The organism is Candidatus Aramenus sp. CH1, assembly GCA_022678445.1.
GTDB lineage: Archaea > Thermoproteota > Thermoprotei_A > Sulfolobales > Sulfolobaceae > Aramenus.
In genome coordinates this window covers 56,490-103,350 of sequence record JALBWU010000008.1, presented here as the reverse complement: position 1 = coordinate 103,350, position 46,861 = coordinate 56,490, and the positions used below count along the sequence as shown (strand labels likewise).

General features: G+C 51.5%; 56 protein-coding genes (1 of these 56 running past the window's edge). 29 read left to right on the top strand and 27 right to left on the bottom strand.

Annotated elements, in window-relative coordinates:
- The coding region (locus tag MPF33_08395) for a cbb3-type cytochrome c oxidase subunit I (protein MCI2415240.1) at positions 1 to 910 on the bottom strand (910 nt) is incomplete at its 3' end.
- Between the two features lie 119 nt (positions 911 to 1,029).
- The gene (locus MPF33_08390; GenBank protein ID MCI2415239.1) at positions 1,030 to 2,964 is read right to left on the bottom strand and encodes a 4Fe-4S binding protein; all 1,935 of its coding nucleotides are present in this window, start codon (positions 2,962 to 2,964) and stop codon (positions 1,030 to 1,032) included.
- A gap of 149 nt (positions 2,965 to 3,113) precedes the next feature.
- On the opposite strand from MPF33_08390, the gene MPF33_08385 reads away from it, so the two are divergent.
- The gene (locus MPF33_08385) at positions 3,114 to 3,875 is read left to right on the top strand and encodes an enoyl-CoA hydratase/isomerase family protein (protein ID MCI2415238.1); all 762 of its coding nucleotides are present in this window, start codon (positions 3,114 to 3,116) and stop codon (positions 3,873 to 3,875) included.
- Here the strand turns inward: MPF33_08385 and MPF33_08380 are convergent.
- Positions 3,872 to 4,864 (bottom strand): ABC transporter permease, encoded by a 993-nt coding sequence (locus MPF33_08380; protein MCI2415237.1) that lies wholly within the window; start codon positions 4,862 to 4,864, stop codon positions 3,872 to 3,874. The genes MPF33_08385 and MPF33_08380 overlap by 4 nt on opposite strands.
- Positions 4,864 to 5,586 (bottom strand): ABC transporter ATP-binding protein, encoded by a 723-nt coding sequence (locus MPF33_08375; protein MCI2415236.1) that lies wholly within the window; start codon positions 5,584 to 5,586, stop codon positions 4,864 to 4,866. The genes MPF33_08380 and MPF33_08375 overlap by 1 nt, the downstream gene beginning before the upstream one ends.
- A gap of 32 nt (positions 5,587 to 5,618) precedes the next feature.
- On the opposite strand from MPF33_08375, the gene MPF33_08370 reads away from it, so the two are divergent.
- The 3 genes from MPF33_08370 to MPF33_08360 are packed head-to-tail and all read left to right on the top strand — an operon-like array spanning position 5,619 to position 7,752.
- Positions 5,619 to 6,569: an AIR synthase-related protein gene (locus MPF33_08370; protein MCI2415235.1), complete on the top strand. Its 951-nt coding sequence runs from the start codon at positions 5,619 to 5,621 to the stop codon at positions 6,567 to 6,569.
- Complete coding sequence (locus MPF33_08365) at positions 6,532 to 7,026, top strand: NTP transferase domain-containing protein (protein ID MCI2415234.1); 495 nt, start codon at positions 6,532 to 6,534, stop codon at positions 7,024 to 7,026. Before MPF33_08370 ends, MPF33_08365 begins: the two co-directional genes overlap by 38 nt.
- The gene (locus tag MPF33_08360; GenBank protein ID MCI2415233.1) at positions 7,027 to 7,752 is read left to right on the top strand and encodes a DUF1614 domain-containing protein; all 726 of its coding nucleotides are present in this window, start codon (positions 7,027 to 7,029) and stop codon (positions 7,750 to 7,752) included. It begins immediately after the preceding gene.
- A gap of 369 nt (positions 7,753 to 8,121) precedes the next feature.
- Here MPF33_08360 and MPF33_08355 read toward each other — a convergent pair whose 3' ends face one another.
- Positions 8,122 to 8,379: a hypothetical protein gene (locus tag MPF33_08355; protein ID MCI2415232.1), complete on the bottom strand. Its 258-nt coding sequence runs from the start codon at positions 8,377 to 8,379 to the stop codon at positions 8,122 to 8,124.
- A gap of 53 nt (positions 8,380 to 8,432) precedes the next feature.
- On the opposite strand from MPF33_08355, the gene MPF33_08350 reads away from it, so the two are divergent.
- The gene (locus tag MPF33_08350; GenBank protein MCI2415231.1) at positions 8,433 to 8,984 is read left to right on the top strand and encodes a phosphomethylpyrimidine kinase; all 552 of its coding nucleotides are present in this window, start codon (positions 8,433 to 8,435) and stop codon (positions 8,982 to 8,984) included.
- Positions 8,985 to 8,996: 12 nt separating this feature from the next.
- Here the strand turns inward: MPF33_08350 and MPF33_08345 are convergent, their stop codons facing one another.
- Positions 8,997 to 9,446, bottom strand: coding sequence for a PadR family transcriptional regulator (locus tag MPF33_08345; GenBank protein ID MCI2415230.1), 450 nt, complete (start codon positions 9,444 to 9,446; stop codon positions 8,997 to 8,999).
- A 186-nt stretch (positions 9,447 to 9,632) separates the two neighbouring features.
- Between MPF33_08345 and MPF33_08340 the strand changes: the two genes are divergently transcribed.
- The gene (locus MPF33_08340; GenBank protein ID MCI2415229.1) at positions 9,633 to 10,706 is read left to right on the top strand and encodes an FAD-dependent oxidoreductase; all 1,074 of its coding nucleotides are present in this window, start codon (positions 9,633 to 9,635) and stop codon (positions 10,704 to 10,706) included.
- Positions 10,707 to 10,793: 87 nt separating this feature from the next.
- Here the strand turns inward: MPF33_08340 and MPF33_08335 are convergent, their stop codons facing one another.
- Both MPF33_08335 and MPF33_08330 read right to left on the bottom strand, forming a co-directional pair.
- Positions 10,794 to 11,279: a hypothetical protein gene (locus tag MPF33_08335; GenBank protein ID MCI2415228.1), complete on the bottom strand. Its 486-nt coding sequence runs from the start codon at positions 11,277 to 11,279 to the stop codon at positions 10,794 to 10,796.
- Positions 11,276 to 11,935 (bottom strand): ParA family protein, encoded by a 660-nt coding sequence (locus MPF33_08330; protein ID MCI2415227.1) that lies wholly within the window; start codon positions 11,933 to 11,935, stop codon positions 11,276 to 11,278. Before MPF33_08330 ends, MPF33_08335 begins: the two co-directional genes overlap by 4 nt.
- Before the next feature lie 208 nt (positions 11,936 to 12,143).
- Here MPF33_08330 and MPF33_08325 point away from each other — a divergent pair, with 208 nt between their 5' ends.
- The 3 genes from MPF33_08325 to MPF33_08315 are packed head-to-tail and all read left to right on the top strand — an operon-like array spanning position 12,144 to position 14,076.
- On the top strand, positions 12,144 to 12,617 hold the full coding sequence (locus tag MPF33_08325) for a hypothetical protein (GenBank protein ID MCI2415226.1): 474 nt from the start codon (positions 12,144 to 12,146) through the stop codon (positions 12,615 to 12,617).
- 30 nt (positions 12,618 to 12,647) lie between these two features.
- Positions 12,648 to 13,574 carry a VIT1/CCC1 transporter family protein gene (locus MPF33_08320; GenBank protein ID MCI2415225.1) on the top strand — a complete coding sequence of 309 codons (927 nt, stop codon included), beginning with the start codon at positions 12,648 to 12,650 and terminating at the stop codon, positions 13,572 to 13,574.
- Positions 13,575 to 13,605: 31 nt separating this feature from the next.
- Complete coding sequence (locus MPF33_08315) at positions 13,606 to 14,076, top strand: PaREP1 family protein (GenBank protein ID MCI2415224.1); 471 nt, start codon at positions 13,606 to 13,608, stop codon at positions 14,074 to 14,076.
- Here MPF33_08315 and MPF33_08310 read toward each other — a convergent pair.
- The 3 genes from MPF33_08310 to MPF33_08300 are packed head-to-tail and all read right to left on the bottom strand — an operon-like array spanning position 14,059 to position 16,748.
- Positions 14,059 to 14,859, bottom strand: a complete 801-nt coding sequence (locus tag MPF33_08310; protein MCI2415223.1) for a hypothetical protein — start codon at positions 14,857 to 14,859, stop codon at positions 14,059 to 14,061. The two genes, MPF33_08315 and MPF33_08310, sit on opposite strands and share 18 nt — an antisense overlap.
- Positions 14,860 to 14,907: 48 nt before the next feature.
- Positions 14,908 to 15,627: a carbon-nitrogen hydrolase family protein gene (locus MPF33_08305; GenBank protein MCI2415222.1), complete on the bottom strand. Its 720-nt coding sequence runs from the start codon at positions 15,625 to 15,627 to the stop codon at positions 14,908 to 14,910.
- Positions 15,624 to 16,748 carry a CBS domain-containing protein gene (locus MPF33_08300; GenBank protein MCI2415221.1) on the bottom strand — a complete coding sequence of 375 codons (1,125 nt, stop codon included), beginning with the start codon at positions 16,746 to 16,748 and terminating at the stop codon, positions 15,624 to 15,626. Before MPF33_08300 ends, MPF33_08305 begins: the two co-directional genes overlap by 4 nt.
- A 62-nt stretch (positions 16,749 to 16,810) precedes the next feature.
- On the opposite strand from MPF33_08300, the gene MPF33_08295 reads away from it, so the two are divergent.
- Entirely contained in the window at positions 16,811 to 17,863 is a 1,053-nt protein-coding gene (locus MPF33_08295) for an acetoin utilization protein AcuC (protein ID MCI2415220.1), read from the top strand.
- Here MPF33_08295 and purT read toward each other — a convergent pair.
- Both purT and MPF33_08285 read right to left on the bottom strand, forming a co-directional pair.
- Positions 17,852 to 19,039 carry a formate-dependent phosphoribosylglycinamide formyltransferase gene (gene purT / locus MPF33_08290; GenBank protein MCI2415219.1) on the bottom strand — a complete coding sequence of 396 codons (1,188 nt, stop codon included), beginning with the start codon at positions 19,037 to 19,039 and terminating at the stop codon, positions 17,852 to 17,854. The genes MPF33_08295 and purT overlap by 12 nt on opposite strands.
- Before the next feature lie 54 nt (positions 19,040 to 19,093).
- Positions 19,094 to 19,687: a hypothetical protein gene (locus MPF33_08285; GenBank protein ID MCI2415218.1), complete on the bottom strand. Its 594-nt coding sequence runs from the start codon at positions 19,685 to 19,687 to the stop codon at positions 19,094 to 19,096.
- Positions 19,688 to 19,721: 34 nt separating this feature from the next.
- On the opposite strand from MPF33_08285, the gene MPF33_08280 reads away from it, so the two are divergent.
- Entirely contained in the window at positions 19,722 to 20,372 is a 651-nt protein-coding gene (locus tag MPF33_08280; GenBank protein MCI2415217.1) for a phosphatidate cytidylyltransferase, read from the top strand.
- Here the strand turns inward: MPF33_08280 and MPF33_08275 are convergent.
- Positions 20,352 to 20,978, bottom strand: a complete 627-nt coding sequence (locus MPF33_08275; protein MCI2415216.1) for a hypothetical protein — start codon at positions 20,976 to 20,978, stop codon at positions 20,352 to 20,354. The genes MPF33_08280 and MPF33_08275 overlap by 21 nt on opposite strands.
- A gap of 103 nt (positions 20,979 to 21,081) precedes the next feature.
- Between MPF33_08275 and MPF33_08270 the strand changes: the two genes are divergently transcribed.
- A complete protein-coding gene (locus MPF33_08270) occupies positions 21,082 to 21,519 on the top strand; it encodes a hypothetical protein (protein ID MCI2415215.1) in 438 nt (145 codons plus the stop codon).
- Between the two features lie 2 nt (positions 21,520 to 21,521).
- On the opposite strand, the gene MPF33_08265 is transcribed toward MPF33_08270, so the two are convergent.
- Entirely contained in the window at positions 21,522 to 22,508 is a 987-nt protein-coding gene (locus MPF33_08265) for an FAD-binding oxidoreductase (protein MCI2415214.1), read from the bottom strand.
- A 33-nt stretch (positions 22,509 to 22,541) separates the two neighbouring features.
- On the opposite strand from MPF33_08265, the gene MPF33_08260 reads away from it, so the two are divergent.
- Together MPF33_08260 and MPF33_08255 are read left to right on the top strand one after the other, a co-directional pair.
- Positions 22,542 to 23,342 carry a hypothetical protein gene (locus tag MPF33_08260; GenBank protein ID MCI2415213.1) on the top strand — a complete coding sequence of 267 codons (801 nt, stop codon included), beginning with the start codon at positions 22,542 to 22,544 and terminating at the stop codon, positions 23,340 to 23,342.
- 30 nt (positions 23,343 to 23,372) lie between these two features.
- Positions 23,373 to 23,909, top strand: a complete 537-nt coding sequence (locus MPF33_08255) for a molybdenum cofactor biosynthesis protein MoaB (GenBank protein ID MCI2415212.1) — start codon at positions 23,373 to 23,375, stop codon at positions 23,907 to 23,909.
- Here MPF33_08255 and MPF33_08250 read toward each other — a convergent pair.
- Entirely contained in the window at positions 23,902 to 25,767 is a 1,866-nt protein-coding gene (locus tag MPF33_08250) for a 4Fe-4S dicluster domain-containing protein (protein ID MCI2415211.1), read from the bottom strand. The two genes, MPF33_08255 and MPF33_08250, sit on opposite strands and share 8 nt — an antisense overlap.
- Before the next feature lie 34 nt (positions 25,768 to 25,801).
- The gene (locus MPF33_08245) at positions 25,802 to 28,024 is read right to left on the bottom strand and encodes a DEAD/DEAH box helicase (protein MCI2415210.1); all 2,223 of its coding nucleotides are present in this window, start codon (positions 28,022 to 28,024) and stop codon (positions 25,802 to 25,804) included.
- 32 nt (positions 28,025 to 28,056) lie between these two features.
- On the opposite strand from MPF33_08245, the gene MPF33_08240 reads away from it, so the two are divergent.
- Together MPF33_08240 and queC are read left to right on the top strand one after the other, a co-directional pair.
- Positions 28,057 to 28,269 (top strand): hypothetical protein, encoded by a 213-nt coding sequence (locus MPF33_08240; GenBank protein ID MCI2415209.1) that lies wholly within the window; start codon positions 28,057 to 28,059, stop codon positions 28,267 to 28,269.
- Positions 28,270 to 28,310: 41 nt separating this feature from the next.
- Positions 28,311 to 29,699 (top strand): 7-cyano-7-deazaguanine synthase QueC, encoded by a 1,389-nt coding sequence (queC, locus tag MPF33_08235; protein MCI2415208.1) that lies wholly within the window; start codon positions 28,311 to 28,313, stop codon positions 29,697 to 29,699.
- Here queC and MPF33_08230 read toward each other — a convergent pair.
- Positions 29,696 to 30,292: a 2-keto-4-pentenoate hydratase gene (locus MPF33_08230; GenBank protein MCI2415207.1), complete on the bottom strand. Its 597-nt coding sequence runs from the start codon at positions 30,290 to 30,292 to the stop codon at positions 29,696 to 29,698. The genes queC and MPF33_08230 overlap by 4 nt on opposite strands.
- Before the next feature lie 48 nt (positions 30,293 to 30,340).
- On the opposite strand from MPF33_08230, the gene MPF33_08225 reads away from it, so the two are divergent.
- Together MPF33_08225 and MPF33_08220 are read left to right on the top strand one after the other, a co-directional pair.
- Positions 30,341 to 32,053: a molybdopterin-dependent oxidoreductase gene (locus MPF33_08225; protein MCI2415206.1), complete on the top strand. Its 1,713-nt coding sequence runs from the start codon at positions 30,341 to 30,343 to the stop codon at positions 32,051 to 32,053.
- Between the two features lie 53 nt (positions 32,054 to 32,106).
- Complete coding sequence (locus MPF33_08220; GenBank protein MCI2415205.1) at positions 32,107 to 33,351, top strand: MFS transporter; 1,245 nt, start codon at positions 32,107 to 32,109, stop codon at positions 33,349 to 33,351.
- A gap of 32 nt (positions 33,352 to 33,383) precedes the next feature.
- Here MPF33_08220 and MPF33_08215 read toward each other — a convergent pair whose 3' ends face one another.
- A complete protein-coding gene (locus tag MPF33_08215; GenBank protein ID MCI2415204.1) occupies positions 33,384 to 33,887 on the bottom strand; it encodes a hypothetical protein in 504 nt (167 codons plus the stop codon).
- Positions 33,888 to 34,089: 202 nt separating this feature from the next.
- Here MPF33_08215 and MPF33_08210 point away from each other — a divergent pair, with 202 nt between their 5' ends.
- Both MPF33_08210 and MPF33_08205 read left to right on the top strand, forming a co-directional pair.
- On the top strand, positions 34,090 to 34,659 hold the full coding sequence (locus MPF33_08210) for a hypothetical protein (protein ID MCI2415203.1): 570 nt from the start codon (positions 34,090 to 34,092) through the stop codon (positions 34,657 to 34,659).
- Positions 34,660 to 34,673: 14 nt separating this feature from the next.
- Positions 34,674 to 35,006: a hypothetical protein gene (locus tag MPF33_08205; GenBank protein ID MCI2415202.1), complete on the top strand. Its 333-nt coding sequence runs from the start codon at positions 34,674 to 34,676 to the stop codon at positions 35,004 to 35,006.
- Here the strand turns inward: MPF33_08205 and MPF33_08200 are convergent.
- On the bottom strand, positions 34,995 to 35,510 hold the full coding sequence (locus tag MPF33_08200) for a TRASH domain-containing protein (protein MCI2415201.1): 516 nt from the start codon (positions 35,508 to 35,510) through the stop codon (positions 34,995 to 34,997). The two genes, MPF33_08205 and MPF33_08200, sit on opposite strands and share 12 nt — an antisense overlap.
- Positions 35,511 to 35,604: 94 nt before the next feature.
- Here MPF33_08200 and MPF33_08195 point away from each other — a divergent pair, with 94 nt between their 5' ends.
- Positions 35,605 to 35,769, top strand: coding sequence for a YHS domain-containing protein (locus MPF33_08195; GenBank protein MCI2415200.1), 165 nt, complete (start codon positions 35,605 to 35,607; stop codon positions 35,767 to 35,769).
- A gap of 1 nt (position 35,770) precedes the next feature.
- Here MPF33_08195 and MPF33_08190 read toward each other — a convergent pair whose 3' ends face one another.
- Genes MPF33_08190 through MPF33_08180 form a run of 3 tightly spaced genes read right to left on the bottom strand, consistent with a single transcriptional unit; the run spans position 35,771 to position 37,107 of the window.
- Positions 35,771 to 36,025 (bottom strand): hypothetical protein, encoded by a 255-nt coding sequence (locus tag MPF33_08190; protein MCI2415199.1) that lies wholly within the window; start codon positions 36,023 to 36,025, stop codon positions 35,771 to 35,773.
- A gap of 31 nt (positions 36,026 to 36,056) precedes the next feature.
- Positions 36,057 to 36,548, bottom strand: coding sequence for a DUF2299 family protein (locus MPF33_08185; protein MCI2415198.1), 492 nt, complete (start codon positions 36,546 to 36,548; stop codon positions 36,057 to 36,059).
- A gap of 28 nt (positions 36,549 to 36,576) precedes the next feature.
- Positions 36,577 to 37,107 (bottom strand): class I SAM-dependent methyltransferase, encoded by a 531-nt coding sequence (locus MPF33_08180; protein MCI2415197.1) that lies wholly within the window; start codon positions 37,105 to 37,107, stop codon positions 36,577 to 36,579.
- 77 nt (positions 37,108 to 37,184) lie between these two features.
- Here MPF33_08180 and MPF33_08175 point away from each other — a divergent pair, with 77 nt between their 5' ends.
- Genes MPF33_08175 through MPF33_08160 form a run of 4 tightly spaced genes read left to right on the top strand, consistent with a single transcriptional unit; the run spans position 37,185 to position 40,935 of the window.
- Positions 37,185 to 37,760, top strand: a complete 576-nt coding sequence (locus MPF33_08175; GenBank protein ID MCI2415196.1) for a prolyl oligopeptidase family serine peptidase — start codon at positions 37,185 to 37,187, stop codon at positions 37,758 to 37,760.
- Positions 37,761 to 37,781: 21 nt separating this feature from the next.
- Positions 37,782 to 39,125, top strand: a complete 1,344-nt coding sequence (locus MPF33_08170; GenBank protein MCI2415195.1) for an MFS transporter — start codon at positions 37,782 to 37,784, stop codon at positions 39,123 to 39,125.
- Positions 39,126 to 39,159: 34 nt separating this feature from the next.
- Entirely contained in the window at positions 39,160 to 39,471 is a 312-nt protein-coding gene (locus MPF33_08165; GenBank protein MCI2415194.1) for a hypothetical protein, read from the top strand.
- 57 nt (positions 39,472 to 39,528) lie between these two features.
- Positions 39,529 to 40,935, top strand: coding sequence for a tRNA uridine(34) 5-carboxymethylaminomethyl modification radical SAM/GNAT enzyme Elp3 (locus MPF33_08160; GenBank protein MCI2415193.1), 1,407 nt, complete (start codon positions 39,529 to 39,531; stop codon positions 40,933 to 40,935).
- Here MPF33_08160 and thiI read toward each other — a convergent pair.
- A complete protein-coding gene (gene thiI / locus MPF33_08155; GenBank protein MCI2415192.1) occupies positions 40,928 to 42,304 on the bottom strand; it encodes a tRNA 4-thiouridine(8) synthase ThiI in 1,377 nt (458 codons plus the stop codon). The two genes, MPF33_08160 and thiI, sit on opposite strands and share 8 nt — an antisense overlap.
- A 688-nt stretch (positions 42,305 to 42,992) precedes the next feature.
- Between thiI and MPF33_08150 the strand changes: the two genes are divergently transcribed.
- Positions 42,993 to 43,877, top strand: a complete 885-nt coding sequence (locus MPF33_08150) for a dihydrodipicolinate synthase family protein (GenBank protein MCI2415191.1) — start codon at positions 42,993 to 42,995, stop codon at positions 43,875 to 43,877.
- On the opposite strand, the gene MPF33_08145 is transcribed toward MPF33_08150, so the two are convergent.
- Positions 43,867 to 44,238: a dehydrogenase gene (locus MPF33_08145; GenBank protein MCI2415190.1), complete on the bottom strand. Its 372-nt coding sequence runs from the start codon at positions 44,236 to 44,238 to the stop codon at positions 43,867 to 43,869. The two genes, MPF33_08150 and MPF33_08145, sit on opposite strands and share 11 nt — an antisense overlap.
- A 216-nt stretch (positions 44,239 to 44,454) precedes the next feature.
- On the opposite strand from MPF33_08145, the gene MPF33_08140 reads away from it, so the two are divergent.
- Positions 44,455 to 44,745: a hypothetical protein gene (locus tag MPF33_08140; GenBank protein MCI2415189.1), complete on the top strand. Its 291-nt coding sequence runs from the start codon at positions 44,455 to 44,457 to the stop codon at positions 44,743 to 44,745.
- Between the two features lie 15 nt (positions 44,746 to 44,760).
- On the top strand, positions 44,761 to 44,970 hold the full coding sequence (locus MPF33_08135; protein MCI2415188.1) for a hypothetical protein: 210 nt from the start codon (positions 44,761 to 44,763) through the stop codon (positions 44,968 to 44,970).
- On the opposite strand, the gene MPF33_08130 is transcribed toward MPF33_08135, so the two are convergent.
- Positions 44,967 to 45,371 carry a hypothetical protein gene (locus MPF33_08130; protein MCI2415187.1) on the bottom strand — a complete coding sequence of 135 codons (405 nt, stop codon included), beginning with the start codon at positions 45,369 to 45,371 and terminating at the stop codon, positions 44,967 to 44,969. The two genes, MPF33_08135 and MPF33_08130, sit on opposite strands and share 4 nt — an antisense overlap.
- Before the next feature lie 336 nt (positions 45,372 to 45,707).
- Positions 45,708 to 46,175: a zinc ribbon domain-containing protein gene (locus tag MPF33_08125; GenBank protein MCI2415186.1), complete on the bottom strand. Its 468-nt coding sequence runs from the start codon at positions 46,173 to 46,175 to the stop codon at positions 45,708 to 45,710.
- Positions 46,176 to 46,347: 172 nt separating this feature from the next.
- Between MPF33_08125 and MPF33_08120 the strand changes: the two genes are divergently transcribed.
- Positions 46,348 to 46,861: the start of a thermopsin gene (locus MPF33_08120; protein ID MCI2415185.1), read on the top strand. Its footprint extends 2,684 nt past the window's final position; only the first 514 of its 3,198 coding nucleotides appear in the window; its start codon is at positions 46,348 to 46,350; its stop codon lies off the right edge, out of view.

The following is a 46,861-nucleotide window of genomic DNA, read 5'->3' as shown; positions in this document are numbered from 1 at the left end:
AGTGGTGGATTGGTACGTTGTTGGAGAAAATCAAGTAGAGGAGCGCGGCTATCCTAGCCATTCTGTCGCTGTATAGGGGCTTGTTCGCCAGCAGGGGTATTAAGTAATACATAGAGGCTACTGCTGGCATCCATACAATGTAAACTATGGAGTGTCCAAGTATCCAGAACGCAATCTGGTTCGCTATCGCGTTCACTCCGGTTATCCCGAAGTAGGCCAGTATGTCCCAAGTGTTAGCTGCAGTTTCACCGCTCCACCCGATGGCGATCATGAGGGCGGTCATTAACGCGAAAACTGCGAATATGGGCAACTTCTCCTTCCTTGTCTTGGTGGCCAAGTAGTAGTGGTAAATTAACCAGATGACGAAGATGTAGGTGCCTATGTCCATTAGTTCGTACCCTATGTACCACAGGGGACTGAGGACGTACTGCGAGTAGTTAGGTAGACCTATTGGGCTTAAGTAATACCAACCGCTTGCACCAAAGTAGTTGTCGTTAAACACTGGGTAGGCCACTATTGGGCCCTCGATTAGCATGAAGGAGATGTTGAAAAGTATGAACCCTATGTTGAGCAACCACTTTGCCCTGGGCTGGAAGTTGAGGAGTTTGTAGGACAGGAATATGAACACCGCTATTTCCAGCTGTACTGCGAAACCGAATAGGTCCCTTACGCCGTGGAGTGTAATTCCGCCGTAGTACTCCTGTGACGTGAGGATAAGCGATTGGGAAGTGGCCCACGTGGCCTCCTGTATCCTCGCCATTAGGGCGTCTATTATGCCCAATATGCCCCATACGAGGCTCAGCACGATCATGCCCATCGTTATTCTGGATATCCAGTCCTTGTCTAACTGGAATACGGCGTTCAATAATGTTAGAATTGGGTTAGTCCTAGGTACACTATACTTGGACATAGGCGGTTTTTCTTCTTTATCCCATTTATACGTTTCTTTTATAAGAGTTATAAAAGTTAGAAAAACTATTAGTTATTTATATCTATTTTATTAAACTGTATTTTAAAAAACTTTCCCAGTTATCCCCTTTTATGGAAAATATCCCTTAGCTTGTGCCTCACGTCGTAGAAGAACACGTTGTCGTGGGGACAAGCCTCAACGCAGTCTCCAACGCCCAAGCACCTCATGGACTTGAACTCCCCCTTCCTTATGAAGCTCCCTGCCATGTCGGTGAGCCCGACAGGACAAGCGTTTGCGCAATCCTTTGTCTCGCACTTCAAACAAACGCCTGGGTCCCTTACCTTGAGCTTAAAGAAACCTATGCTTCCAAAGAACTGGTTAAAGGTTCCCCAAGAGCACCACCCCTGAGTTGCGCAAGCGTAGGTGCCCATGAATGGTATGGATATGAATACCACGTACCATATCACGTTAAAGAAGAAGGAGTAGAGGAACACAGTGGCGTCTACTCCAAATATCGTCACGTTAATAACCCCCACTTGGCTTAGGTACGAGAGAACAGCCGAGGTCAGCAGGACAGTCCACACTCCGACCACAATTGCCTTATACCATGGCCTAAGCCTGCTCGTTAGAGTCTTTCTCCCTAACCCAGACTTCCTGTTATAGGTCTTCAGAGAGTCGTAGAACGTGCCCTGATACATCAGGGGCGCGGTACACGTCACTGAACATATTTGTCTGCTCCCAAAGAGGAAGGAGAGCACAGCTGTTACCACGTACGTACCTATTATCCCCGTGAGAAGATATGAGGGCGATACTGGCCCCATTGTGCCCAAGCCCATGGACCACATGTAGGGTATGTAGGGTAACTTAGAGGCCCAAGGAGAGAACGACGGGAGGTAAATTGTGTAAATGGCGTAAGCGGAGATCATCAATGCGAACCTAACCTTGTTCTCCTTGTTCTTAAGCTGAAGTAGTCTCATTAAAGCCAAAGCGCCCATTTCCGTTCCCATCATCACGAGGAACCACAGCGATGCAGTTACCGTTGAAAATGCGGACACGAAGTCGAATAGTGCCCCAAGCCCAAAGTATGCTGAAGGGCTGACGAAGCCCAAGCTCAAGGAGGAAAGGAAGCCGGAGATCCCAGGCTGAATTACCCCTGTCACGAAGTCTAGTACCCCTCCCATAAACCACTCCATGACGAACGTGAGGCTTATGAAGGCGAAAGTCCACCACGTGTCCCTCAAGTAGTTTCCCCTTATTTTGCTTGGCCCCTCTATCGCCCTGTAGATAGCCCACGTCATCCCCAAGATTGAGGCCAAGTCAAACAAGTACCAGCTGTCAACAAGGAAATAGAGGAACTCCCCTCCCATCATGAGGGTGAAGATCACCATTAGCTCCAATGAGGTCATAGTGTCCTGCGTAGCCTTGAGCCTGTCCCTGTAAAGCGTCTCGTAGATCAGTATGGTAGCTACGATCATTAGGCTTGTAGAGGCCCAAGTTACATCGTAAATAAAGGGAGTGTTATCTGGGAAGGTCACTGGGGACAGCCCCATTATCGGCAGGAGGACTAGGAGGTAGTACCTCAGTGGCGTCGTCATGTTCCTGAAACTGAGGAGCACTGCGAAGCCCATTTCTATGAGCATTGTCAACAAGTAGTATAAGTTTTCCACCCCCAGCAGGGGGTTCCCTAAGGTCTTCGTGTCTATAGCGTAAAACGTTTCTCCCATTAGTGCCTCAGAGACCGCCATCATGGACGTGAAGAGGGCAACTGTGTAACTGTTCCTCACCTCTACCTTCCTCTGGGCGAGGGTAAGGATTACAAACAATCCGAGTATCATGTAAAGAGAATTGGCCAAGAAGGCGACTGCCTCTATCACTTTGCTTTGAGTAGAAAAGAAGAAGGCAAGGGTAAAGAACATTATTACCATGCTCCCAGACAAGTAGAGCACAAGCAGGAACCCAACTCCCCTAGTTCTCCTCTTCACTGCGTAGATGAGGTAAGTTGAGAACAACGCCATTAGCAACGCCACTGCAAGGAAAACGGCGTTCATTTCCACTTCGTTCCCCTCTAGGACTTTAATTCTCGTGTTGGATAAAAACTTTGTTTCACTTTAATTCTCGTGTTGGATAAAAACTTTGTTTCTATCAGATTACACGTCCTTTAGATAAGGAAAGTAAAATAAGCCACCTCTTGCCATAGACAATTATGTACGTTAATTTAGAGGATAGGGGGAAATATGCAATAATACGGTTTAATACTCAAACTAGATATAATTTGGTAAATGAGAAATTCATGTTAGAAATGATAGAAGTCCTGGAGAAGGTAAGCAAGGAGAGGCAATTAAGGTTCGTAATATTCAAGGGGGAGAACGGCAACTTCGGAGCAGGTGCAGACATTAGGGAACTGATGAAGGTCTCTGGGGACCTCTCCTCTGCGAAAAGCTTCTTCGGGACCATGAAGGCTATGTACGAGAGTATAATGAAGCTAGAGAAGGTCACAATAGCTCAAGTTGAGGGCATAGCGTACGGCGCCTCGCTGGAAATGCTCCTAGTCATGGACTTCGCTGTAGCAGACGAGAAGGCTAGGTTCGCTGCCCCCGGCGGTAAGATAGGGGTGTTCCCTCCAGTACTGATAGGCCTAGGCCCCCGCATCATAGGCTACGAAAACGTGAGGAGGCTCGCAATGTTAGGGGAGGAAATAGGGGCGGAGGAGGCCAAGAGGATTGGACTCATTCACTCGTACGGAAACGTAGAGGAGGAGACCAAGAAAGTGGTAGCGTCGCTCTCAGGCTTTGCCCCAACGTCGTTGGCGGTCATGAGGAGGAACCTCTTCTCCGACTCCCTAGAATTCCTGGACAGGGTGTTTGAGGACTTGATATCTCAAGTCATCTCCGATGACGCAAGGACAGGGATAAACGCCTTCTTGGCTAAGCTTAAACCTAGCTGGGACAACCTAACCTTCCCCTAGTCCGTTTCCCTTAGCCTCATTAGTTTACTTCCCACCGCTATGAACGCCAAGGTAAGCAACACGATGTAGAACATGTCGAAGAGGCTCGGAGCTCGGCCGTACACCATCACGTCCCTTATCACCGCGTCAATCACGGATACCGGCTGGTACTCAACCAAGGGCCTCAAGATGGAGGGAAACGCGTCGATCGTGAAGAAGGCCGTGCTCAGGAACATCAGAGGTATAGTTATGACGTTCGCTGCTACGTTGGCCACGAAGAGCTTGTCTTTGGGCGTCAAACCAAATATTATTGCGCCCAGTCCAGAGAACATCAAAGTTGATATCACTAAGAAGCCCAAGAATGCAACGCCCACAATGGGTATTACCCCAAAGGCTATCGAAAGCAACAGTATGGGAACCGTGGATATCAGCGTGATCACTATCTCGTAGATCACCAAGGACACTACCCACTCGTAACTCCTCAGCGGAGAGGCGGCTAGCCTATCTATTAGCTTGTCCCTGTAATACCCTGAGGCTACCCCCGTGACGCCGAACACGCCGTTGGAGAGGGCTATTATCCCTATCATCCCCGACACTACGTAGACGTAGTAGGCGTTTGCTGAGCTCTGGTGAGCGTTGAAGTTTACGGGAGAGCTCTTGTCGTAGTACCCAGTTATGATCGCCTCTAGGGAGGGCACTAAGTACTTGTCGTTTTGCGGGTAGTAGATGTTCACCGTCTCGTTTGTGGCGTTGACGAAGATGTAACCCCTCAGCAGGGCCTCCCTCTCGTTTATGCCGTAGAGGGCGGTGAAGAGCTCACTCTGGTTTATGTACTTCCCCAGCTGTTGGTCGTTCACTACCACGTACTGGTGCACTTGAGTCCCAGCCCCAAAACCTAGGGCGAATATTAAGGTAAGGAACAGGGGAAAGAAGATAATGAAGAACCATGTAGCCTTGCTGCTTAAGTTGTCCTTTATCACGGCCTTAATAGTGAGGAGGATTCTCTTCATCATACCTCGCCTAAGCTTTCCATTAAAGCCAGGTAAGCCTCCTCTAGACTCTCCTTTTTGAACTCTCTCATTATGTCCTCCGGGGTACCAGTTTTGACTATCTTCCCGTCGAATATTATCGCTACCCTGTCAGACAGCATTTGGGCTTCGTCCAAGTAGTGGGTGGTGAGGAGGACGGTCGTACCGCTTTCTCTGAGTCCCTTTACAATCTCCCAGATGGACCTCCTGGACCTGGGGTCAAGCCCTACCGTGGGCTCGTCAAGGGAGACGATTTTTGAGTCCCCAGCCAAGGCGCAAGCTATGGCAACCCTCCTCTTGTAGCCCCCAGATAGCTCCTTGAACTTCTTGTTCTTGTACTTGATCAAGTCGAGCCTCTCCAACACGTCTTCTACGTCGACCCTCCTATTGTACAAGCTAGCGAAGTAGCTGACGTTGTCCTCCACCGTGAGGTCAGAGAACCCCTGGAACTCCTGGGGCATTATCCCTATTAAGCCCCTCACAGTATTGCACTCCCCAGGGACGTCGTGGCCAAGAACATTGACAGTCCCCTTAGTCGGCTTTAGTACGCATGAGATCACCTTAATGGTAGTGCTCTTACCAGCCCCGTTTGGGCCCAGTAGCGAGAACACCTCGCCTTGGTTGACCGAGAAGGTAACGCCCTTGAGGGCCTCCACCTTGTTCTTATATACCTTCCACAAGTCCCTGACTTCGACGCTTAGCATGGTTTATTTTATTTTTGTGCAGAGTATATAATGTGTCTTTTGGTAAGCTACCTTTACCTAGCTTTATAAACAACGTAAAGACTGGCAACTGCGTAGTGTGCCCAGCGGTTGGAGAAGACGACGCTGTGATAGAGGTGAAAGGAAAATACGTAGTGGTACACTCTGACCCTATAACAGAGTCAGGGAAGGACGCGGGCTACCTCTCAGTTGTAGTAGCTTGCAACGATGTAAACATGAAGGGGGTCGAGTGTAAGTGGGTATTGACCACGATACTGCTCTCCGACAAGGCCCACTTGAACGGCGTACTGAGAGGGATAAACGAGGCGTGTAACAAGATAGGCTGTAGTGTTGTGGGAGGACACACGGAGGTGATAGAGTCAAAACGCGACATAGTGGTTACAACTGCACTGGGGGAGACGGACGTGTTAATGGACGGGAGGTCTGTAAAGGAGGGGGACTATGTCCTCTTGGTAGGGGACCTGGGACTTGAGGGCTCGTGGATACTCGCAACACAGTTCGCTTCCCTGCTCAAGGCAAAGGGGATCAGGGATGAGACTCTCAAGAGGACCAGGGAGTTCAGGGAGGAACTAAGCGTCCAAGAAAAAGCACTAAAGGTATCTAGGTTCGTCAAGTTCATGCACGACGTCACAGATGGAGGTCTCCTTCAATGCTCACTGGAGTTGGCCAGGAGGTTTAACTCCACCATCAAGATAGATGAGAAGGCAATAGGGCTCAGGAAGGAAGTGAAGGAGATCGTGGACGCGCTCTCCATAGACCCCCTGAGGTTCATCTCCTCGGGGGCGTTTCTAGTTATAACTGAAGACCCCAACGCAGTTAAGAGCAAAGTGAGAGCACAAATCATAGGTAGGGTCGAGAGGGGAGACCCTGTAGTTGTCACTGAAAGGAGGGTGATAAGTGACGACGTGGAGGAGGAACTTGCGAGGGTTGAAAGCGATTATAATGGCTGGTGGGAAAGGGACTAGACTAAGCCCTGAGAAGCCCCTCCTAGAGGTATGCGGTACTCCCATGATCCTCAGGGTTTACAGCTTCGCTAGGTCGTTGACTGACGAGGTGTACGTGGCAACTATAAGGGGGCACATAGTCGACGAGAAGCTGGGACGTCTGCTCAAGATAGTGTACACCGACGGCAGAGGTTACGAGGAGGACGTAGTCCAGGCTGTGAGGACTGTTGGATTTCCCACGCTAGTGCTCCCCTCAGATACCCCCTTCTTGAGCTGGGACGACGTCAAGCCCTTGTTCGAGTGTAAGTCTTCCGTCTGCACTCTACTGTCTAGGGGGAGATTCGTTGGGGTGAGCCTCTGGAGATCTGACAACTTGAAGGACTACTCCTCCGTGGAGGTGGAAAAGGAGGTAATTAATGTGAACACTCCAGACGACTTGACAAAAGCAAATATATTGTGCAAGGAAAGGATATTGTAGATGAAGAGGATAGTAATATTCTCCCCATACCGTGGTATACTAATGCCCTTATATTTCCTTTTAGGGCTTCTGTTGATGGTAATAGCTATAGGCTACTTTAAGGACTTGCTTACACTAGTTGGTGTCAACAGGCAGGTGAGCTACTTCCTCGCTTTTGAGATGTCGTTCCTCAGCCTTGCCATGAGTCCCGTAAACGTAGGAGTAAAGGAGGTAAGGAGGGAGTACTTCCAGACATACCAAGAGGTGATATACGTCTTCGGCATTCCCTTTTACGTACCTAGGCTGTCGTCGGGCTACACCGTGACGCTAATAGCAGTAAACGTAGGGGGAGCACTTATCCCCGTCCTCTTCTCCCTCACTCTGCTCTTCCTTCTAGGGTCTAGGATCTACCTAGTACTAGTTAACATAGTTGCGATAACCTTGGTCTCCAAGCACTTCTCAAAGGTGATCCCAGGGGTTGGGGTTGCAATGCACCCCCTGATAGCGCCCATATTTTCGACGCTAATAAGTTACCTCCTCCTGTTTAGGGACCCTCTACTTGTTCCAGTCTCGGCCTACGTTGGTAGCGTGTTTGGCACGCTTATAGGGGCAGACCTTTTGAACTTGAGGAAAATTATAGAGGCGAATCCGCAGATTGTGAGCATAGGTGGTGCAGGGAGCTTTGACGGCATATTCCTTTCCGGGCTCTTCAGCATAGTCCTAGCGGAATTATTGATCTCATTATGAGCGCTAAAGATGTTTATGACGCTAGATTTTCCCCACATCATGGCCCAACACATCGTGCTAATCATTTTGCTTCGCCGTGACTTCACTGTTCTCGTCGAGAGAGAAAGGCACAAACATGGTATCTAGACAGTACGTGGCCTATCGGGGAAACCCACGCAAGCAGGTAGTCCAAGAGATAAGAGTCAAGCCCTTAGCTATCTCTTCATTCGAAGTCTCTGGAGTGCCACCTACAGATCGTCAAACTCTAGAGTATGTACTCTTTGCATGTGTCGACAAGCGACAAAAAGGGTCAGCACCACCGTCCTTTTACGTTGATTTCCTCTATTCCTTCTCCACAAGAGGTTATAAGGAAAAAGACTCTCGTAATCCTTACTTAAACCTCCCTACCCTGACCTTGCTAGTCTTCAACAACGCTATTGCCTCTCCGCCTTCTACAAACTTCACCATTACCTTTCCTCTGGAGAACCTCCCCTTTAGGTAAGCTATCTCTCCTTGATAGTAAACGTCGTAGTCGAGTAGCTCCCCTAATCTAAACTTCTCCCCTATTTTCTCTAGAATCGAGATTTCGTACTCTTCCTTCCCTGCGGACCTCCTAGGGGCTTTAAACAAATAGATCTTGGTTACCATCAAGAGATAGTATTGGGAGTCAAGGCTTAAATTGTTTCCTCGGTAAAAACCTTATGGAAAGTGAAAGGGACTACGTCCTCAAGAGGCTAAAGGAGGCGGCGGACATCTTCGTCTCTGAACCTAAGGCTTACCTCCTTGTGCCCGAAATAAGGGTTAACATAGGCTACGCAGTTTCTAACGCTACTGGAGTTCAGGACGTTGCCGCCATCCCTGGGAGGATAACCACGGCTTTCAACAGGGCGTTTTACTGCATGCCCCCTGCCTTTGGGGCCTCAGACCACGTGGCAAGGGTGATATTGACGGCCATGAAGTACGACCCACAGGTTAGGAGCGCCATAGACGTTAAGTACTACAAGGAGATAGTGGAACGGCTAGACGACGTCTACGTGTTCGACAGGAGACTGGAGCCTCTAGAGTCTAGGTCAAAGGAAGGACACACCATGAACTTGATGGTGAGGCTAGCCCACGAGAAGATGGGGAGGATTCCAAAGTACATAGTGGACATGGGAGACTACGGGAAGGAGCCCACTATCTTCGTGCTTGGAAAGGATCCGGTGGAGGTAGTGAGGACATCTCTGAGCTTCGTCGACCTAATCCAAAAGTAGGCTAAAACGGACTTACGCCCCTTCCCTAAGTATGGACTCTATCTCTTCCCTGCACTTGTCGACTATCTGGGAGACCTTTTCGTATTTCTCTTCCCTCAGCTCTTCCTTATAAGAATAGAGGAGTAGGCCCACGTCCATGAGCTTGGACACAAGCTTCCTGTACTCGTTGTGCGTCGCGAAGAACGTGCTTATCTTCTCCTTCATTCTAGAGTACTCCGCTCTACCCTCTTCAGTTATGTAGTAGACCTTTTTGGAGTCCCTCTCGTCTACTCCTACTAGCTTCTGGTTTATCAAGTTCTTCAGTACCGGGTACACTGAACCGGGGCTCGGCTTGTATATTCCACCGAACTTCTTCTCGATGGTCTTTATTATCTCATATGTGTGCATTGGCTTCTCGTTGAGGCACTCTAGTATTAAGAACTTTAGCTTCCCCTTCTTTAGCCTCTCTAAGTTAATTTTCACATGATAAAAAAGGTCATTTGGCATTAAATGTTTTAGCCTCGTTGACGCTGTAGCCCCTATTTATAGGCAAAATAACTTTCCTTTATTTTTAATATTTTTTAAGAAAATAGAAATAATATGATATAATTTGTGATATAATAGAATTTAGGGATACGCTTAAATAGTATATTTCGTTAACAAATGTCGATGGCAAAGAGGGTAGTGGTAGTAGGAGGAGGAAACGCGGGTAGTATAGTTGCTAACGTGCTCAACGAGAGGGGAATTGATGTAACCGTGGTGGAGAGATCGAACGTTCACGTGTACCAGCCTGGGATAATAGATGTCGCGTTTGGGGAAGTCCCCCTGGAGAGGATAGTCAAGCCCGTAAGCGAGGTAATAAAGGCAAAAGTGGTCAAGGACAGCGTCACAAGGGTGGACGTTGAGAACCACCAGGTCGTCACGGCGAGCGGGAAGAAGATAGACTACGACTACGTAGTTATGTCTGCAGGGGTTGAGAACGCCAAGCTAGAAGGGTTCCCCGAGTGGCATTCCCTAGAGGGCGTGACAAAGCTGAGGGATATGATAAACGGCTTTTCGGGGAAGAAGATCGTGGTGGGGTATTACGGGGTCATAAAGTGCCCCGCAGCGCCCTTTGAGTTCGCCTTCTTGCTAAGGAAGAGGTTCCCCAACGCCGACATCGCACTGGTTAACCCAGTGGCAAACCCCCCAGAGATACAGAGGCCCATGGCGGAGATGCTAGGAAAGGTAAGCAAGGAGCTCAAGATCAAGGTAATTAGGGGGTTCAAGATCAAGGAAATCGACAGGAACAACCGCGTAATTTTCTCGGAGGACGGGCAGAAGCTGGAGTACGACATGGCCCTCATAGATACCCCTATAAGGGCTGGGAAGGAGTTCGACAACCTAGTGGACTCCTCAGGTTTCATACCGGTCGACAAAGAGACCTTAAGGTACAAGGATTACGACAACGTGTTCGCGGTGGGGGACATAACCAACATAATGATCCCTCCCAAAACTGGGGCATTGGCCCACTTTGAGGCGAAGCTTGTGGCCAACAACATATACGCTGACATAAACGGCTTCGGAAAGGAGAAGTTCGACGGTTCTGCCATGTGCGCGGTTTACGGCTCCGAGAACAAGGGGATGTTCATTAAGATGAATTACCAGAGGAGCTTTGCGCTGGGCCCAAGCACCGCGTTTTACCTGGCCAAGAAGGCCTTCATAGGCCTTTACTGGCTGACGTTGACTGGGAAGCTACTGTAATATCTCAAGAAAGCCTTTAGGGGCAGAGAAGAAAGCATAACCAACTAAAGTCGGGAAACCCACTCGTGGAAACTTTGAGGTAGTGTATTACTTTTCCACTTTTTCCCTGTAGACCTTCTCAGCTATCTTAAACAGCTCTGGGTAGAGCTGTCTGAGCCCCATCTCTAAGGCCTCCTTTGCGACTCTGCTCATCTTAAACCCGGGCTTTGTGTTGTAGAGGTACTGCAGGACCATGAACGCAGGGTAGCTCCACACGCCTATCTTTGGGTCCTTGTCTAAGAACGACGACATCATCTCCTCTACGCCAGGGGAAGAGCCTTTACTCTCCTCTCTTCCCTCTTCGCGAAGACTCTTCAGTTTGCCCTCTTCCGTGTTCCCAGCGCTCTCTACTTTCTTCTCTTCCCTCTGGAGGCTCTCCTCTCTTCCCTCTCCCCCCTTCTCTGCGAGCTCGTTCTGCCTACTCTCTACTCTCCTCTCCTCCTTTTCTGTCCTTCCCTCTTCCTTCTTTTCTATAGAGTCTGAACTCGGTGGAGTAGACTTCTTCCTGTTCAGTAGGAAGTCTAGTTCGCTCACTCTAGAATCACCTTTGACAACTCTTCAAAGTACTTTACTAACTTCCCCCTCTTCGCTCTTACCTCTTCGTACCTAGACGCTGGAACCCCGAGTCTAGAGGCTTCAATGAAGAGCCTAGACTGGGGTATGGCAATGTTGGTGAACTGGATGCTCTTCAGTTCTATCTCTACACTCTTCTTGGAGAAGTTTGTGTAGGCTATGGCCTTCTTCCCTAGGCTCTGGAGCCTACTGTCTAGGTTCTTCACGGCCTCCAGGGCCAAGGGCTGTGGGGTAACTGGGGACACTATCTTGTCCGCTGAGATCATCGCTGACACAGCTAGCGTCCCCAAGTTGGGCGGAGTGTCGATCATCAATACGTCGAAGTTCTTGGAGATCTCCTTTAGGGAGCCGACGATCTCGTTCACGTCCCCGTTGAGCTCTAACTTCAACAGGCCTATGTGCGCAGGGAATACCTCTACGTTGAAGATGTTCACGCTCTTCCCTCCGAGGGGTAGCTCCTTCTTCTCCCTCTTCATCCCGAAGGAGACGGTGGTGCCTCCCTCCGGGTCTAGGTCGACCAGTCCCACGTTTTTGGTCTTAGACATCACGTAGGCCAAGTTAACTGAGGTAGTAGTTTTGCCAACGCCACCCTTTTGGTTGATAACAGTTACTATCATGTCTAGAGTATTCGTACTAGATTCCGTTAAAGGGCGAGACCCCGTAATATGGCATGTCTCCCCTCTGGATTGACGTGATCTAGAGTCTAGGCTCAGCCAAAGGTTTGGACCCTGCCCCTTATAAGGTATTGCCGTGAAAATTCATCAGAGACAAGAACTTGGACTCCTAAGCTCCAAAGGTTTTATTCCCCCTCTCCTATCTTTCTTGATGTCAGTTCAAGAGTACTTCCTTAAGTACAACGGCGACAACGTGTTCGTCATATTCCTTGGAGGAAACTCAAGCAAGTCCTACTTTTACTACCCTAAGGGGGACGCCGTGTTTGTTGTAGGGGACAAGGTAGAGCTCAAAGAAATAGAGAGTATAATAGGGAACTCGATAGCTGGGATGGTTCTCTCGGAGCCAAAGGAGAGCTGGGAGAAGATAAAGAGCAGGGAAGTCAAGTGGTACATACTGGGAAAGGAGATCGTCGCGGACAACGTTTACGTGGTGCTGAAGGACAAGGACCAGTTCAGGCTACTGGAGAATGCCTCCCCAAACAGGCTGAAGTACTACGTGTTGAGGGATCAAGACCCGTGGGAGTACAAGGACTGGTGTTGTGTCTTGATAGGCTCCACTGCTGACAGGGAAGTCCCGCACACCTTCAAAAAAATTTACATAGATGAAATATGGAATAGTTCTTAAATACTAGTAAGTAGAAATTAGAGTGAGAGTATGGACATTAGAAAACTCATAAAGGAGAACTACCAAGACGAGGTGTTTGGGCACGAGCTCTACAGGAGTCTAGCCTCTAGAGAGAAGAACCAGAAGGTGAAGGAGACTCTAGAGGAGTTAGCGGAAGGTGAGGGCAGGCACTCCGAGTTCTGGAGGACCATGGCCTCAAAGTTCAACGTTGAGCTAAAGAAGATAGGGGCGTGGCTAAAGCTGAAGCTCCTCCTCTTCCTCGTCCTAAGAAGGGTGATAGGGCTTACGCTAACGCTAAAGCTCTCCGAGCTAGGGGAGATATCCGACTCCGAGAAGTACGACGCCTTGAGCAGGATGGACGTGTTCTCGGACACCGAGAAGGAGGAGATAAACAAGATTAAAATGGAGGAACTGTACCACGAGGAACTACTAGTCCAGGCGGAAGTCAACGTCGAGAAAATAAGGGACGCCATTTACGGTATGAGCGACGGGCTAATAGAGGTACTAGCGGGAGTCTCAGGTCTCTCGGGAGTGTTTGTCACCCCTCTATTGGTGGGACTAGGGGGGCTAATAATTGGGATATCCGGAACCATCTCAATGTCAATAGGGGCTTTTCTCTCCTCCAAGTCAGAGGAGGACATAAAGAAGAGTGCCGCAAGGAGGGGGCAGAGAGTGGAGGAGGAAGGGAGATCCAAGGAGAGTGTAACGACTACTGCCGTTTCCTACATCTCCGGTGCAATCATACCGGTGGCCCCCTTCCTGTTGGGCTTCGGTGGAATACTCGGCGTCTTGCTTGCCTATATCTTTACTGGGATAGCTACCTTTATTGTTGGGAGCATAATAGGTCTTTTGAGCGACGTTAGCCCGGCGAGGAAAGGGGCTCAGATGACTGGGCTTGCAATTGGCGCAGCTATAGTAACTCACTTGATAGGCCTGGCCTTTCACGGCATAAGCTAAAGTATTTAGCTTGGGAGACTAAACGTGATTGATGAAAGCGGTCAACATACCCACTGCACTGTACCAACGGCTGGAGAAGGAGCTCGAGGGTAATGGAGTGACGGTAGAGGACCTCTTGATCGACCAGCTCCTGCAGTCCTTTAACGACTACGGACTCTACTCTGAAGTGTCTAGGGAATACTTCGAGCTCGGGAGGGAGCTGGAGGCACGGGGAATGCTGGTGGAGGCAGGGGAGGCATACTGGAGGAGCTTGGCCTACTTGTTGAAGGGGATAGCGAGCAAGCTGGGCTTCAGGATCGAGAGCTACCAGGACTACTTCTCCCTCATAGAGTTCCTCTCCTACAAGCTGGGCGACGGAGAGCTGGTAGTCCACTTCGTGAACAGCGAGAGACTACACGGAGAGTTCCACCCAAGGTCCCAGAGTGGAGATGCCTTTAAGGTGAGGAAGGAACACTTGGAGAAGCTGTTGGTCAAGTTGCAAGCGCTACAGGGGAAACTTTGACACTATCCCTTGTATGATCTCCTCCTCTATTATCGCCTTTTTCTTGTAGTCGTAGTAGAGCCCCGCCTTAGTCAAGGGACTCAACGTGTGCCCCTTCAGCACTTCCTCCTGGTCAGCTTTTCCTTCAATAACTCTGTACTCTAGAATCTCTCCTCCCCTGACTATCTCTACCCTGTTTGAGAGCAACCTCACGTTCATTGCAACTATGGGGGGTATGAGGAAGGTCTCGAGCGTTGGGGTCAAGTACACCACTACCTTTTCAGCCTTCACTACCCTGTCCACGGACCTGGACTCTATGAATATGCTCCTCTTCTTCTCCATGTTGGTTATCCTCCCGTCCTTGAACTCCACTATGATATTGTCCTCAGCCTGCTTTTTAATCGCTTCGTCAATTGAGGCATAGGTAGGGTGGGGCATGAAGATGAACCGGAACGTGCCGTAGTTAACGATCGCCTTTGGTGGAACAGCGTTGTTCTCCACGAAGGTGACCTCGCTCCTTTCGCTCACGGGTATCGCGTAGTAGGGAAACTCAGTTGCCTTCAGCTCCTTACACCCTAGGATCTGGCAGGCCTTCCTCACGAACGCGGTCCTCTCGTAGTGGTACTCCTTGAAAACGCTCTTCAGCGAAGGCTCTAGAGACTTCACAAGGGAGGAAAGCAACTTCTCTTCCAAGTAAAAGGAGATCAAGGGTACGAAGCTGTTCTCTTGAGAGAACCTCTTCGCCCTCTCCACCGCAGTGTAGATGGGCCCCTTCGAGAGCTTGTCCAGCGATACTGCCTGCATTCGTAAATAGAAGAAAGGGAGAATTAATAAAATGCTCTTGGAAATGTCCTAAGACTGAATTTCATTTACTTCAACATCAACTATTTCCTTGAGCCTCGATGCCCTCAAGTAGAAGTAGGACAAGGGGTCGACGTCTACTACCATGAACCCTTCTTCTTCTCCCAGCTCTCCCACTGTCATTGTGTCTACTATGTTACCCTTTTTGTATGGCAATAGGGCAGCGCTGTGTCCAGGGTAGTTGGGCAAGTCTAGAGCGTTGGAGTTGATGACCGCTATCCTGTTCTCCAACGCTCTCACCTTGAGGTACTCTCTCCATATGGGAAGCCCCTCTTTGTCTATCTTGGAGGGGACTAGAAGTACTTCAACGCCTTTCTTGACCAGCGACCTCACGGTCTCTGGAAAGTCCACGTCGTAGCATATGGCGATCCCAAACTTAATGCCGTTGTAACTAAAAACAGTTAAACTTGTACCTGGGAAAAGCCTTTCCCTCTCCGAGCCAAAGAGGTGTACTTTTTTCGCTACTCCCCTTATCTTCCCCTTGTCGTCTATGATGGGCGATATGACGGAGACCCCGTCCTCAAAGGCTCCTGGGATAACGTAGGCAGTGTACTTTAGGGCAAGGCGTTGGAACTCGGAGAGAGGGACTTCGTCTAGAGTCTTCACCCACTTTTCGGGGAGTAGTACTAACTGGGCTCCACTAGCTAGGGCCTGTTCGGTCAGCGAGAGGGCGGAGCTGGTGCTACTAGTTTGCACTATGCCTATCCTCAAATTTCCTCTCTCTTATCCCCTTTCTTTTCCTCGATCCTCTTAAGTTTCCTTATTAGCCTTTCCTCGACCTTCTCTACAGCCTTCTTTACTGCAACTACTGGATCCCAGTCAGTCTCGTTGGCGACGAAGTTGCCTATCTTGGTGACAGCGTTGACTGTGACCTTGTATACTGTCTTGTCCTGGCTAACTGCCTCCTCCTTGAAGGACACCCTGAAGTTTATTATCTCAGTTAGCTTCTCGAGCTTGCTCAAGTACCTCTCTAGGACTCCGTCTATCTGACTTTTCATCTCCGCGTTCCTAAGCCCGGTGGTGAGCTTAGCTTGCAGAGGTAAGCTCAGCTGGTACTTTGACTCCAAGGACTTTATCACATCTATACCGCTTATGACCCCAGCGACGTAGTCCCCCTCCATCACAGGCATCCCGGAGATCTTGTTCTTCACTATCTTTTCAGCTACCTTTGTTAGTGCGTCAGTTCCGTTGACCGTTATTACCGGAGAAACCATCACGTCTTTTAAGGGCATCGCCATTATCCTTTCCTCCTCCACCAAGATTGACTCCCTCTTCCTTCCGGAAACAGAGTAGATGGCGTTGACTATGTCCCTTGTCGTCACGATGCCTTCCAGCTTCTTTTCGTTTACTACGGGGATTCTGCTCACGTTGTTCCTGACTATTTCCCACCTGGCTTTGGCCACGGAATCTGATGAGGAGAGCGTAATGGGAGGGGACGACATGTACTCCCTAGCCTTTGCGTCAGGTATCTCCCCGGACTCCAGGAGGTAGTTGAGCACGTTTTCCCTAGTTACAAGCCCCACTAGTCCCCTCGAGGAGTTGACCAAGGGGATGGCCCTAGCCTTGCTTGTGTAAAACCTAGCAACGACCTTTGCAAAGTCGTCGTCTTCGTTTAACGTGACCGTTGGGGACGTTATGCTCAAGACTCTAGTCTCTAGGCTCACCGCTCTCCTTATGAGGTCCTTGTCGGTGAGCATTGCCACTACTTTCTTTTCCTTTAGTACGGGCACTACCCACTGGTTCTCCTCCTTCATCTTGCTTAATATTTCCCCGAGTCTCGTGTTAACGTGAGCCACGACTTTTGGCTCATCCGCGAGCTCTCTGAGTTTCAAGGTCTCACGTGTAATATTTTAATGAGAGAATGTATTAAAAATATCTTAGGTACCCAAGGTTGTTGCACAAAACGGCTTTTGTATGGGATGAGAAATACCTGGACTACTCGTTTCCGGGAGACCACCCCTTTAAGTCCATAAGGGAGAGTATGGCGAAGAAGCTGATGGAAGAGAGGGGCTTCTTCCACGAGATAGACGTGGTGAGGCCAACCCCTATAAGCGAGGAGTTGCTGCTGAAGGTCCACGATAAGGAGTACGTGGATCGCGTGAAGAGGTTGAGCGAGGAAGGAAAGGGCTATCTTGACTCCGGGGACACCCCTGCCTTCAAGGGTATATTCGAGGCGTCTCTGATCAGGGTTTCTGGGACGGTAAAGGCCCTTGAGGTCTTGGACAAGTACGACCACGCAGTAAACTTGGGTGGCGGTTTCCACCACGCTGGAAGGAGTTCGGCGTCAGGCTTCTGCGTTTTTAACGACGTTGTGTTGGTGGCTAAACTCGCTGAAGGGAAGTACGGGAGGGTGACAATAATCGACCTGGACGGCCACCACGGAGACGGGACTCAAGCCCTACTTTACGACGATCCCAACGTTCTAAAGGTGTCCCTACACATGTACCACAAGGGCTTCTTTCCGGGAACTGGGAGCACTGAGGAGGTTGGGGAGGGAGAGGCCAAGGGGCTTACGTTAAACGTACCCCTCCCCCCGGGCACAGGGGACGACGCGTACTTAGAGGCGTTCAGGGAAGTAGTTGTGAAGAAGATAAGGCAGTTTAAGCCAAGGCTCTTCATCGTAGTTGAAGGGGGAGACGCCCACTTTGGTGACCCATTAGTCGAGCTAAAGCTCTCCACCAGAGGTTACTTGGAAGTAATAAAGGAGATCCATGAAATGGCCCACGAGTACGCCGATGGAAAGTTGATACTCTTAGGCGTTGGTGGGTACAACTACGACGCCACGGCGAGGATCTGGACCCTATCTGTGGCGGAAATAGCAGGAATAGAAGAAGGGGAAGTTGAGACCCTTCACGACTGTTGTTTTACCTCCAGTACCACATTCGTGAAAAACAAGGTAGAAGAAGTGATAAAGACGCTGAAAAAGATCCACGGATTAGGTGACTAGGATTACGGCAGAAGCCTCCCTTGCCTTTTGTCTAGCCTCCTCCGCCGTGTTCCCTATTGCCAACACCACGCCCATCCTTCTCTTCTCGTACGAGTAGGGTTTTCCGAACAGCCTCACTTGTACTCCTGGGATCTTCATAGCCTTGTCCACGTTAAGGTACTTGGGAGCCCACGTCTCCTTTTGAGCCAAGATAACGTGGGAGGCAGCAGGAGTCAATAGCTTTACCTCTGGAGTTGGGAGCCCTAGGGCACTCCTAATGTGCACTTGGAACTCGTTTATGTCTTGGCTCACTAAAGTCACGTGACCAGTGTCGTGTGGCCTTGGAGAGACTTCGCTGAAGAGCACCCTGTTCCCAGACACTAGGATCTCTACGCCGAATATCCCGAGTCCCCCTAGCGCGTCTACCACCCTCAACGCGTAGTCCTTCGCCCTGTCCAGCACGTCATCGCTTACATTGGCTGGTTGCCACGACTCAACGTAGTAGTAGCTAGGCCTCTGGTGCTCCACCGCGGGCATGGTGTTTGTTACTATGCCGTTGTCCCCCAAGTACCTATACGTCAAGACCGTAAGCTCCGTGTCTACCTTTACGTACTCCTCCACTATTACAGTGTTGCTCTTCCCCCTGGCGTGGGATATTGACTCCTTGAATGCATCCTCTACCTCCTCTGGCCTCCTAATGAGCACGTGACCGTGGCCGCTAGAGCTCATCTCCGGCTTGATCAAGCACGGGAAACCGATGTCCTGGCAGGCCCTCCTTACCTCCTCAGCGCTCTCGGCGAAGGCGTAGCCCGTGGTCGGGACCTTTACCTTCTCAGCCGCCAACCTCCTTAGGGCCACTCTGTTCATGCACGTCTTTACGGCGGCAGCGTTGGGGATGACCTTGTAGCCTGAGTCCTCCAGCTCCACTAGGGCGTCCGTGTTTATGGCCTCTATCTCGGCTATTATTGCGTCTGGGTTCTCCTTTTTCACTATGGACTTTACCGCGTCCTTGTTCAGCATGTCTATTACGTATTTCCTGTGGGCCACGTGCATCGCCGGAGCCATGTCGTACCTGTCCACTGCCACCACTTCTACGCCCAGCCTCTGGGCCTCTATTGCCATTTCCTTTCCAAGCTCCCCACTACCTAGGAGGAGTACCTTGTTACCTCCGTCCAATAAAGGAGTGCCTATCTGCATGGGTGAGTTAAACTTGCCTAAGTTAAAAAATCAAGATGAAGCTTGCCTATTCTATTACTTATCCAAGTAAATACGTACCTTGTCCAAGAGCCTTTTGGGGTCAAGTACCACGTTGTTCACGCATTGCCAACCCTTGGGCACGATGCAGGAATCCGAGTAAGGTAGAGCTACAACCCCAGGGTAGAACCTCGAGTACTCCTCAATTTGGGCGTAGTCTACCTTGCCCACCTTAGCCTCGACTATCACCTTGCCCTCGACCAGGAAGTCGGGGGTGTTATGTTGCCTCTTGCTAGAGAACTTGCCCAAGCTTAAGAAGAGCCTAGGGTGTACTTCAACCTTGAACTCCCTGCTCAGCTCTCCGAGGACGAACTCCTCAAAGACCTGCCCCAAGGTCTTTATTAGCCTCATTCTCCTCTCCCTCTTCTTCAGGAGAAGCGCGTCTAGCAGGTCCACCTCCTTAATCCTGTTTATCATGGAGACGAGGTCTAGGTCCTCCCTGTCCAGCTTTGGCTTCACGGATCTGGGATCAATCTCGATACCGTCCTCTGTTGTCAACTTTACAAATCCCTCGTCTATCACTCCGATTACGTTTCCATTTTCGTCGTGGATAAGTTCTCCTCCTTTTATAGAGAAACGGAGGATCTTCACCAAACTTATAAGGGGATCTAAACCTAAAAAGGTTGTGATAGTTACACTAAGCGATGCTATGTGGGGATCAGCCCTAGTGGTGTGGGTTGCCATAGTCACGCTCTACTTCTCCAAGCTCGTGGCCAAGGCAACTAACATATACGTCGCCAGGAAGGTAATACACATGCTGGGAGGGGGCGTCGTTGCAATTGTGAGCCCCTTCCTCCTCTCATCGCCCTTGATACCTATCGTCACTTCCTACGCCTTAACGGCCTTCCTCTTGGCAAGGAGAAAGTCGGGTAAGATGTTCTCCTGGTTCCAGGAGAGCCAGGACATGGGGGAGGTTCACTTCACCTTCTCCTTTGGCACAGTCCTCCTAGCCTCGTGGGTGTTACAGCCCAACTTTTGGTCGCTCGACAACAAGTTCCTCTACGTAGCCTTACTGCCCTTGCTCTACATGTCCTTTGGAGACGGCGTCACGGGCATCATAAGGAACTACGTGTACAAGAGGAGGTTTAAGGGCTTCTGGGGGTCTGTGGGGATGTTCGTGGTGTCCGCTTCCCTGGGCTACGCACTTCTCTCCATCCCTGGATTCATCTCAGGGGTACTGGCAACGTTACTTGAAAGATCCACCAAGTTGGACGACAACATAACAGTGCCCTTGGTCTCCTTCGCCTTCCTTTACTTAGCTGTAAAGTTTTTTTAGCTTCGAGAACTCCTCCTGGCCGAACACCTTTACCTTTAGGTCGCTCGTGTTGACCACTATGACCCCGTCTATCTTCGCCCCCTTAAGGGACTTGAGGTTCACGTCAAACACGTTGTGGTACTTCCTGATCAAGTTCATGGTTTCCCTGAGCTCTTCCTCCCTCCTCTCCTCCTGGCTCTCGAAGAACACGTCAGGGATAGGGGGTATGTAAAAGGAAGGTACTGCAATGAAGAACTCCCTCGCTAGGTTGCTGTACCTCGCTATCTTCAGCGAGGTCCTGCTCATCAAGAACTCCTCTTGGTTGTCTGCGAAGTTGGGTGGGACGAACCCCGTCTCCACCTCTATCCCAACGTCGGAGCCCTTTACCGCGTAAACGTCTATTACCCTCCCCCCGGTCTCATACTCCACCGACGTCCTATAGCCCTCCTTAATTAGGAAAGACGCCACGATGAGCTGGAGGATAGAGTGGGTCGAGTTTATGATCCCGAGCTTGTGGAACTCCAGAAGTTTGTTGAACACGTCATCTATGTCCAAGATCCCGTAGTGCGACATGATCTTGTTCTTTACGCCCACCAAGTCCTTTACGAAGTTCCTCGCCCTTTTCATTTCCATCCTCCTCAGTGTGGGGAATCGCTCCTCACGTATCAGAAAACCGTCACTTCATCACTCCTGGGGAAAATTTAACATCCCGCAAATATATCTGTTTTTCATGATAAGCTGGCTGATCGGCTCTAAAGCCGAGTCTTGGTATTATTTAAAGGAGCTGCTTCAGGATTACCGGAACGTGGGGGTTTACGTCAACGAAGAGGGCGAGATAGAGCTGGTGAAGGTAAGCGACCTCGACGACTTCTTTCTCCCAACAGGGGTCTTGATACACCCCAGGAACTTAAGGTACTTGAAGCCCTTCTACCTAAAGCTGGAGAAGTACGTGGCATTCCCGCTCTTTGACCTCAGGGCAATAAGGAAACTGGTTGAGAGGAAGGGGTGGAGGGCTGTGGAGTACTATTTGGGGGAGGAGTTCCAAGGGGGTTGGGTGGTCTACGACTGCGAGGGCTGTGAGGAGAAGCAGAGGCTTCACCTAGAGGTGGGGAAAGTAGGAGACCCGGTTGAGGTGCACTTACAGATATACGGAAAAGACATGAAGTAGCGTTAGAGCTCGTGCGGTTCCTTACCGAGGTCGAAGTCCTTAACCCCGTTGAACCTGTCGAGTAAGTACTCCCTTTCCGCCTTTCCCTCGAGGATCATCTCTGCAAGGAGTGACGCGACCCCTGGACCTACTTCAGCCCCGTAGCCGTTGAGACCGCCTATGTAGTACAAGTTGTCCAGTAGCCTGCCGTACGCTGGCCTCATGTCAGGGGTACCCTCACAGAACTCTCCAGAAGTGTAGATATGGTACAGTTTGCCCAGCCTCTCCCTCGCCCTGTCTATTACCTCGAGTGGGTCCACCTTCACGTTGGTCCCAGGAGAGGCTACGATGGTCTTCCCGTCCCCTACTATCGACAGCCTCATGCCCACTCCCAGGAACGGCCTGGAGTAGAAGCCCTTTTCGTAGTCGTAGACGAACGTCTGGTCGAGTTCCTTATTCTCGTTGACCACAAGGGAAGCCCAACAGTAGTAGCTCTTCGTGTTGACAGGGAAAAGCAAGTGGTTCCAAGGTCCCGTAGCTAGAACGTACACCTCTGCCTCCAGCCCTTTGCCGTTGACCGTGACATCCACCTTGTTCCCCCTTTGCGCTATGGAGGCCCTTTCCCTTATCACGGGGACAGAATCTATTAGCCTCTTCACGTAGACCAGCCTGTCCCCGCCCCTCGCTACGAGCCCTTTCGCGCCAAGCCAAGGTACGTACTCTTCCCTCACCTCCACTCCTACTTCCCTCCACGACTCCACAACGCTGTCGTCTACCCTGCCTATGGTAACGGAGGGGAACTCCTTGGTCATCACGTTAAACTCCCTGTAAAACTCTAGGCTCTTCTTCGCCAAGTATACGTCCTTTCCCTTCAAGAGCAACGAGTGGATGAGCGAAGGGAACACCCTCCTTACCCTGGGGTCTACAACCTTGACGTCGTGGCCCCTCTTCTTCAGCATAAAGTAGAGGGACGATCCGGCTATTCCTCCACCTATGATGGCTACCTTCAACGGGTTTTTAGACCAGCGTCAAAATTTAAAATTATGGCTAGGGTTCCGGTGGAGGGATACTTCATCAAGTACATGGACGTAGTGTGGGCTGTAAAGGGGTGTTTCCACCCTGAGGGCTTTGTAGTCGCGGTTCCGCACTACTACAGGGGCGTCAAAATAAAGAGGTTAAACGACGCCTTAAGGTTTGTCAAGGAGAGGTTCTCTCACCTCCTCAAGTACGTGGAAGAGATAGGGTTTAACGTCCCCCTTGTCCCCTTGGAGGAGAGCGAAGTGCTAGATCCCTTCAACGCTAAGCCTGAGGGGATAGTCAAGGAGTTTACCGAGCTCTTCCACGACGTGGGCGTCACGGGCAGTCACCTGTACCTAGGCAGGGGCAACGACATAGACGTCTTGACCTTCAACAAGGGGAACTACAACAAGCTCGTGGAGCTCAGGAACGCCAACGTCACCGCGCCCCTAGACGAGGCAAAGGAGTCTGAAGTAGAGAGTCTAGACATAGGGGACTTCCTGAAGCTAAAGAGGAAGAGGTACTTGGAGGGCAAGTACAGGGGCGTCCCCTACACGTTCAAGATAGTGGAGTGCGTGGACTTCGGCAGAGTAAAGGAGGTCAGGGACTTCGAGGGGAGGGTCATGGTGGAGAGGGCCATAAGGCCCTACACTTTGCCGGCTGTGTACTCCTTCAAGGACTACTTGCTCACGAGCTTTAGGACGCGTTTCACGGAGCTTGAGGCAGGCACTGTACTCTACGTCAAGGGCAAGTTGCTGGTAAGGGAGGACTTTAAGGACATAGACCTAGACGCGTCCAGCGAGGTGAGAGTACTTGGAACAAGGTAAGGCTATTATAGCCGTTGTCCTAATCCACTTATGGAAGCCCACGAGATCCACAGGCGCAATGCGCCAAAGGTGCTCAACTTCTACGTCATAACCATAAGCACTTCTAGGTACGAAAAGATGCAGAGGAAGGAGCCAGTAGTGGACGAGTCGGGGGACGTGGTAAAGCAAATGGTGATAAGCTCCAACCACTCGCTGGTCGGCTACGAGCTAGTACCTGACAACAAGGTTAAGATACTGAAGGCTGTGCTTAACGCTGTAGACAACGACAAGGTAGACGTTGTGGTGACCACCGGAGGGACTGGATACTCGCCCAGCGACACTACCGTGGAAGCGGTGAGGAAGGTCTTGGACAGGGAGGTAGAAGGCTTCGGAGACGTGTTTAGGCTACTCAGCTATAACGACCCCAAGGTTAGGTCCGCCTCTTACCTGAGCAAAGCCTCTGCTGGGGTGCTAAACGGGAAAGTGATATACATGTTGCCTGGCTCCCCTAGGGCGGTCGAGCTCGCCATGAGGGAGCTGATCCTCCCTGAAGCTCCACACCTAGTGTACATAGTTAGGTCTAAGTAGTCAGCTCCTTTTTTGCGTAGCTCACCAGCTTTTCGAACAGGACCTTGTTCTTCGCCTTCTCTGCGTACTTGTCCCTGTTTAAGTAAAAGAGGAGTAGCTCCTCCCTGCTCCTCCCCTTCACGAACGACTCCACTACCTTTTGCTCGAAGTAGTCCTTCACGTCGTCTGCGACGCCTTTGTACCACTCTACGTCTTCTAGTATCTTCGAGAAGCTGTCCAAGTATCCGTTGAAGTCGTCAACGAGCTTGTCCATAGCGGAGTAATCTAGGGTAACTGACAGCAGGTCTGTCAGATCCTTTATGCCCAGCCTCTTTGAAGCCAGTGGACACAGGCTTACGTCAGCCTTGGGGACTTTTTTCCCGTAGCCTTCCCCATTGACCATGTTGAGCAACTCGAAGCTACAGTTGGTGTCTGCGTTGTCAAACTTGTAATTTGCGAAACACGGTAAGTGGACTCTGAGCTCCTTCAGCTTGTTGTTCAGCTTCCCCTTTAGGTACTCGTAAACAAACGTTACGTCGATAGTCTTCACCTTCTTTAGCCCACTTAGGTAGTAGGCCTCTTCAGGGGTCAACGCTATTACCTCGTCTACGTCCCTTATCTGGTCCGCGACTCCAGAGAAGTTTCCCTTTATCATGTCGTCGAGCCCCACGTTCAACGTGATCACGCCTACCTTCAGCCCTTCCTCGCCCAGCAGTTTCAGTACCTTAAGGGCGTACTCTATCAAACCGCTGGATATGGGGGTTATCGCTATGACCCTCTTCGCAAGTAGATCGGGGTTAACAGTCGGGGAGATGTTGTTGTACTTTGCCTTTCTCTTGAGGTCCTCCACTATGTTCAACCCTGCAGGGCAAACGGAAACGCACTTACCGCACATGTGGCAGTTGGCTACCTTTTCGCCTTGGTTGTAGTAGGAAAGGACGTAGAAGCCCAAGGGGGAGTAGGCTATTGACCCCCTTTGCTCAGCGTGGGGGCAGACGTCAACGCACCTCCCACACAACATGCATCCGTTAAAGAGGGTTCTGTCGTTGACGTCTGAGAAGCCTCGGTTGTACTCCAAGACCAGGGGCGAGTGGGAAAAGGCGTAGTAGGTCACCTCCCCCTTCCTGAAGAGGAGGTACAAGTTGGTGACGTTAGCAAAGTCAGTTGGCTTAAAGTTGGGCAGGGGCACTGTGCCAACGTACCTGAACTTGTGGTCCTTTACGGGTAGCTCGTACTTGTTAGTGTCGCTGAAACCAGTTAGGTAACCCCTCAGTAACGCCTCCCTTATTGAGGGGTAAGCCACGTACAGCTTGGCTCTGTTTCCCTCCTTTACCAACGTTACGTCCCTGAAGACGGGAAGGGAAGTAATGAACCACTCCCTAGCCTTGTTTGCAAGATACAAATAGTCTCCTTCAAGTATCTTGTACGTAAGGGATCTGGTCTCCTTGTTAATGAAGACTGAGTAGACTATCCCTCCCCTGTATTTCCCCATGTATTTTTCTCCGTTTATGTACGCCTCTACCTCGACCCTATTGTTGATCTTGCCGAACTCGTTGTAGCCAAAGCACGCGTCCTCGAACTGGATAGAACCACCCACGCTGAAGTCGGAGACGCAGTAAACCTCCGGGTTGAACTTAAGCACTTCCCTCCACTTGGTCCCTGCAAGAACCCTTACCTTGTCCCCTAAGTCCTCAATTCCCCTTAGTCCCGTTAAGTCCGCTACCTTTTTTCCCTCAACTCCCCTAAACGTCTCATACCTAGGCACGAAGTCTGAGAGGACCTTTAAGTCCTCTTCTCCCCTTACTTTGGCTACGACCTCTGGGGGGAAGGACACTACTGTAGGGGACATGGAGGAAAAAAGCAAGCTTTCCTCATTCATGGGGGAATGTTTTGCATCGCGGAAATAAATCCTTTTACCTAACGCTGTCACCCCACATATCCTCCTCTTTGGGGGCCTCTCCCTTCATCACCTCGGATATTAGCCTAAAGGACTTCCTCCTTGACAGGAACTTGTTGTTGTTCCCGCAGTATGGGTCGTAGACGCACTTGGGGCAACCGTCCTCGCAGTCGCACTTCCCCACTATGTCCTTTGCCACTTCATACGCGTCCTCTAATCTCTCGTACAGGAGCTTGGCCACCCCGCTACCTCCTACGGACGAGTCGTATATCACCACGTGCCCGCTTGGGTAGCTTATGCCAGAGAGGTCGGTCAGGGAAGCCCCAGCCACTACCCTGCCAGCATGTATTAACACGTGTTCTGTGGCGTGGTATGCCTCAATTCCGTCTACCAAGGAGAACTCGCTCAACAATGGGTGCTTGATTATCATGCCCTTTGTCGTGTAGGAGAAGGTTATTGGCTCGTCGTACTCAAACTCCCCCGCGCTCCTCTCCCTCTTTGAGTATATGTCGTGAACTACGTACCCCCTTACCGAGATCTCTATGCTCACTTCCCCGTACTTTACCGGTAGGTTGTACGCTTTCCTGCTCTCGAGCTCCTTGAACTCCTTCAGATCAACGGAGTAGAGCGGTTTGGTGTAGTAAGGGAGGTCCTCTTCAACCCTCTTCACCTTGGCGACTAGCCTGGCTAAGTCTAGGCTTTCGACCACGTAAGTCCTCTTTGATGCCAAGTAAACGGCATTGGGGTAGAGGTCGTATAACGCAACTGGGAGCTCCCTCTCTGCAACCTTCTTGTCGCCGTGGTATACCTTTACTATGGACCCAGAGCTCCTGAGGGACGACTGCTGGAACACCTCCATTGCCTTCCTCGTGGAGTAGGCCACGCCGTTGACTACTTTCACTACGCCTTCCTTCTCTAGGACTAGTAAGGCCTTCCTCCAGAGCTCTGGGAACTCGTCAAGCTTCACCGCCTTCTTCTCGAGCAAGTAGGCCAAGGCGTGGACTTTTACTACCTCGAGGTTGGAGATGTCAAAGGGCAAAGGGCTCAGCTTTCTGTTAAAGAACTCCTCTGGCCTCCTGAGGAAGTAGGAGTCTATCGGGTCTTCGCCCATTACCGTGAACACGTACCCAGTCCTGTTCCTCCTCCCCGCCCTCCCTGCCCTCTGGAGGTACTTGGAGTAGCTTGGGGGGTTCTCAGCCATCACTACTGCGTCAATTGAGCCGACGTCTATCCCGAGCTCCAGCGTCTGGGTCGCCACTACTCCGGGTATTTCCCCCCTCCTCAGTCTCTCCTCTACCTTCATCCTCTCCTCTGGGAGGATCCCCGCCCTGTGCACCTCAAGGCTTACGCCAAACCTTTGGGCTATCTTTGCAGTTAGCTCTACCATCTGTTGCGAGTCCGCGAACACTAGGACCTTCATTCCCTTTTTCACTAGGAAGGAAGCTAGGAAGGCAGACAAAGTCCACCTGCTGATCCCATTGGAGTTGACCAACACGTGGAAAGCGGTCCCCTTCCTCCTGGTGCTACCGTATATTACCTCCCCAGGCAGGCCAAATAGTCCCTCTAACATGTAGGGGGAAGCGCCTATTGTAGCGCTAGATGAGACCACTTGCACGTCTCCTTGGAACTCCCTAATCCTGTCCACCACCATCCTGAGGTGGGAACCAAGGACGCCCTCGTAGACGTGGAGCTCGTCAAAGACGAAGTGCTCACTCCCCCTGATCAGCTTCCTGAAGTCCGGGCTGAGCGTCAAGCCCCTGTGTATCATGTCCGGGTTCGTGATGAGCACCTCTGGAGGATCGGAGTAGATCCTCTTCCTCTCCTCCCTTGGGGTGTCCCCATCTAGCACCGCAACCCCTACGCCTAGGCCCCTGGCGAACTCCGTTACCCTGGAGAGCTGATCCCTTGCCAGGGCCTTTGTTGGGTAGACCAAGACGCTCCTCTCGCCCTTCAACGCGAACTGGAGTACTGGTATGAGGAACGCCTCCGTCTTCCCAGTCCCAGTACCGGAGACGATGAGTACGTTCTTACCCTTCAGTATCTCCTTGACCGCCTCCTCCTGGAACTTGTAGAGCCTGGCAAACCCAAGCCCCTTCAGTACCTCCTTGAGCTTGGGGTCCACTGGCAGTTCGTCCACGTATGCCCCAGCGTCCGGTTCAAGGGCGGTCTCAACGTGGACGTGAGCTACAGAGGCGTTGAAGTAGGCAAGTCTCTCCTTTACCTCCTCCAAAATGTCCATATATTTAATCCTCTTCTGCTAAGGTTATAACGATGTCTGAGATAATCCAGAGCAAGGAGGAGCTGAGGTCTTACCTACAGGCCAAGGAGGCAATAGGTGCAGACAGGGTAGAGGTGGTTGTGGCGGAAAGCGTACTGGAGGCGTCCCCGGAGATAGCCAGGAAGTACAACTACTCCATAGTCGACGGAGAGGACCTACCGAACGGCTACGTGAAGCTCTACTTGGTCTACAGGAAGCTGAAGTGATAGCTTTTTAGTTTACCCAGAGAAAATGTCGTAAGGTCAAATTGTGTAGCGTTAGTGGAGTTATCTTATTGGAAGGAGCAGACTACAAGCAAGCGGAGAGGAAGCTAGCTAGGATCCTAGCCAAGGCTGAGGACAGGGGAAGGGACAGCTTTGGGGTAGTGGCCATAAACATGGACGGGTCAGTCAACGTTGTGAAGTCCCTCGGTAGGCCCTCCACTCAGGAGGAGAAGCTTAGGGGTATTTTGAGCGAGGACACCTTCGTGGTGGTGGCTAACAACAGGGCAGAGCCCACTACAGAGTACGTCAGACAGAAGACCCAAGAAGACATCCAGCCATTCGTGGGGGAGAGGTACGTAGTAACGCACAACGGAATAATAGCCAACGACCAAGAGCTCGAGGTAAAGTACAAGCTCACTAGGAAGACCAAAATCGATTCAGCCGTAATCCCCCCACTCCTAGATAAGGCTTGGGACGGAAGCTTGGAGGGCCTCAGGAAGTTGCTCTCCGAGGTAAGGGGGAGCTTCGCCTTCATTATCGCTGACAGGAAGAGGCCTGACAGGATCTTCATAGCCCAGAACTTCAAGCCAGTCTACATGGCGTACGACGTCTCCTTAAACGCGGTGTTCTTTTCCTCGCTTGACGACTACTTCGAGGTGGGTCCCTTCGACCCAGTCAACGTCACAAAGCTGAAGCCCTACAGCGTAGTGGAGGTGACTAAGCAGAAGGAGTTCACGGAGTTGCCCCTCCTTGAACAAAAGAGGAAGAGGGCGCTGGTAATAGCCAGCGGGGGCCTCGACTCAACGGTAGCAGCTACAAAGCTCCTGAGGGAAGGGTACGAAGTGACGTTGCTACACTTCAACTACAGACACAAGGCCGAGGAGAGGGAGAGGGAGGCAGTGAGGAAGATAGCCGAGTACCTCCACGTCCCCTTAATAGAGCTCGACACGGAGCTCTTCAGGGTAATTGGGAACTCCACCCTGCTGAAGGGAGGAGGGGAGATAGTGAAGGACAGGAACGGGGAGGAAGGAGCCGAGTTCGCCCACGAGTGGGTCCCCGCAAGGAACTCAATATTCCTCACCGTCGCTTTGGGCATAGCTGAGGCTCAAGGCTACGACGCAGTTGCAGCTGGGATAAACTTGGAGGAGTCCGGGGCCTACCCGGACAACGAGATGGAGCTCATGAGGCTCTTCAACAGGCTCTCCCCCTACGTCACTGGGCCCAACAAGAAGGTGGAAGTGTTAATGCCAGTGGGGAACTTGGTGAAGCACGAGATAGTGAGGCTTGGGGTGGAGATAGGGGCACCCCTCCACTTGACTTGGAGCTGTTACGAGGGAGGGGAGAAGCACTGCGGTAAGTGTGGGCCATGCTATATGAGGAAGACAGCCTTCAGGATAAACGGGCTCAAGGACCCAGTGGAATACGAGAGCTAGACCACCCTCACGTTAATTGTCTTTTTACCCTCCACTCTTATCACGTCCCCCTTGCTCAGCTTAAGGGGACCGATGAAAGCGCCCAACGCCACATAACCTTCCATGTAAGGTTTTACCACTTCCCTGGGAGAATAGGTTGGCGCTCCCTCCACCACGAACTTACCGTTCACTATTAGCTTGAACGTCCCAAAGGGAGGGTTGACCTCCTTGCCCACGTAGAGCCTACCGGCAAAAGCGTCGTCCGCTATGACGTACTCCCTCCCTAGATCCCAAGTCTTGAACCTGGTAGCTGGGAGCTCCAATCCCAGGAAGGTCTTCTCCACATTTCCTCCCTTGACTAGTGCTATTATCTCTACCTCAAGCTTGTGCGTGGGAAACCACAGCTCGACCTCGTCCTTAGTGGTTATCATCTTCTTGGTGAGCACTCCAACTATCCCGCCCTTGGCTATCTTGTAGCCCCCAAGCCCCTCCATTGACACCAAAGCCTCGGCGAACTTCTTCCCCACCTCCTTTGCTTCCTCCTCCGTCAGGGGGAAGGGGTCTATTGCCTTCCTCTGTTTGTACGCCTCGAGGATTGCTTCAGCCCTGTCCATCAGGTGGTATTTGTAACTTAGGCTTTTATTTTTCCATGTCCATCTTCCATCATGATAGCGTGTACTAGGGACTGCTACGATACGTGCATATTCGACGAGGAGTATAGGCCCTTGAAGCTGTTCCCAGTCAACGGCTTCACCTGCTCTAGGGGTATCGCGGACCTAAAGAGGAACTTCAGGAACAGGGTAGGTTCGCCAATGGTGGAGGGCAAGGAGGTCTCCTTAGAGGAGGCCCTGGACTACGTGGCAAAGGTAATCAAGGGCATAGACGACAAGTCCAAGATCATCCACGTGGACTACGATGGGAACCAAGGGCTCCTCACTTGGTACTACCCAGCTAGGCTCTGGAACGTCTTGGGGGCGAGCAGTACAGACTATTCTATCTGTAGTCTAGAGGGACACGAAGCAATTAAGACAGTATACGGGACTAGTTTCGGGGCTCTCCCAGAGGACTTCGCCAAGTTCAAGGCAGTGGTGTTCTGGGGGAGCGAGGCTGCGATAAGCTTCGTACACGGGTGGGCGTTGCTCAGAGACAAGTATAAGGTCTCGGTGGACGTCAGGCTGAGCGAGACGGCGAAGAGGAGCGACAAGTACGTCATAGTCAAGCCAGGGACTGACGTCTTCTTGGCCATAGGCGTGCTAAAGGTGCTCCATGCTAGGGGGGCCATCAAGGGAGTGCCCAACTTGGAGTTCTACGACCTAGACCACCTGTCCAGGGTCACTGGAGTCCCAGTGGAGGAGATGGAAGAGCTTGCCGACGTGTACCAGGAGATGAGGCCCTTGACCGTAATTGGCTTCGCCTTGGGCAGGAGCGTCAACGGGGGGTACGCAATAAGCGTGATCTCCCAGATCCCCCACTACCTAGGCATAGATAGGGGGTTCTTCTACTCCAACAGCCAAGGCCTAGGCATAGACTTCAGCTACTTGAGGGGGATACACTTGGCGAAGCCGTCAAAGGTAGTGAGCATGGCAGAAGTGGGGGCGAGGGTAAAGGAGTTCAAACTCATCTTTGTGTGGAACGCTAACCCCGTGATCTCCCTGCCCGGGGGCAACTTGATAAGGGAGGCGGTAGAGGAGGGCGAGGTCACCTTAGTAGTCCACGACCCGTTCTGGTCCGAGACAGCCAAGGTAGCCAATGCTGTCATCCCAGCCCCTACCTTCCTAGAGAAGGAGGACGTGGTGTACAGTTACTGGCATCAGTACTTAGTCTACAACGAGCCTATCCTCCCCAAGAAGGGAGTAAGCGAGGTGAAACTCATGGGGATGCTGGCTAGGAAGCTCGGGGTCTCCCATCCACTCCTAGAGGAAGACCCCTGGACGGCGCTCGAGGTGGCGTTGAAGGGCACTGGGGTCACGGTGGAGGAGCTCAAGAGGGAGAAAGTGGTAAAGCTCTCCCCAAAGGTCGAGTACCGCTTCAAGCCTCTCATACCAACTCCCTCGATGCTGGAGGTACCGGAAGGCGACACCTTGGTCTACTCAGCCCACCCCAACTACACCAACAGTCAGTTCAAGGAGGTCTACGGAGATAGGACTGCAGTTGTCTACAACTCTAGATACGAGGGGGAGGGCTACTTAGTCACGGAGGCGGGGAAGGTTAAGGTCACGTTCAAAAGGGAACAAGGAGTCCCCAGCGGAGTTTACTTCCTGTTCAAGTCCTCGCTCAAGAACAGCGAAGGAATTTCAGTTAACGCGGTAGTCTCGCCGAAAAGGGGGAAGTTTGGTGGCCCTATCCTTAACGTCAAGGTGAGGGTAAAGGTGTAATAACCTAATAGTTTATTTTATAATCTTCATAGCTTGTTTAAACACGAATTGATGTGATAAAAAGAGACACGAGGTGGATGTACTCCGCCCTTTTCTTCGGAGTCGCCAGCGGGCCCCTATCTACCTTAGTGACCCTGGAGATCTTGGGCCTTGGCGGGAACTCCATTGACGTTGCCTACGCCATCACCCTATCAAACGTGGTGTTAATACCTGCATCCATGCTCTGGGGGATGATGGCGGACAGGTTCAACTTGAGGAAGCTCATAGTCCTTGGCTTCGTCGCCTCCACCTTGTCCCTCCTGGCAATGTCCTTCTCTAGGACGATAGTGGCGATAACCTCACTGTATGCTCTCTTCACGTTCTTCAGCGTGTCCTACTCTACGCCAATGAACTTGTTGGTGATGGAGACGAGCGAGAAGGCCAAGTGGGCCTACAACTTCTCAAGGCTCTCCATGCTCTCGTCCATAGGTTCCCTCGCTGGGTTCGTGATCTCCACGGTTGCGGTGAACTTTCTCAGGATATTCCAGATATTCCTGGTGCTCACTGGCTTCGGACTCCTGGCAGTGACTACGTCGTTGGTCTACACGCCTAAATCGATCATAGGGATAGAGAGGACGAGCATAGTCCACCACAAGGAGTCCTTCATGACGAGGCTGAAGATGCTCCCCTTAATCTTCCTCCACATACCCTCAATACACCACTTTAAGATGTTCAAGCTCTCCAGGCTTACCAAGAAGCCCATAAACTACCTGCCTCTACTTTACTTGGCAATATTCATATTCTACGTGTCCAGCGGGCTCTTCAACACTGTGTACCCCGTAGGGCTGTACCAAGAGGGATTGGACAAGTCTGTGGTGTTGGGGATAATAACGGAGGGTATGCTAGTGCAGATCGTTTCCTTTCACTTAGCGGGAAAGGTGCTGGAGAAGTTCGACGAGAGAGAAACGGCTTTTAGGGCATTGGTGTTGAGGGGGTCGAGCTATGTGGTTATGGGCGCGTCGACCGTGTTTCCTGAGTTGCTCTTTTCCATCAACGCCGTGTTTTACCCCCTGGCGGCGGGACTAGCCTTCTCCCTGTACTATTCCGCCTCGAACACCTTGATATTCAAGGCAGTCGGGGAGAGGAGGCAGGGGACTGGCTTGGGCGTCTACAGCACTCTAGTGGGGATAGCCCTCTTCTTGGGCTCCCTGCTGTCCGGCTACGTCTCCCACTACCTCAAGTTCGCGACAGACTTCGCCGTAGCTGGTGTCCTCCTCTTCGTTTCTGCGTGGCTGTTCAAGTACATAGAGGAGGGATGACTGAGAAGCAGTATGTGGGCCCGTTGCCTCGCTTACGCTTGCCTCTTCCCAAACCTATCCCTGAAGAACCCTAAGACTCCAACCGCTATCCCCGCTATGAGGAGGGCCATGCCCAAGTACCCAGTCACCTCTATCAGCATTAGACCGCTCTCCGGTATGTAGCCATAAGAGTAGAAGACCCTCTGGGCTTCCGTCTGGTTGTTGGTTATGTTCACCTGCCCCTTGGACGGGTAAACGTAGTAGAAAAACGTTCCGTTCTGGGCGTTTTCAAAGTACTTTGACGACTGGGGGATAGCGACGTGGAGAGGTAAAAAGGAGGAGGTGTTGTAGACGAGAACAAAGATACTGCCGTTACTTTCCCCGTCGTAGGTCACCGCGATAGTCGTGCCGGGGGTGACGTTTAAGTCCCTCAAGTTCCTGGAAAGCTGTGACGCTATGCCGGTCGACTCTTGGTAAGCCAAAAGGGGAGAGACGATGAAGAGCACAAGTAGCCCTGCCACCGCCACCACTATTCCTATCTTAGTTAATTTGTTCATTAGGGAATTAGAGCTCTGCCAAGAGTAAAATACTTTTCCGAAAAAAGGTTTTTCGTTTTGTAATCGTAAAAACTAAATAAAAATTCGGATGTCGTGTTGGAAATTTTTTGGCAAAAACGCGTCTCTCTTGCTTTAGCAAAAGAAAAGTTTCTTAAAGGAATCCTGAAAAGCTTAAATAGAAAATAACATGATTTGAGGTCAAATGGCGAAAGACCTTAAACTGTTGTTCGTGACCGACATACACGGTTCAGAGGTAGTGTTCAGAAAGGCACTAAACGCCTCTAAGATCTACGGCGTAGACTACCTCGTAATTGGAGGAGACCTTGTGGCAAAGAAAGTAGTCCCTGTCGTTAGGCAGGGAAACCAGTTCTTCCACGAGGGAAAGGAGGTCAACGTCGAGGAATTAGTGGAGGAAGGCAAGACTACTGGCTATTACGTGTTCGTGGGGGAGAGGAGCGAGGTAGAGGAATTGTTGGCCAAGCCAGAGGTACAAGAGAAAGTGTACGCCCAGTTTACCACCCAACAAGTGGCAAAGTGGTTGGACATCGCCGAGGAAAAGCTAAAGGGGACCAAGGTCAAGGTCATATGGAGCGTAGGCAACGACGACCCCCTCTACATAGACAAGGCGTTCTCGGAGAGGAGTATCAAGGTGGAGGGGATAGAGGAGGTAGGCGAGGGCAGTAACTCCCTGCAAGTAGTCAGCTACGGCTACGTTAACGAGACCCCCTTCCACTCTTACAGGGAGAAAACGGACACTGAGATATACTTATAAAGGGAAAGGACTACTTGTCGAGGCTAGACCCCTCAAAGGCGATCCTGAACTTCCACGCCCCTCCCTATGACACGAAGCTGGACCAGGCTTTCGTGGATGGAAAGAGGGTACACGTAGGGTCTAGGGCAGTGAGGGATCTAATAAACGAGTATAGACCTCTCCTTGGGCTCCACGGTCACATACACGAATCGTGGGCTACAGACAAGGTAGGTGGCACTGTGGTGGTCAATCCGGGGAGCGAGGCCTACGAGGGAATATTGAGGTTCTCCATAGTTATGGTAGAAAGACAACTTAAGGGCATAGTCGTCAACTACAAGGTCAAGTCAGCTATTGTGCTAACTGGCTGATCTCCTCTGTAGCTTTTCCCTTAACCCCTCGTAGCAAGCCCTACAGCAAGCGTAATACGTCTTCCTCCCCAGCTTATAGGTAATTGGTTCTCCTTCTATTTTCCCTCCACAGTAGTCGCAACGGAGGGACTCCCTCACCACCCTCTTGCCTAGCGTGCGCCCTAGGATTACGGAGAGTGGCCTTGCCCCTTCAAGCTTTTTCTCTATCTCAGAAAGGTCATGCCCCCTCACTATGGAGACGAACTCCCCGGTTATGACCTTGAAGCACTCCTCCGACAGGCAGGAGTCTGAAGTGACCACTGCCACCAGCTCTTCCTCGTTCAGCCTGGCCTCGAACTTCACCCCCTTTTGCTTCAGCGATCTCACTACCCTGGAGATCGTGACTCTGCTTATCCCAAGTTGCTTTGCTATCTTAGAGCCAGGAGTCCTGGCGTCCTCCCTGAGTATCTGGAGTACCCTGTACTCCAAGTCGGTGAGTCTGACCTCATCTGTTTCTTTATCCATGTGGTCTTTATTTCAAGTGGAGGTTATAAGTCGAGGTACTCAGAAACAAGTGGAAACATTAACGCATAATACTGGCGATGTCACCTACTGTCATATGATAGACCCGGTATGCGGAATGGAGGTGGACGAGACCTCTCAGTACAAGACCATGTACAAGGCCAAAGTGTACTACTTCTGCAGTGCCCATTGTAAGAGGGCGTTTGAGAAGGACCCCGAGAGGTACTTGAGGGAAGGGCCAAAGGGAATGCCCACGGAATGACCTACGGGATGAGCTGTTTCCCAAGTTTTTCCTTGATTTTTTCGAAGTTCTCCCTGTCGGTGATTATGACGGAGAGGTAAAACTCGTTTCCGTACTGGTACACCTTGTCCAGCACCTTGTCGATTATCTTGGTCTTCTCCATGCACGAGGTAGCCTTTATCCCAACTAGGACGTACTCGTCTTCATTCTGGAAGGCATAGGCCTCGTCCGCGAACTTGAGGAGCTCCTTGTACCCCTCCTCTAACCACTTTTCCATGACTAACTTGTTCTCGGCAGTCATTAAAAATTCATATATACCTATAGGGCTGAGGTGGAGCCACGTTGCCGAACTTATCGGAGATCTTGAGTATCACGAGTAGGCCAGCGTTCCTCACGACGAAGAAGGAGTTCAAGAACTCGTTTGGCGTCAACAACTCCGATAGGACGAGCCTTGACACTTGGACTATCTGCGGGGTCTCCTGGTTCACTGGGAGGAAGGCGAAGTCCACCCCCATCTTTAGGAGGTCGTACTTCAGCTCGCTCAGGAACTCCCTCCTCTCTTTCTCCTTCATGTCCCTCAAGGCGTTCTGGTGCATTGGGTGGATGCCTATGCCCATGGTGATGACGTAGAACCTCCCCTCAGGCGTCGGCCTTATCACGTTTAGTACTGGTCCCCCTTGGGGAGGGGAAACTACCACGTTGAACGGTTCCTTAGCTTGGGGATGGTTGCTCACGGAGTACCCTAGGGACTGTAGCCATTCCCTTATCTTGTTGTCCATAAACCCTGGTTGCGATTCCATGTAGTAATACATGCTACATGGCTTATATTTACTTCTTGGTCGCAACGCACAAGGTGTTGTTAGGTAGGACTGACCTTACCCTGTAGTTCCTGCACTCCTCCACGGAAAAGCTCTCCTCCCTGAAGAGCCTGCAGAGCTCCCAGGGGAGGAAGAAGTGGTAGAAGCGGTAGACCACCCTCCCGTTTACCCTGGACTTCACCAACGCATTCCTCCTGAAGAGGAACCTCGGTTGGACTAGCCAGACCGTGGCTATTACCTTTCCCCCCTCCTTCAAGGTCCTCTTTGCCTCCTCCAACGCCCTTGAGGGCTCCGGTAAGTGGTGTAAGGACGCTATGTACATGAGCGTAAGGAAGGCGCCCTCCCTGAAGGGCATGTGCTCCATGTCTGCTTGTACTAGGTACTGGCAACCCCTCTTCCTCGCCTCGAGGAGTTGCCTCTCGGCGAAGTCGAGGCACACCACAAACCCCTTCAGCCCTAAACAGTTCTGCCCGGAGCCACAGCCTACGTCGCACGCGGGGAACCCCTCTACCTCTACGCCCAGGGGCCTCCTCCTGTGCACTACTACCTCGTAGGCCTCCTTGGTAAGCTCCTTCTCCTTCACAACAAATATTTACCTCCATCCCGCTTTTTGACTTTATGATCTCCCTAGTACTCCACGGTAAGGGCTCATCCCCGAACAAGGTGACGTGGTTAAGTGACCCCCTCAAGGAGTTCGGGCAGGTCTTGGTACCGCCCTTCGACTACGAGGTGGGGGAGGGGGTTGAGAGGGCGTCAAGCCTCTCCTTCGACTTGATAGCGGGGCACTCAAGGGGAGGAACCATAGCCTTGGTCGTGGGCGCCCTCAAGGGCAAGCCGGTGATAGCAGTCTCCGCCCCCACTGACCGGGTGAAACAGCTCGAGTACCTCTCTACTTTCCCCGAGGGCACGCTACAGCACAGAACCTACCTAGACTTGAGCAAGGTACCTAGGGAGGAACTAGTGAAGTACTCGCCAATAAATTACGCCGACAAGCTCAAGAAGGTTCTGCTCATCCACGGCAAGAACGACGAGGTAGTACTCCCCTCGCACAGCGTTGAGCTATGCGAGAGGGTAAAGGAGAACGGGGGAGACTGCGAGCTCCACCTCCTGGAGATGAGGCACTCCCCTCCAGCCCACGCGTTCAAGGAGATCAAGGAGATAATAGTTAAGTGGGTAAGGATTCAGTTTTATTAACTATGAGTATTTACTAATCATATGAATTACGGCTGGAAGAACGTCATCGTTTCAGGGATGGGCGTCTTCACCGATGGCTACAACCTCTACTCCATTTCCCTCGCTTCCTACTTCATTGTCCTCTCCTTATCGCTGAGCAAACTGGAGCTCGGCGTAATGATAGCTGGGAGCTACTACGGGGCTGCAGTAGCCGCAATAGCCTTTGGTTTCCTGGCAGACAAGCTGGGGAGGAAGAAGCTCTACGGCATAGACGTGACCTTAATGGGGATTGGTGCAATCGCACAGGCCTTTTCCCAGAACTTCCCGGAGCTCCTCGTCTCTAGGCTGATCTTGGGCATGGGGATAGGCGCAGACTACGTCCTCTCGCCGGTAATAGTTGCCGAGAACGCTCCTGCAAAGAGCAGGGGGAAGATGATGGTCATAACCTTTGCCGTTATGTGGGGCCTCGGGGCAGTCCTCGCGGCCTTCGTGGAGCAGGTAGTGCTGATGGTCCACCTTCCATACGACGTCATTTGGAGGCTAGTGTTGGGATTTGGGGCGGTCCCTGCACTGTCGGTGGTCGCCCTGAGGAGGAAGATCTACGAGACCTTGATGTTTCTCTCTAGAGTGAAGCCTGTGAAGGGAGAGCTCAGGAAGGTTGAGAGGGAGCTCGGGCAGCCTGTGAAGGTTGAGAGAGACACGTTGCCCTTCGCCAAGAGGCTAGCCTCTTCCATGGCCTTCATCGTCGCGTCTGCTGTGCTCTGGTTGCTCTACGACATCTACTCCTCCACATTCGCCATTTATGGTCCCATAACCATAGCCCAGAACCTAGGGCTCAGCCCCATAGCCTTCACCTACGTAGCCCAGTTCCTGGCTGGGATACCAGGACAGCTCATATGCATAGCTTTGATAGACAGGATAGGCAGAAGGCCTTTGATAGTAACAGGCTACGCGGGAGTCTCTCTATGGCTCTTCATGTACGCCCTCCTCCTGCTGAAGCCCGGGCTGTTCGGCGTCTCGCTGTACAATGGCGAGCTAGCAGGGTTTGGGGCGGAGCTGGGGTTCACCTTCTACCTCCTCAACTACCTCTTCTCTGCAATGGGCCCTGCGTCTATAATTGGGTCTGCGATGGTAACCCCTGAGCTAGTGCCCACCAAGGTCAGAGGTACCGGCCAGTCCATCACCGTGGGAGTGGACAGACTAGCCGCTGCCCTCAACATATCAGCCTTCCCTGAGCTCGTCAGTAGCTTGGGCCTAGGCTTGATGGTCGGAATTTTCTCCGGAATTGCGTTATTATCAAGTGTAATAACAATACTATTCATCCCAGAGGTAAAGGGCAAGCCCCTAGAGGTCTGGGAGTCGGAGCAGAACAAACAAGGATCCTAGAGCCTTAAAAAGCCTCCAGAGAAAGCCTTGTTCTATGGAGCCGTTCTACTTCAAGTCCTATGAGAGAGTGGTGGGCAAGGCAGGCGACGTAAAGGAGCTCGAGAGGGAGCTAGAGAGGCTCTCCAAGGAGGACTCAGCATGCGTCGAGTGGCACCTAAAGGAGGGGCACATAGTGGCGTGGCTGAACTATATAGGCGAGAGGGGACTAGCGGAGATGCTGAAGGGCGTTACCTCCGCCAAGGAGGCTTTGGCTAGGGTCAGGGAGTACAACGCCATCAAGACCGTGCCCAGCTACCCTGAGTACAAGGCCCAAGGCAAGAGGTCTAAGAGGAGGGCGTGGAGGTAAAGCGGGGCCCAAGTAAATAGAAAACCCTTTTTTCCGTTAAATCCCTACTTTTCGTCAATGCAGGTCAAGAAACCAGTGAGAATGCTGTCAGGGGTGTCAGTTGTCTCTGTCATGACCCACCCCCACAGATGTCCCCATGGCAAGTGCGTCTTCTGCCCCGGGGGAGTTGAGTACAATACACCCCAGAGCTACTACGGCAGGGAGCCTACTCTGATGAGGGCGTTGGAGAACGACTACGACCCCTACAACCAAGTGAGGTCGAGGCTACTCCAGTACGTGGTCAACGGCCACGAGCCTAGCAAGGTTGAGCTGATAGTCATGGGAGGGACCTTCCTGTCAACCCCCTTGGATTACCAGGAATGGTTAATAGCCAACGCCCTTGAGGCCATGAACTCCTTCCCAAAGAGGAAGGAGAGGGAGTTCGTCTACTTGGATGAGGCACAAGAGAGGAACGAGACGGCGAAGGTTAGGTGCGTTGGGATCACGGTGGAGACCAAGCCGGACTGGGGAAAGGAGTGGCACGCGGACCAGATGCTGAGGCTAGGGGTCACCAGGGTGGAGCTAGGAGTCCAGACGGTCTACGACGAGGTGCTCAAGCTCAGTAACAGGGGCCACACGGTTAAGGACTCCATAGAGTCTACTAAGGTGCTAAAGGACTCTGGATTCAAGGTCACATACCACGTGATGCTTGGCCTTCCAGGCTCTGACCCTGATAAGGACTTGGAGGCGATCAAGGAGATCTTCGGGAACCCGCACTTTAGGCCAGACATGCTCAAGATCTACCCCACCCTTGTGGTGGAGACTGCCCCCCTTGTGGAGCTCTGGAGGAGGGGGAAGTACAAGCCATACGACACGGAGACCGTGGTGGAGCTCATCGCTGAGGCCTACAAGTACATACCTAGGTGGGTTAGGATAATGAGGGTGCAGAGGGACATTCCGGCAAACGTGATCCTGGCAGGGAACAGGAAGGGGAACTTGAGGGAGCTGGTGGAGGAGGAGGTAAAGAGGAGGGGGATCAAGATTCAGGAGATAAGGTACAGGGAGGCCGGGATATCTTGGTTGCACAGGGGGCTCCTTCCCTCAAACCCCACGCTGAAGAGGGAGGAGTACGAGGCCAGTGGAGGTACTGAGTTCTTCCTCTCCTTCGAGGACGACAAGGGAGTCCTAGTGGGTTACTTGAGGTTGAGGCTACCCGGCTTTCCACACAGGGAGGAGCTTAAGGGGGCCACTGTAGTGAGGGAGCTCCACGTCTACGGCCCAGAGGTGCCAGTGGGCGCGAAAGATGACTTCGCCTTCCAGCACAAGGGGTACGGCTCCAGGCTCCTAGAGGAGGCTGAAAGGATCTCCAGAGAGGAGCTAGGCGTCAAGAAAATCGCTGTGCTCTCGGGGATTGGGGCGAGGGAGTACTACAGGAAAAAGGGATACGCCAAAGAGGGCTCCTACATGGTCAAGTACCTCAGCTGAGGACGAAGGCTTTTACCCCCATCTTCCTCAGCGACCTCACCAAGTCCACGTTAAACTTGTCACCTCCAGTGAGGAAGACGTAGGTCTTATCGGGGCCGTTCTTGAAGACGAACTCCATCACCTGCCTAGGGGTTAGCCTCACCGCGTTCTCAGCCTTCCCGGTCAAGTCCACCAGCACTGCCCCCTCCGGGAAAACATCAACCTTAAGGCCTTGGAGGTCGGGCTCTTCTTGCTCTCCATATAACTTCACCTCCTTGACCGATCCCAGCACCTCCTCAACTGCGCTCGAGACAACCTTATCTACCTCCTCTATAACGTGGTAGGTGAACTTGGTCTTTGGGTGAAAGGAGAAAACGGAGCAGAACTCTGGTATCTTGCTCGAGTACTCGTAAGTTCCTATATATCTCGCCATTTTCACAATCTCGTCCTTGTCGAAGCCCAACAAGGGCCTCAAGATGGGGAGCAAGATCCCCCTGTTGAGCACCTTGAGGGCCGAGAGAGTCTGGGTGGAGACCTGCCCTAGGGACTCGCCAGTGACTATCCCGCCGTAGCCCTTGGAGGTGCCCAGCTTGTCAGCCAAAAGGTAGAGGGCCCTCTTGAAGGCTATGGGCCAGAGCCTCTTGTCTAGCCCCGTCATGATCCCCTTGGTTATTCTGCTACACTCGGCAAGGAAGAACTTGGGTGTGTAGCCAACACTCCACTCGACGAGCTTCCTCGCCACGCCGAGAACTGCGTTCTTTGTTACCTCGCTTCCCAGATTGCAGTAGAGGAAGTCGACGTAGGCTCCCCTTTTCATTACCATCCACGAGGCCACTGGGGAGTCTATACCACCGGAGAACAGAGCGAACACCCTCCCCTCAGAGCCTAGGGGGAGGCCGCCTGGGCCCTCCAACACTTGATCGTAAAAGTAGGCCTTGTCCTCCCTCACCTCCACGTGAACCTCCACCTCTGGGCTGTCCAAGTTTACTCTGCCGTACTTCACCAGCTTGCTACCTACTGCGTCAGCAACGTCGGAGGAGGAGAAGGGGTGCTGGCCCACCCTCCTAACCCTCACCGCGAACGACCTCCCCTTTACCTCCTCCCTCCAAAGCTCCTCGGCTTTCTCGGCAATCTGGTCGAGGGAGGCGAACTCAAGCTCTTCTGCCGGGCTCACGGACTTGACGCCGAAGACCTTGGTAGAGGACTTGGCCAGACAGTCTACGTTGCCGTAAAGGAATATCCTTCCCTCGCCGTGGACTACCCCTACCTTACCGCACCCCTTTCTCTTCGCGGACGCCAGGAGGTTGTTGATCAGGAGTCTCTCCATCTTCCTCCTGGTGGGAGCACCCTTTATGCCCACCTCGCTGTACCTCACTATGAGGACTTTCATTGGTAGAAAGTGGGATTCCAAAGCTATACGTTTATCTTGGAGGATAAGCAGAGCACCAAGCTAGTAGACTGTGGGGAAGAGCGGGAAAAAGGAGAGGAATTGGCTTTGATTTTCCCGCGGATCCCTTTTCGCGTGTCCAAGCTATAAGGACATGGGAATTCCTTCTTCCGTCGAGACCAGGATTCCACGGGGGTTTACTAAGGGTTCGACCTTTATTGCAATGGATTATTTCTAATTATTTTGTAAAGATTATGAATGACGTCATTGTCCTAAAACCAAGACATGGAATTCGTAAAAATAGTTTATACCTAAACAGCAGGCATTCAGTAGGTCTGGACTATATTGGCGGTCTGTGCAGCAAAGAGACGCAGAAGCCTACACTCTTCGCGGTTCCCCTTACCGGGATTGAGAGTTAGGGGTCCTTAAGTTGAGCCGTCCTCCCCTAAATCGCGACAACCCCATACGTCCTTGACGGTAACGTCAGGTAAACCTTCACTCATTCCAAGCTCCTCCCGGTCGTCCTTATTCTACTTACGCCTCACCTCGTACCAACTAAGCCAGGTAACCTGAGCCATGCGCTGGCAGACTACCCATTTAAGTTACCCAGTTCCCTCTCTGTACGCTACCAATCCTAGACCCGCGCCCTCAGACCACTACTAAATAAAACCCCCGGAGTCGAGATACCAATATGGAGGTAATAGTCCCTATCGTTACTCCGTTCACCCGGGACAACGCGCTCGACAGAGCGAAGCTAAAGGAGCACGCGGAAAACCTAATTGAGAAGGGGATTGACGCGATCTTTCTCAACGGGACCACAGGGATGGGCCCCTCCATCTCTGCCGAGGAGAAGAAGGAGGCCCTCAAGGCCGTATACGATGTCACAGACAAGGTAATATTCCAGCTCGGTGGCCTAAACTTGGACGAGGTCCTCTCCCTGCTCTCCTTCTCAAAGGACTTCTCCGTCCTTGGCGTCGCCTCCTATTCGCCCTACTACTACCCCGGGTTACCCAGCAAGTGGGTGGTAAAGTACTTTAAAGCAATAGTAGAGAAGTCCCCACACCCCGTGTATATCTACAATTACCCTCACGCTACCAACTTCGACGTCACTCCTCAGCTAATCGAGGAGATAGGAGGGGTCACTGGAATAAAGGACACAAACGATGACTTCGTCCATTCCCTACGCTACAAGAGGTTCCCCAACCTCAAGGTGTACAACGGTAGCGACTACCTCACTGTCCAGTCCCTAACTTTCCTCGACGGAACCGTAACTGCTGGTGGTAACTACATGCCGGAGCTCCTTGTCCTCCAGAAGAGGCTGGTATCTCAGGGGAAGGTGGGAGAGGCATTCCAGGTCCAAGAGACTTTCTACAGGTTCCTAGACCTAGCCAGGAAGTATGGTATGATGGCCTCCCACTACGTCCTAGTCAAGGAACTCCAAGGGTATGACGTGGGCTACCCGAGGCCCCCTATCTTCCCCCTTACCCAGGAAGAGGTGGAGGGGATAACAAGGGAGGTGAGGGAGCTGAAAAAGGAGTACTTATACCTTCTAGACAAGTATGGAGTCACTTCATAGCCTTCATCATCTTTTCCCTGGTCTTCTCGTCTAGGCTTTGTAACGCGGTGGCTAGGAGCCTTTGATCCCTGTCCCTGAGCTCCTTTGGCAGTTGAGATACTGCCTGCATTCTCACCTTTAGGAAACTTGAGAGCACGTTGTCTTGCAGGCCTGAGGCCAGCTTTATGTTAGTCCTGCACAAGTTTAAGTATTCCTCGTCTGTGGCCTTCTCAGCCATGTACTTTATCATCTCCCTCATTGCCTCAACCTTTTGCCTCTCGTCCATGGACATGAGCTGGGAGAACAGCTTTGACATGACTTCTTCCCTTTCCTTGTCGTTTAGTCTACTCACTTGTATCAAGTCTGGGAGTGGAGATTGCATAAATTAAAAAAGGAAAAACAAGTTAAAATACTTTAATCAAGTTTCTTATTTTGATCAATAAAATCATCTTTCGATTAATAAAGCCTCCAATATATCTATAGTGTGTACAAAGTTTTCAGTCAAGAGGATATGACCGAAGTAAAACTCAAGGGAGAAATATTAACCCGGCTTTAAGTAACGTTATTAACTAGTTCGACCAATATAATCATTGGAAACATGCAGATTGAACAGCTTAGTATAAACCAGCTGAAACGCCTTGTGAAGCAGGCTGTGTACAACCTCAGTGTCGCAGCCCTACTAGAGAAGGGAGAAGTGAAGAAGGACCTGCTGGCGGTGAGGGACGAGATGAGGTATTTCCTAAAGAAGCTAGCTAAGGGAAACGCCTCCCTGTTGGAGGTCTACTCGGAGCTGGGGTTCACCTTGATCTCAATAGCAATCTTGAAGATGGAGTCGCGAAACAAGAAAGTGAAGGATATACTCACCTCTGTAGAGGAGAGCTTTTACTGACTCCTGGTGGTGGAGTTGGACGTCTTAGTGGAGTCGGTAAGTAAAGAGGGTGAAGAGGTAGTAGTCAAGGGCGAGGTACCTGCTAGGTGTGCAGTTGGCTATTACCACGTAGAGATAAGAGTGAGAGGAGGGAGGCTGGTTTCCTCCTCATGCGAGTGCGGTTCAGATCTCTGTCCTCACGCGGTTAAGCTCTTCCTGAGGTACAGGGGGAGGATGTCAAGTTAGTCGGTTAGCTTGAAAAGTACAGATATAGCTCTGACGAGCTCCCTATAAGTGGAGATAAGCCTCTCCGATAACTCGGAGAGTATGCCTATACTGACGCTTGTGGCCACCAGGGCGTAGCACTTATCCTCCACGAAGTAGAGGCCAAACATGGGGTTCAAGTGAGAAAAGGGGGCAGCCTCCTTCATGTTCTTAACCCTCTTTATGGATGCAACAATAGACTCCACAGAGTAGCAGGGGATCCGACGCATCACGTAAAAGTTCAGCCTATTTCCTAAGAGCTCCACGTGGGAGTTCTCGTCGATATAGAGCTTAAATCCAGTCTCGGTCTTTTTCACTCCTCTGACCTTGATCCCAGCGACCATGAACGTCTCAACGATGCCGTTTACTGCTTTCTCGTCCACGGTTAAGTATATTCGAGATATCTTTTATTTATTCATATTCATTTCTTCTTCGTCCTTGACCACGCTCATCCTCACAAGCTTATAAGTCCTCTGGTCCTCCATTAGGTGGGCGTAGCTCTTGATCATCCAGACTAGGATCTGCCTAGCTGACTCCTAGGTGAATGCTGAAACTATTACGTCGTCGGGCTCCGCGCGGAACCTCATGGAATAGACTATCAATTGACCTGCGACCTCCGCTTCTCTACAGTATCTAGTAATTTCATCTTCCTTGTTATGACTTTGCTCTCAACCTATCCTTATGAGCATTAAATTGAAGAAAATGAGGAACTTATTGCGTCATGCTAGCCTGTAACCGCAGTTGGCGCAGAACTTGGATGTGGGCGGGTTAACGAAACCGCATTGGGGACACTTAACCCCCTGCTGTGGCTGTGCAGGCTGGGGATACTGGGGAGCTGGCTGGTACTGGGTGGCTTGGTAGGGGAGGTCGAAGAGGCCGTCGTTTATCTCCTTGTCTATCTGGGTAAATAGCCTGTGGTTTACGAGCTCCCTGCCTAGGGGGCCTATGTGCTCCTCCTCTACTATTATCCTAAAGTCGTAGGGGTATCCCGTCACCCTTACTATCACCTGCTCCGCGTGGTGGAAGTGTCCCTTCTTTATCGCCCTTATGAGGAAGTCCTGCATACCCCCCATTGGAGGGGCCATGGGTTGCATGGTGCTTTCCCAGCCTTCGCTGAGGAGGAGGTTGTTTATCTCCTGTGCCAAAGCTTGCAAGTTCACGTTCCTGCCAGAGTAAGTCTTCTGCATAGGGTATCACTTACATTTTCGAGAGTGGCTAAAAAACTTAAACTTTTCAATTCTAATCATAGTGTTAAGGACGCGAGAATAAAGACTATCGCGTGTTGTGCCTACTTACATCGTCGTGGGGAGGTAGATGGAAGAGAAACACATATAGAGGGCTTTCCTTTAAATAACTGTTATGGTTAGAAATACTGTAGTAGTCCTCCTTCTTCTCATCCTGTCAATGCTTACCGTGGGTGCGACTACCCTTGGCTTGGCACATCAGGGAGCCACACCTCACGTTACCCCCAGACCATTGCCAGTCCTACCCCCATCAAGGCCCAACGCGAGCCTCGCCGGGAAGTTCTTCCAAGGAGGTGTCAACGTGTACTCCTCCTACCGTGGCGAGCCTGCACCCATGGGCATAGCTGACTACGGCATAGGTCCCAACGGTCCCTTCATAAGGACGACGAGTCAGTTCATGGGTGAGGTGACAATTGACCAGCTCAAGGCCTTCTCCAGCTTCGCTACCCCCTGCGTTAGCTTCCAGCTCAACGTAGTCCTCAACTACCAGTACGCGGATAACACCTACGCCCTCTGGATCCAGGACGTGGCGATCTACGACAGCTACAACTACACAGTCTGGTTCCTGGACAACGTGTGGAACTTCACCAGTGTAAACGCTAACGTTACCAGTGTAGTGGGTAACGGGG

Coding starts and splice junctions, on each gene's coding strand:
- MPF33_08190 (MCI2415199.1), bottom strand. CDS start 36,025: ATGGAAAAGTGGTTAGAGGAGGGGTACAAGGAGCTCCTCAAGTTCGCG.
- MPF33_08340 (MCI2415229.1), top strand. CDS start 9,633: ATGGCAAAGAGGGTAGTGGTAGTAGGAGGAGGAAACGCGGGTAGTATA.
- MPF33_08330 (MCI2415227.1), bottom strand. CDS start 11,935: ATGATAGTAACTGTTATCAACCAAAAGGGTGGCGTTGGCAAAACTACT.
- MPF33_08320 (MCI2415225.1), top strand. CDS start 12,648: ATGGACATTAGAAAACTCATAAAGGAGAACTACCAAGACGAGGTGTTT.
- MPF33_08170 (MCI2415195.1), top strand. CDS start 37,782: ATGAATTACGGCTGGAAGAACGTCATCGTTTCAGGGATGGGCGTCTTC.
- MPF33_08160 (MCI2415193.1), top strand. CDS start 39,529: ATGCAGGTCAAGAAACCAGTGAGAATGCTGTCAGGGGTGTCAGTTGTC.
- MPF33_08140 (MCI2415189.1), top strand. CDS start 44,455: ATGCAGATTGAACAGCTTAGTATAAACCAGCTGAAACGCCTTGTGAAG.
- MPF33_08215 (MCI2415204.1), bottom strand. CDS start 33,887: ATGAACAAATTAACTAAGATAGGAATAGTGGTGGCGGTGGCAGGGCTA.
- MPF33_08250 (MCI2415211.1), bottom strand. CDS start 25,767: ATGAATGAGGAAAGCTTGCTTTTTTCCTCCATGTCCCCTACAGTAGTG.
- MPF33_08270 (MCI2415215.1), top strand. CDS start 21,082: ATGATAAGCTGGCTGATCGGCTCTAAAGCCGAGTCTTGGTATTATTTA.
- MPF33_08245 (MCI2415210.1), bottom strand. CDS start 28,024: ATGGACATTTTGGAGGAGGTAAAGGAGAGACTTGCCTACTTCAACGCC.
- MPF33_08230 (MCI2415207.1), bottom strand. CDS start 30,292: ATGGACAGGGCTGAAGCAATCCTCGAGGCGTACAAACAGAGGAAGGCA.
- MPF33_08315 (MCI2415224.1), top strand. CDS start 13,606: ATGAAAGCGGTCAACATACCCACTGCACTGTACCAACGGCTGGAGAAG.
- MPF33_08375 (MCI2415236.1), bottom strand. CDS start 5,586: ATGCTAAGCGTCGAAGTCAGGGACTTGTGGAAGGTATATAAGAACAAG.
- MPF33_08260 (MCI2415213.1), top strand. CDS start 22,542: ATGGCTAGGGTTCCGGTGGAGGGATACTTCATCAAGTACATGGACGTA.
- MPF33_08165 (MCI2415194.1), top strand. CDS start 39,160: ATGGAGCCGTTCTACTTCAAGTCCTATGAGAGAGTGGTGGGCAAGGCA.
- MPF33_08275 (MCI2415216.1), bottom strand. CDS start 20,978: ATGAAAAGGGCGAGGAACTTCGTAAAGGACTTGGTGGGCGTAAAGAAC.
- MPF33_08200 (MCI2415201.1), bottom strand. CDS start 35,510: ATGGATAAAGAAACAGATGAGGTCAGACTCACCGACTTGGAGTACAGG.
- MPF33_08175 (MCI2415196.1), top strand. CDS start 37,185: ATGATCTCCCTAGTACTCCACGGTAAGGGCTCATCCCCGAACAAGGTG.
- MPF33_08385 (MCI2415238.1), top strand. CDS start 3,114: ATGTACGTTAATTTAGAGGATAGGGGGAAATATGCAATAATACGGTTT.
- MPF33_08240 (MCI2415209.1), top strand. CDS start 28,057: ATGTCTGAGATAATCCAGAGCAAGGAGGAGCTGAGGTCTTACCTACAG.
- MPF33_08310 (MCI2415223.1), bottom strand. CDS start 14,859: ATGCAGGCAGTATCGCTGGACAAGCTCTCGAAGGGGCCCATCTACACT.
- MPF33_08150 (MCI2415191.1), top strand. CDS start 42,993: ATGGAGGTAATAGTCCCTATCGTTACTCCGTTCACCCGGGACAACGCG.
- MPF33_08195 (MCI2415200.1), top strand. CDS start 35,605: ATGATAGACCCGGTATGCGGAATGGAGGTGGACGAGACCTCTCAGTAC.
- MPF33_08255 (MCI2415212.1), top strand. CDS start 23,373: ATGGAAGCCCACGAGATCCACAGGCGCAATGCGCCAAAGGTGCTCAAC.
- MPF33_08380 (MCI2415237.1), bottom strand. CDS start 4,864: ATGAAGAGAATCCTCCTCACTATTAAGGCCGTGATAAAGGACAACTTA.
- MPF33_08325 (MCI2415226.1), top strand. CDS start 12,144: ATGTCAGTTCAAGAGTACTTCCTTAAGTACAACGGCGACAACGTGTTC.
- thiI (MCI2415192.1), bottom strand. CDS start 42,304: ATGAAAGTCCTCATAGTGAGGTACAGCGAGGTGGGCATAAAGGGTGCT.
- purT (MCI2415219.1), bottom strand. CDS start 19,039: ATGCAGATAGGCACTCCTTTATTGGACGGAGGTAACAAGGTACTCCTC.
- MPF33_08210 (MCI2415203.1), top strand. CDS start 34,090: ATGGCGAAAGACCTTAAACTGTTGTTCGTGACCGACATACACGGTTCA.
- MPF33_08355 (MCI2415232.1), bottom strand. CDS start 8,379: ATGGTAACCAAGATCTATTTGTTTAAAGCCCCTAGGAGGTCCGCAGGG.
- MPF33_08360 (MCI2415233.1), top strand. CDS start 7,027: ATGAAGAGGATAGTAATATTCTCCCCATACCGTGGTATACTAATGCCC.
- MPF33_08350 (MCI2415231.1), top strand. CDS start 8,433: ATGGAAAGTGAAAGGGACTACGTCCTCAAGAGGCTAAAGGAGGCGGCG.
- MPF33_08125 (MCI2415186.1), bottom strand. CDS start 46,175: ATGCAGAAGACTTACTCTGGCAGGAACGTGAACTTGCAAGCTTTGGCA.
- MPF33_08185 (MCI2415198.1), bottom strand. CDS start 36,548: ATGGAATCGCAACCAGGGTTTATGGACAACAAGATAAGGGAATGGCTA.
- MPF33_08145 (MCI2415190.1), bottom strand. CDS start 44,238: ATGCAATCTCCACTCCCAGACTTGATACAAGTGAGTAGACTAAACGAC.